The sequence below is a fragment of the Burkholderia sp. Leaf177 genome (assembly GCF_001424345.1).
Taxonomy (GTDB): domain Bacteria; phylum Pseudomonadota; class Gammaproteobacteria; order Burkholderiales; family Burkholderiaceae; genus Caballeronia.
In genome coordinates this window covers 894-58,564 of record NZ_LMPF01000009.1, presented here as the reverse complement: position 1 = coordinate 58,564, position 57,671 = coordinate 894, and the positions used below count along the sequence as shown (strand labels likewise).

Annotated in this window: 43 protein-coding genes and 1 pseudogene (1 of these 44 only partly in view); 28 read left to right on the top strand and 16 right to left on the bottom strand. The window is 59.8% G+C overall.

Features of this window, described 5'->3' with window-relative positions:
• The 3 genes from hrcA to ASG35_RS10205 all read left to right on the top strand — a co-directional run.
• Nucleotides 1-133, top strand: the 3' end of a protein-coding gene (gene hrcA, locus ASG35_RS10215; protein WP_056356176.1) for a heat-inducible transcriptional repressor HrcA. It extends 884 nt beyond the left edge of the window; 133 of the gene's 1,017 nt are visible here — the last part of the coding sequence; its start codon lies off the left edge, out of view; the stop codon is at nucleotides 131-133.
• A gap of 166 nt (nucleotides 134-299) precedes the next feature.
• On the top strand, nucleotides 300-1,367 hold the full coding sequence (hemH, locus tag ASG35_RS10210) for a ferrochelatase (RefSeq protein WP_056356174.1): 1,068 nt from the start codon (nucleotides 300-302) through the stop codon (nucleotides 1,365-1,367).
• Between the two features lie 9 nt (nucleotides 1,368-1,376).
• Entirely contained in the window at nucleotides 1,377-1,784 is a 408-nt protein-coding gene (locus tag ASG35_RS10205) for an RNA-binding S4 domain-containing protein (protein ID WP_056356172.1), read from the top strand.
• Here the strand turns inward: ASG35_RS10205 and ASG35_RS31905 are convergent.
• Nucleotides 1,756-1,917: a hypothetical protein gene (locus ASG35_RS31905; protein ID WP_200945706.1), complete on the bottom strand. Its 162-nt coding sequence runs from the start codon at nucleotides 1,915-1,917 to the stop codon at nucleotides 1,756-1,758. The two genes, ASG35_RS10205 and ASG35_RS31905, sit on opposite strands and share 29 nt — an antisense overlap.
• A 455-nt stretch (nucleotides 1,918-2,372) precedes the next feature.
• On the opposite strand from ASG35_RS31905, the gene grpE reads away from it, so the two are divergent.
• The 5 genes from grpE (at nucleotide 2,373) to pabB (ending at nucleotide 8,748) form a co-directional block, all read left to right on the top strand.
• Entirely contained in the window at nucleotides 2,373-2,948 is a 576-nt protein-coding gene (grpE, locus tag ASG35_RS10200) for a nucleotide exchange factor GrpE (RefSeq protein WP_056356170.1), read from the top strand.
• 23 nt (nucleotides 2,949-2,971) lie between these two features.
• Nucleotides 2,972-3,367 (top strand): thioredoxin family protein, encoded by a 396-nt coding sequence (locus ASG35_RS10195; protein WP_056356167.1) that lies wholly within the window; start codon nucleotides 2,972-2,974, stop codon nucleotides 3,365-3,367.
• 198 nt (nucleotides 3,368-3,565) lie between these two features.
• Nucleotides 3,566-5,521 carry a molecular chaperone DnaK gene (gene dnaK, locus ASG35_RS10190; RefSeq protein ID WP_056356165.1) on the top strand — a complete coding sequence of 652 codons (1,956 nt, stop codon included), beginning with the start codon at nucleotides 3,566-3,568 and terminating at the stop codon, nucleotides 5,519-5,521.
• Nucleotides 5,522-5,810: 289 nt separating this feature from the next.
• Nucleotides 5,811-6,950 (top strand): molecular chaperone DnaJ, encoded by a 1,140-nt coding sequence (gene dnaJ, locus ASG35_RS10185; RefSeq protein ID WP_056356163.1) that lies wholly within the window; start codon nucleotides 5,811-5,813, stop codon nucleotides 6,948-6,950.
• 4 nt (nucleotides 6,951-6,954) lie between these two features.
• Entirely contained in the window at nucleotides 6,955-8,748 is a 1,794-nt protein-coding gene (gene pabB / locus ASG35_RS10180) for an aminodeoxychorismate synthase component I (RefSeq protein WP_442854823.1), read from the top strand.
• Nucleotides 8,749-8,754: 6 nt separating this feature from the next.
• Here pabB and panB read toward each other — a convergent pair whose 3' ends face one another.
• The 6 genes from panB to hda all read right to left on the bottom strand — a co-directional run bounded on the left by panB (nucleotide 8,755) and on the right by hda (nucleotide 14,043).
• A complete protein-coding gene (gene panB / locus ASG35_RS10175) occupies nucleotides 8,755-9,570 on the bottom strand; it encodes a 3-methyl-2-oxobutanoate hydroxymethyltransferase (RefSeq protein ID WP_056356160.1) in 816 nt (271 codons plus the stop codon).
• A gap of 58 nt (nucleotides 9,571-9,628) precedes the next feature.
• The gene (locus tag ASG35_RS10170) at nucleotides 9,629-10,333 is read right to left on the bottom strand and encodes a deoxynucleoside kinase (RefSeq protein WP_056356158.1); all 705 of its coding nucleotides are present in this window, start codon (nucleotides 10,331-10,333) and stop codon (nucleotides 9,629-9,631) included.
• Nucleotides 10,334-10,372: 39 nt separating this feature from the next.
• Entirely contained in the window at nucleotides 10,373-10,900 is a 528-nt protein-coding gene (folK, locus tag ASG35_RS10165; RefSeq protein ID WP_056356156.1) for a 2-amino-4-hydroxy-6-hydroxymethyldihydropteridine diphosphokinase, read from the bottom strand.
• 71 nt (nucleotides 10,901-10,971) lie between these two features.
• Nucleotides 10,972-12,564 carry a polynucleotide adenylyltransferase PcnB gene (gene pcnB / locus ASG35_RS10160; protein WP_056356154.1) on the bottom strand — a complete coding sequence of 531 codons (1,593 nt, stop codon included), beginning with the start codon at nucleotides 12,562-12,564 and terminating at the stop codon, nucleotides 10,972-10,974.
• Nucleotides 12,557-13,243, bottom strand: coding sequence for an HAD family hydrolase (locus tag ASG35_RS10155; RefSeq protein WP_056356152.1), 687 nt, complete (start codon nucleotides 13,241-13,243; stop codon nucleotides 12,557-12,559). The genes pcnB and ASG35_RS10155 overlap by 8 nt, the downstream gene beginning before the upstream one ends.
• Nucleotides 13,244-13,317: 74 nt before the next feature.
• Nucleotides 13,318-14,043, bottom strand: coding sequence for a DnaA regulatory inactivator Hda (gene hda / locus ASG35_RS10150; protein WP_200945705.1), 726 nt, complete (start codon nucleotides 14,041-14,043; stop codon nucleotides 13,318-13,320).
• Between the two features lie 231 nt (nucleotides 14,044-14,274).
• Between hda and purM the strand changes: the two genes are divergently transcribed.
• On the top strand, nucleotides 14,275-15,330 hold the full coding sequence (gene purM / locus ASG35_RS10145; RefSeq protein WP_056356149.1) for a phosphoribosylformylglycinamidine cyclo-ligase: 1,056 nt from the start codon (nucleotides 14,275-14,277) through the stop codon (nucleotides 15,328-15,330).
• Nucleotides 15,331-16,354: 1,024 nt separating this feature from the next.
• On the opposite strand, the gene ASG35_RS10140 is transcribed toward purM, so the two are convergent.
• From ASG35_RS10140 to thiL, 4 genes are all read right to left on the bottom strand, one after another.
• Nucleotides 16,355-19,660: a DEAD/DEAH box helicase gene (locus ASG35_RS10140; RefSeq protein WP_056356147.1), complete on the bottom strand. Its 3,306-nt coding sequence runs from the start codon at nucleotides 19,658-19,660 to the stop codon at nucleotides 16,355-16,357.
• 61 nt (nucleotides 19,661-19,721) lie between these two features.
• On the bottom strand, nucleotides 19,722-20,222 hold the full coding sequence (locus tag ASG35_RS10135; RefSeq protein WP_056356145.1) for a CinA family protein: 501 nt from the start codon (nucleotides 20,220-20,222) through the stop codon (nucleotides 19,722-19,724).
• A gap of 57 nt (nucleotides 20,223-20,279) precedes the next feature.
• The gene (locus ASG35_RS10130) at nucleotides 20,280-20,816 is read right to left on the bottom strand and encodes a phosphatidylglycerophosphatase A family protein (protein WP_235527505.1); all 537 of its coding nucleotides are present in this window, start codon (nucleotides 20,814-20,816) and stop codon (nucleotides 20,280-20,282) included.
• Nucleotides 20,806-21,828, bottom strand: coding sequence for a thiamine-phosphate kinase (gene thiL, locus ASG35_RS10125; protein ID WP_056356143.1), 1,023 nt, complete (start codon nucleotides 21,826-21,828; stop codon nucleotides 20,806-20,808). The genes ASG35_RS10130 and thiL overlap by 11 nt, the downstream gene beginning before the upstream one ends.
• Nucleotides 21,829-22,074: 246 nt before the next feature.
• Between thiL and ASG35_RS10120 the strand changes: the two genes are divergently transcribed.
• The 3 genes from ASG35_RS10120 (at nucleotide 22,075) to ASG35_RS10110 (ending at nucleotide 26,008) form a co-directional block, all read left to right on the top strand.
• Entirely contained in the window at nucleotides 22,075-24,381 is a 2,307-nt protein-coding gene (locus ASG35_RS10120; protein WP_056356141.1) for an NADP-dependent malic enzyme, read from the top strand.
• A gap of 548 nt (nucleotides 24,382-24,929) precedes the next feature.
• A complete protein-coding gene (locus tag ASG35_RS10115) occupies nucleotides 24,930-25,445 on the top strand; it encodes a ribonuclease (RefSeq protein WP_056356247.1) in 516 nt (171 codons plus the stop codon).
• A 5-nt stretch (nucleotides 25,446-25,450) separates the two neighbouring features.
• Nucleotides 25,451-26,008, top strand: a complete 558-nt coding sequence (locus ASG35_RS10110) for a barstar family protein (RefSeq protein ID WP_056356245.1) — start codon at nucleotides 25,451-25,453, stop codon at nucleotides 26,006-26,008.
• Between the two features lie 90 nt (nucleotides 26,009-26,098).
• Here ASG35_RS10110 and ASG35_RS10105 read toward each other — a convergent pair whose 3' ends face one another.
• Nucleotides 26,099-26,836: a 16S rRNA (uracil(1498)-N(3))-methyltransferase gene (locus ASG35_RS10105; RefSeq protein WP_056356139.1), complete on the bottom strand. Its 738-nt coding sequence runs from the start codon at nucleotides 26,834-26,836 to the stop codon at nucleotides 26,099-26,101.
• 62 nt (nucleotides 26,837-26,898) lie between these two features.
• Nucleotides 26,899-27,312: a VOC family protein gene (locus ASG35_RS10100; RefSeq protein ID WP_056356138.1), complete on the bottom strand. Its 414-nt coding sequence runs from the start codon at nucleotides 27,310-27,312 to the stop codon at nucleotides 26,899-26,901.
• 311 nt (nucleotides 27,313-27,623) lie between these two features.
• Here ASG35_RS10100 and tkt point away from each other — a divergent pair, with 311 nt between their 5' ends.
• Together tkt and gap are read left to right on the top strand one after the other, a co-directional pair.
• Nucleotides 27,624-29,654, top strand: coding sequence for a transketolase (tkt, locus tag ASG35_RS10095; RefSeq protein WP_056356136.1), 2,031 nt, complete (start codon nucleotides 27,624-27,626; stop codon nucleotides 29,652-29,654).
• A 68-nt stretch (nucleotides 29,655-29,722) separates the two neighbouring features.
• Nucleotides 29,723-30,733, top strand: coding sequence for a type I glyceraldehyde-3-phosphate dehydrogenase (gene gap, locus ASG35_RS10090; RefSeq protein ID WP_056356134.1), 1,011 nt, complete (start codon nucleotides 29,723-29,725; stop codon nucleotides 30,731-30,733).
• Between the two features lie 76 nt (nucleotides 30,734-30,809).
• Here the strand turns inward: gap and fur are convergent, their stop codons facing one another.
• The gene (gene fur, locus ASG35_RS10085) at nucleotides 30,810-31,238 is read right to left on the bottom strand and encodes a ferric iron uptake transcriptional regulator (protein ID WP_056356132.1); all 429 of its coding nucleotides are present in this window, start codon (nucleotides 31,236-31,238) and stop codon (nucleotides 30,810-30,812) included.
• A gap of 201 nt (nucleotides 31,239-31,439) precedes the next feature.
• On the opposite strand from fur, the gene ASG35_RS10080 reads away from it, so the two are divergent.
• The 4 genes from ASG35_RS10080 (at nucleotide 31,440) to ASG35_RS10065 (ending at nucleotide 34,434) form a co-directional block, all read left to right on the top strand.
• Entirely contained in the window at nucleotides 31,440-32,267 is an 828-nt protein-coding gene (locus tag ASG35_RS10080) for an outer membrane protein assembly factor BamE (RefSeq protein WP_056356243.1), read from the top strand.
• 170 nt (nucleotides 32,268-32,437) lie between these two features.
• Nucleotides 32,438-33,235 carry a 4-hydroxy-tetrahydrodipicolinate reductase gene (gene dapB / locus ASG35_RS10075; RefSeq protein ID WP_056356131.1) on the top strand — a complete coding sequence of 266 codons (798 nt, stop codon included), beginning with the start codon at nucleotides 32,438-32,440 and terminating at the stop codon, nucleotides 33,233-33,235.
• A 34-nt stretch (nucleotides 33,236-33,269) separates the two neighbouring features.
• Nucleotides 33,270-33,974 carry a MotA/TolQ/ExbB proton channel family protein gene (locus tag ASG35_RS10070; RefSeq protein ID WP_056356128.1) on the top strand — a complete coding sequence of 235 codons (705 nt, stop codon included), beginning with the start codon at nucleotides 33,270-33,272 and terminating at the stop codon, nucleotides 33,972-33,974.
• Between the two features lie 34 nt (nucleotides 33,975-34,008).
• Nucleotides 34,009-34,434, top strand: a complete 426-nt coding sequence (locus tag ASG35_RS10065) for an ExbD/TolR family protein (RefSeq protein WP_056356126.1) — start codon at nucleotides 34,009-34,011, stop codon at nucleotides 34,432-34,434.
• A 42-nt stretch (nucleotides 34,435-34,476) separates the two neighbouring features.
• On the opposite strand, the gene ASG35_RS10060 is transcribed toward ASG35_RS10065, so the two are convergent.
• Nucleotides 34,477-35,577, bottom strand: coding sequence for a fimbrial protein (locus ASG35_RS10060; RefSeq protein WP_156393081.1), 1,101 nt, complete (start codon nucleotides 35,575-35,577; stop codon nucleotides 34,477-34,479).
• A gap of 563 nt (nucleotides 35,578-36,140) precedes the next feature.
• Between ASG35_RS10060 and leuS the strand changes: the two genes are divergently transcribed.
• The 5 genes from leuS (at nucleotide 36,141) to ASG35_RS10030 (ending at nucleotide 42,312) form a co-directional block, all read left to right on the top strand.
• Nucleotides 36,141-38,735: a leucine--tRNA ligase gene (gene leuS / locus ASG35_RS10050; protein WP_056356121.1), complete on the top strand. Its 2,595-nt coding sequence runs from the start codon at nucleotides 36,141-36,143 to the stop codon at nucleotides 38,733-38,735.
• Between the two features lie 80 nt (nucleotides 38,736-38,815).
• On the top strand, nucleotides 38,816-39,367 hold the full coding sequence (locus ASG35_RS10045) for an LPS-assembly lipoprotein LptE (protein WP_056356241.1): 552 nt from the start codon (nucleotides 38,816-38,818) through the stop codon (nucleotides 39,365-39,367).
• Nucleotides 39,368-39,385: 18 nt separating this feature from the next.
• Nucleotides 39,386-40,501, top strand: a complete 1,116-nt coding sequence (gene holA / locus ASG35_RS10040; RefSeq protein ID WP_056356120.1) for a DNA polymerase III subunit delta — start codon at nucleotides 39,386-39,388, stop codon at nucleotides 40,499-40,501.
• A gap of 64 nt (nucleotides 40,502-40,565) precedes the next feature.
• Nucleotides 40,566-41,843 carry a glutamate-5-semialdehyde dehydrogenase gene (locus ASG35_RS10035; RefSeq protein ID WP_056356239.1) on the top strand — a complete coding sequence of 426 codons (1,278 nt, stop codon included), beginning with the start codon at nucleotides 40,566-40,568 and terminating at the stop codon, nucleotides 41,841-41,843.
• Between the two features lie 52 nt (nucleotides 41,844-41,895).
• Complete coding sequence (locus ASG35_RS10030; RefSeq protein WP_056356119.1) at nucleotides 41,896-42,312, top strand: CopD family protein; 417 nt, start codon at nucleotides 41,896-41,898, stop codon at nucleotides 42,310-42,312.
• A 66-nt stretch (nucleotides 42,313-42,378) separates the two neighbouring features.
• Here ASG35_RS10030 and ASG35_RS10025 read toward each other — a convergent pair whose 3' ends face one another.
• Nucleotides 42,379-43,152: a copper homeostasis protein CutC gene (locus ASG35_RS10025; protein WP_056356118.1), complete on the bottom strand. Its 774-nt coding sequence runs from the start codon at nucleotides 43,150-43,152 to the stop codon at nucleotides 42,379-42,381.
• Nucleotides 43,153-43,746: 594 nt separating this feature from the next.
• Here ASG35_RS10025 and ASG35_RS10020 point away from each other — a divergent pair.
• From ASG35_RS10020 to ASG35_RS32605, 5 genes and pseudogenes are all read left to right on the top strand, one after another.
• The gene (locus tag ASG35_RS10020) at nucleotides 43,747-46,050 is read left to right on the top strand and encodes a type I secretion system permease/ATPase (RefSeq protein WP_056356116.1); all 2,304 of its coding nucleotides are present in this window, start codon (nucleotides 43,747-43,749) and stop codon (nucleotides 46,048-46,050) included.
• Entirely contained in the window at nucleotides 46,047-47,324 is a 1,278-nt protein-coding gene (locus ASG35_RS10015) for an HlyD family type I secretion periplasmic adaptor subunit (RefSeq protein ID WP_082508311.1), read from the top strand. The genes ASG35_RS10020 and ASG35_RS10015 overlap by 4 nt, the downstream gene beginning before the upstream one ends.
• Nucleotides 47,325-47,327: 3 nt before the next feature.
• Nucleotides 47,328-49,490: a TolC family protein gene (locus ASG35_RS10010; RefSeq protein WP_056356114.1), complete on the top strand. Its 2,163-nt coding sequence runs from the start codon at nucleotides 47,328-47,330 to the stop codon at nucleotides 49,488-49,490.
• A 504-nt stretch (nucleotides 49,491-49,994) separates the two neighbouring features.
• Nucleotides 49,995-57,278 (top strand): annotated as a pseudogene (locus ASG35_RS32610) (ESPR-type extended signal peptide-containing protein); the annotation flags it as partial.
• A 165-nt stretch (nucleotides 57,279-57,443) separates the two neighbouring features.
• A partial coding sequence (locus tag ASG35_RS32605; RefSeq protein ID WP_442854824.1) for a hypothetical protein occupies nucleotides 57,444-57,671 on the top strand: 228 nt, incomplete at its 3' end.

Here is a 57,671-nt window from a genome sequence, read left to right as displayed (position 1 = left end):
GCCCTACGAGGTAAACGGGAAGATTGTTGGCACACTCGGTGTGATCGGGCCCACGCGGATGGCGTACAACCGCGTAATTCCAATAGTCGATATCACCGCGCGGCTTTTGTCCCTCTCGCTCAGCCAGCAATAAGCCGGTCCGGAGATTGCGGTGAATCCCGCGTTTCTCCCGTCCGACAACCCATCTTGCCCCGCCGCGGGCCGCCGCGCCACTAGGCCGATTGGCCGATGTTGCGTTCCGGAACGCGCCGCTATAATGGGTTTTACTCAATCACGCTGGCTTGCCGAGCTTCTCTTATATGCGCTACGACCTCGAGTTGCCTTCGCAGCCTTCCGCTTCGCATCGCGTTGCCGTGCTGCTGATCAATCTCGGCACGCCGGACGCGCCCACGCCCAAAGCGGTGCGCAAGTACCTCGCCCAGTTCCTTTCGGATCCCCGCGTGGTGGAGATCCCCGCAATTGCGTGGCAAGTGATCCTGCGGCTCGCCATTCTGCCGTTTCGCGGCCGTGCGTCAGCCAGGAAATACGCGCAGGTCTGGTTGCCGGAAGGCTCGCCATTGCGTGTCCATACAGAAAAGCAGGTTGAGGGTTTGCGGCGCCTTTTTGCGGTCAACGACTATCACGTCATAGTCGATTACGCCATGCGTTACGGTTCGCCGGGCATTCCCGCCATGTTGAACCAGCTCAAACTGGAGGGCGCCGAGCGCGTGTTGCTCGTGCCCATGTACCCGCAATATTCGTCGTCAACCACGGCGACCGCTTTCGACGATGCGTTTAACGCGTTGCGCCGCGTACGAAACCAGCCTGAACTGCGCACGATCCGGCATTACGCCGACCATCCGGCGTATATCGGCGCGTTGATCGAGCAGGTTCGCGAATATTGGCGTCAGCACGGTCAGCCGGACTTTGCGTCGGGCGACCGGCTGGTGCTCAGTTTTCACGGCGTGCCAAAAAGGACCATGGATCTCGGCGATCCTTATCATGACCAATGTCAACAGACTGGATCCTTGCTGATGGCTGGACTCGGGCTGTCGCCGGTCGAATGCCGAGTGACGTTTCAGTCGCGTTTCGGTCCCGCCGAATGGCTGCAGCCGTACACGGCGCCTACACTTGCCGAACTTGGTGCCGCGGGTGCAAAACGGGTAGACGTGTTTTGCCCGGGATTTACGTCGGATTGCCTTGAAACCATTGAAGAAATCGGCATTGAAGTGCGGGATGAATTCTTGCACGCCGGCGGCAAGGAGTTTCACCGGATTCCCTGCCTGAATGCATCGCCGGCGTGGATCAAGGCGCTTGGAGAAATTGTCGCGCAGCATCTGCAGGGCTGGCCGGTTCAGGCGCCGCAGGCTTTGAGCGCGGCTGCATAAGGTCATGTCATGAATTACGCCATCTCAACGGATTCCGGCGCACGTCTTCGTATCGACAAATGGTTGTGGGCGGCGCGCTTTTTCAAAACGCGTTCACTGGCGAGCGACGCCGTGGAGAAAGGCCGCGTGCGGATTGGCGGCGCCAACGTGAAGCCATCGAAAGATGTGCGAGTCGGCGATCTGGTCGAGATCGAGATCGAGCAAGTGCTCTGGCAGGTGGACGTACTGGGCATTTGCGAGGTTCGCGGTCCGGCGACGGTAGCTCAGACGCTCTACAAGGAAACCGATGCCGGGCGCGAAAAACGCGTGGCGGAGAATGAGCGCAGAAAGACGTACCGTGAACCGGCGGCCGCTCTGCAAGGCAGGCCGACCAAGCGGGACCGGCGAATCATCGACAAACTTTCAGGTGCTGACTGAACAGGCTTTCCATGGTGGCGGAGACGCCGCCATACTCCACGTTGTGTTCGTTTACCGCGCCTGACATGCAAATGGTCGTTGTGCCGCCAACGAGTACCAATGCGACCACCGCTATAGCAAAGGTCAGTTTCATGGCACTCCCTCGTGACAACGCAACGGCTCGAAATTCGGGCGCTGACGTTGGCTCAACAGCTGACTTCAGCGATAAAAAAACTTGGAATCCGGCTTTCGTAAGATTAGGGTTAACTAGCGCTTCCGAAGACCTGTTCGAAGTTTAGGTGACGCAATCGTCTGGCTCAATCTGAATCTGATGACCGGCTGAAAATGGTTGTAACGGGCCGTTTCCGGGCTGTAGAAACAACGCCGAAAACCGCCTGCAACCCCTTGAAAATGCTCGTGCCAACCTCAAGTACGTTTGCAGGGCAGGCACCGGCGACCTTCGATTCAATAGCGTTACTTACGGTCCCGTCAGTTGTGTTTTAACAACGTTGGCGTGACGGGTATTATCGGCAGCTTTCTGATGGGTCGAATCCGCAACGGTGCTTGCGATTTCATCCGTTTTCATCTTTAGCAAAAATCTCAAGCGACATGGAAAACACGCAAGACAACTCCGCGAGCCAGAACCCTACGCCCGCCGACGAAACGGCGGCTCAGCACAACCAGCAACCGGACACGCTTGATGCAGCAGAAGCGGGTGCCGTCGACGTAAACGAAACCGAGGCGTTGCTCGCCGAAGCGCAGGCCAAGGTTGCAGCGTTGCAGGAAGAGTTTCTGCGCGCGAAGGCCGAGACGGAAAACGTCCGTCGCCGGGCGCAGGAAGATGTGCAGAAAACGCACAAATTCGCTATCGAAAACTTTGCGGAAAACCTGCTGCCCGTGCTCGACAGCCTAGAAGCGGCGCTGACGCACTCGTCGACTGATCTTGCGAAAGTTCGCGAAGGCGTTGAGCTGACGCTGCGCCAATTGACTGGCGCGCTGGAGAAAGGCCGCGTCATTGAAGTCAATCCGGTCGGCGAAAAATTCGATCCGCATCGTCACCAAGCGATTTCGATGGTCCCGGCAGACCAGGAAGCGAACACGGTCGTTACGGTGCTGCAAAAAGGCTACGTGATCGCCGACCGCGTTTTGCGACCAGCGCTCGTAACCGTCGCCGCTCCGAAATAACCGTTCAGGCTTAAGCCGTTCTCATGGCCAACATCCCGGTCGACGCCACCGCGTTCTCCGTGTTCGACATGCAGGAATTGAGCGCTGAGACGTTTGATTCGGGCCTGGAGTCGGCGGGCGACGAACTGACCGTCGTGTTTTTCTGGGGTTTCGAGTGTTTCAATTGCGAGATCGCGAAAAAAGCGATGCTCGCCAAGCCGGACGAAATCCGGGCGCTCGGCCTGAGATGGTTTCACAGCAATGTCTACGAGCATCGGGATCTTGGGCGGCGTTTCATGCTGCACGGCGTGCCAACTTGGTTCTTTTTCTACCGGGGAAAGCGGCTTGGGCGCGCGACCGGCTGGCATGGCCTCGGTCAGTTTGAAGCCGCCGTGGCGGCTGCCCGGGAAAAGATCCGGGTGCTCGACGCAAAGGCGTGAGCCAATCACGCAAGAAAAGTTGCAGGCAAAGTAGAAAAAAATCGAGGTTGCATCAGATTTTGGTCTTGAAAACGATGCGAACGCTCTTATTTGGCGTACAGGGTTAAATTTTGGGCATCCGAGTACGTTTTTGAACGATAAACACGTCGAAAACGCAAAACCGGATGTGCTGCGAACAAAGTCAGGAGAGTGATAAAAATGGGCAGAATCATTGGTATCGATCTGGGCACGACGAACTCGTGCGTGGCGATCATGGAAGGCAACACCGTCAAAGTGATCGAAAACGCGGAAGGCACGCGTACCACGCCGTCGATCATCGCTTATGTTGACGACAACGAAATCCTCGTCGGTGCGCCGGCGAAGCGCCAGTCGGTGACTAATCCAAGGAACACGCTGTACGCAGTCAAACGGCTGATCGGTCGCCGGTTCGACGAAAAAGAAGTGCAGAAGGACATCGCGTTGATGCCCTACAAGATCGTGCGCGCCGATAACGGCGACGCCTGGGTTGAAGCCCGCGATCAAAAACTGGCACCGCCGCAAATTTCGGCTGAAGTGCTGCGCAAGATGAAGAAAACCGCCGAAGACTATCTCGGCGAAGAAGTGACGGAAGCCGTCATCACGGTTCCGGCTTACTTCAACGACAGCCAGCGTCAGGCCACGAAAGATGCCGGCCGTATTGCGGGCCTGGAAGTGAAGCGGATCATCAACGAACCGACCGCAGCCGCACTGGCATTCGGCCTGGACAAGAACGAAAAGGGCGATCGCAAGATTGCCGTGTACGACTTGGGCGGCGGCACGTTCGACGTATCGATCATCGAAATCGCCGACGTCGACGGTGAAAAGCAATTCGAAGTGCTCTCCACGAACGGCGACACGTTCCTGGGCGGTGAAGACTTCGACCAGCGCATCATCGACTACATCATCGGCGAGTTCAAAAAGGAACAAGGCGTCGACCTGTCGAAAGACGTGCTCGCGCTGCAACGCCTGAAGGAAGCGGCGGAAAAGGCGAAGATCGAGTTGTCGTCGGCTGCGCAAACCGAAATCAACCTGCCGTACATCACGGCTGACGCGTCGGGTCCGAAACACTTGAACCTGAAAATTACGCGTGCGAAGCTGGAGTCGCTGGTCGAGGAACTGATCGAGCGCACCATGGAACCGTGCCGCGTCGCCATTAAGGACGCAGGCGTGAAGGTGGGCGATATCGACGACATCATCCTGGTCGGCGGCATGACGCGTATGCCGAAGGTGCAGGAAAAGGTGAAGGAATTCTTCGGCAAGGATCCGCGTCGTGACGTGAACCCGGACGAAGCCGTGGCCGTAGGCGCCGCGATTCAAGGACAGGTTCTGTCGGGCGATCGCAAGGACGTGTTGCTGCTGGACGTGACGCCGTTGTCGCTGGGTATTGAAACTCTCGGCGGCGTGATGACGAAGATGATCAACAAGAACACGACCATCCCGACCAAGCACGCGCAGGTTTATTCGACCGCTGACGACAACCAGAGCGCCGTGACCATCAAGGTGTTCCAGGGCGAACGCGAAATGGCGGCTGGCAACAAGCTGCTTGGCGAGTTCAACCTCGAAGGCATTCCGCCGGCAGCACGCGGTACGCCGCAAATCGAAGTGAGCTTCGACATCGATGCGAACGGCATTCTCCACGTCGGCGCGAAGGACAAGGCGACCGGCAAGGAAAACAAGATCGTTATCAAGGCGAACTCGGGCCTGTCGGATGCCGAGATCGACAAGATGGTGAAGGACGCTGAAGCGAACGCTGACGAAGATCATCGTCTGCGCGAACTTGCGGACTCGCGCAATCAGGGCGACGCGCTGGTGCACAGCACGAAGAAGGCCGTGGCTGAGTACGGCGACAAGATCGAAGCGGCTGAGAAGGAACAGATCGAAGCGGCGTTGAAGGATCTTGAAGAAGCGCTCAAGAGCACGGCGAGCGACAAGGCTGCTATTGACGCGAAGATTGAAACGCTGTCCACGGCGTCGCAGAAACTGGGCGAAAAGATGTACGCCGACATGGCGGCAGCGCAAGGTGCGGCGGGCGCGGCGGCAGGTGCAGCGGGCGCAGGCGGTCCGGGTGCGCAAGCAGCGCCGGAGCAGCACGACGACGTTGTCGATGCCGACTTCAAGGAAGTGAAGAAGGACTAAGTCGATTGAACCGCGCAAGCGTGTCATCGGCGAAAGTTGAACGGGTCCCGTGCGGCTTCGTACGGGACCGCGATGAAAGATGTCTTGCGAGAACTTGAGCGCAAGTACAAAGAACGCGCCTGGCGAGCCAAATGGCTCCCCGGGCACGTTGTTTTTTAGAGCGCCACGCTTTGTACGAGTAGTGCAAAGGCGGGGCGTCGACAAATCACATGAGTCGCAAGACTCCAGGCATCCAAGAGGGAGCTGTCGGCTTGATCGAAAAGATCGGGCGCGGTGGCGCTGAACCGATATGGCGAAACGGGATTACTACGAGGTTATGGGCGTCGCGAAGAACGCGAGCGACGACGAAATCAAGAAGGCGTATCGCAAGCTTGCGATGAAGCATCACCCCGACCGCAATCCGGATAGCAAGGATGCGGAAGAGCGTTTCAAGGAGGTCAAAGAGGCCTACGAAATGCTCTCGGATCCGCAAAAACGCGCGGCTTACGATCAGTACGGGCACGCAGGCGTCGATCCAAACATGGGCGCGGGGCAGCAAGGTTTTGGCGGATTCGCCGACGCCTTCGGCGATATTTTTGGCGACATCTTCGGTCAGGCGGCCGGCGGCGGCGCGGGTGCGCAGCGCGGGCGCGCGGGACCGCAGGTTTATCGCGGCGCGGATTTGCGTTACAGCATGGAAATCTCGCTGGAGCAGGCGGCGCACGGCTACGACACGCAAATTCGCGTGCCGAGCTGGGTCAACTGCGAGATCTGCAAAGGCTCGGGCGCAAAGGCCGGCACGAAACCGGAAACCTGTCCGACGTGCCATGGACAAGGCACCGTGCGGATGTCGCAGGGCTTTTTCAGCATTCAGCAGACGTGCCCGAAGTGTCACGGCACCGGCACCTTCATTCCTGAGCCGTGCGGTCATTGCCACGGCGCGGGCAAGGTGAAGGAAACGAAGACACTGGAAGTGAAGATTCCAGCGGGTATCGACGACGGCATGCGTATCCGTTCGTCGGGCAACGGCGAGCCGGGTATCAACGGCGGTCCGAGCGGCGATTTGTACGTCGAGATTCATATCAAGCAGCATTCGGTATTCGAGCGGGACGGCGACGACCTTCACTGCCAGATGCCAATTCCATTCACCACAGCGGCGATTGGCGGCGAAATCGAAGTGCCTACGCTGGCGGGCCGCGCGAGCTTTACCGTGCCGGAAGGAACGCAGTCCGGCAAGACGTTCCGGCTGCGCAGCAAGGGTATCAAGGGATTGCGTTCGAGCATCGCCGGGGACCTATATGTGCATGTGCAGGTCGAGACGCCGGTCAAGCTCACGGATCAGCAGCGCGACCTGCTCAAGCAGTTCGAACGTTCGTTGACCGAGGGCGGCTCGCGCCACAGTCCGCAAAGCAAGAGCTGGTTCGATCGGGTGAAGAGTTTCTTCGATTGAGGCATTGACCATGCAGCAACGCAGCGAGGTTTTCGCGCTGCTCGATGATTGCGACTCGACCGCCGAAAGGCGGTCGAGTCGCCTTTACGCCGGTTTTGTGCGCGAACGGTCGTGTCACGACGTTGCGCAGCTGGACCACACGTGTCAAAGCGTCCGGCAAGACTTGCGCGACGGCTTGCACGCGGTCGTGCTGGCGGATTATGAATTCGGCCGCAATCTTCAGTTGGCGCAGCCCGGCAATGCCGCGCTGCGCTTTTTGTTATTTCGCGAATGCACGATGTTGTCGAAGGAAGAAGCCGACCAGTGGCTCGCCGAAAACGATAACCGCTCGGCTGAGCAGCCTTCTGTGGCGGGAGTGGCGAACATCGAGTCGAGTGTCACGCCCGACGCGTTCGAGCAGGCCATAGCGGGCGTGCAGGAAGCGTTGCAAGCCGGCGACTCGTATCAGATCAATTACACGTTTCGCCTTATCTTCGATGTATTCGGTTCAGCGGTCGCGTTGTATCGAAGGCTGCGGGAGCGGCAACCGGTGCGATATGGCGCGCTGATCGCATTGCCCGATGGCCGTGACGTGTTGTCGTGCTCGCCGGAGCTGTTCATAGAACGAAACGGCGACGCACTTCGCGCACGGCCGATGAAAGGCACCGCGCCCCGCAACGCCGACCCCGCATGGCTTCACGACGATCCGAAAAATCGCGCGGAAAACGTGATGATCGTCGATTTGTTGCGCAACGACATGTCTCGCGTGGCGGTCACGGGAAGCGTCAAGGTGCCCCGTCTGTTTTCGGTCGAGGCGTACAAGTCGGTGTGGCAGATGACATCGACGGTCGAGGCGCGCTTGCGTCCCCACACCACTTTCGCCGATATCCTGCGCGCTTTGTTGCCCTGCGGATCGATTACGGGCGCGCCGAAACACAAGACCATGCAGCTGATCGACGCGCTCGAAAGCACGCCGCGCGGCATTTATACGGGCGCTATCGGATGGCTGGATGAGCGCGATGACTTTTGTTTATCGGTGCCGATTCGTACGCTCGAAATCGAACATGGCCGCGGGAAAATGGGCGTCGGCGCGGGGATTGTGCTGGACAGCATCGCCGCCGATGAATTCGAGGAGTGTCAATTGAAAGCGCGATTCCTGACGGGCGCCGATCCCGGTTTTCAGCTTTTCGAAACCACGTTCGCGACGCAAGAGAAAGGAATTCGGCATTGGGACCGGCATCTGGCGCGACTCGCATCGAGCGCGGAGTGGTGCGGTTTTCCGCTCGACCAGAAGTTGTTGCAATTGCGTATCGATGAAACTTGCGTCGCGTTCGAACCCAACGCTCCGTACCGGCTGAAAATCGCGCTCGCGAAAAGCGGCGAAATCAGCGTGACGAGCGCGCGGCTCGTTCCGTTGCCGGAGCCAGTGGTGAAGGTGTTGCTGGCATGGGAACATGGCTTCGCGCCGCGTTCTTCCAGCGATCCGCTGCTCATGCACAAGACCACGTCGCGTGAAGAATACGATCGCGCCTGGCACGAGGCGGAAGCGCAAGGCGCGTTCGATATGTTGTTCTCCAACGAGCGCGGGGAGCTTACGGAAGGCGGCCGGTCGAATGTGTTTTTGAAGCTCGACGGCCGATGGAAAACGCCGCCGCTCAGCGCGGGATTGTTGCCGGGCGTGATGCGCGGCGTGTTGATCGAAGAACTCGAAGCCGAAGAACGCACATTGACGCTCGACGATTTGAACCGTGCGCAAGCGCTGATGATCTGCAACGCGCTACGCGGCGCATTGACCGCGCGCCTCGAGCGTAAAGGCTGAAACGCCTTAAAACGTATGTTCCGGCCCAGGGAAACTCTTGTCCTTCACGGCCTGAATATACGCCTCGACAGCCGCGAAAATACTCGGCTGGCCCTGCATGAAATCCTTCACGAAACGCGGCCGTTTGCCGGGAAAAATCCCGAGCATGTCGTGCAGCACGAGCACTTGCCCCGAGCAATCGATACCCGCGCCAATGCCGATGGTCGGGATGACCAACTGTTCCGTCACCTCGCGCGCGAGCAGCGTAGGCACTGCTTCGATCACCAGCAATTGCGCGCCCGCTTCCTGAAACGCCAGGGCATCGCGGCGCATTTGCTCGGCGCCGGCATCGGTTTTCCCTTGCACCTTGAAGCCGCCGAACGCGTGCACGGATTGCGGCGTCAAGCCAACGTGCCCGCAAACCGGAATCGATCGGTCCACGAGATATCGCACGATCTCCGCCGACCATTCCCCGCCTTCGATCTTGACCATCTGCGCACCCGCGCGCATCAGCTTCACGGCGTTCGCGTAAGTCTCTTCGCGCGAACCGACCGTGCCGAATGGCATGTCCGCCACGACGAGCGCGTTCTTGTTCCCACGCGCGACGGCAGCCGTGTGATACGCGATGTCATCGAGCGTCACGGGCAATGTCGTGCCATGTCCCTGCAGCACGTTGCCGAGCGAATCGCCGATCAACATCACGTCCACGCCCGCGCGGTCCAGCAGCGCGGAAAAGCTCGCGTCGTAACACGTGAGCATCGTGATCTTTTCGCCCGCTTCGCGCATTGTGCGCAGCTTCGGAACGGTGATCGCGGTGCGGCTGGTTTCCTGCAAATACGCCATGGCAATTTCCACATCGACAAGATAAGAGACAGCACGCTGGCGCGCCGCCCGGACGGACTTAGAGTGACGTGCCCTTGACAAAGAATTCCTTGCGCCCACGCATGGTTTCGATACGTTCGACCAGCAGCGCCAGATCGGCGTCCGAATCCAGCGGGTTCAAATGCTCGGCGTTCACCGTCAATAACGGCGTGGCGTCGTAGTGATAGAAGAAATCATTGTAGGCGTCGCAGAGGGCGCGCAGATAGGCATCGGGAATCTGCAGTTCCATAGGCACCGCGCGTTTCTGGATGCGCGCGAACAGCACTTCGGGACTGGCCTGCAAATAGACCACGAGGTCGGGCGCGGGCGCCGGTGCGTTGAAACGTGTTGAGACTTCGCGAAACAGCTGGAATTCGTCGTCAGGCAGCGTGAGGCGAGCAAACAGCGCGGTTTTTTCGGTGATGAAATCCGTGATCAGCGGCGCGCCGGCCGTTTGCCCGATATGCCCCGGGCCGCCCACGAGCGCCGCGCCAATTTCCTGCGCCTGTTGCGCGCGCTGCAACGCAAACTGCAATTGCGTGGCGAGCGCGTATCGCGAGTTGTCGCGATAAAACCGCTCCAAAAACGGATTCTCGTGCTGGCGCTCGAACAAGGTACGCATGGACCAGCGCTCCGCGAGCAGGCGCGCGAGCGTGGTCTTGCCGACGCCTATTGGCCCTTCGATCGCTATGTATCGGTGCGGCGGACGCAGTTGCGGCGCGGTGACGGTAAGCGGCGTGCTCATGGAGTTTTCATGGATGTGAGGCGTCTGGCCGGAAAGCGTTCAGGCTTCGCGACGGGAAGTGCAGCGCGAGGCGAAAAGCGGGCACTGATGCGTCGCCACTTTTTCGATGCGTTGATCTTCGACCGATGCCAGGAACGCATCGGCGCGGCCGCGTTGGGCAATGACGATTTCGCCATCGAGTTCGACTAGCGGCACGAGCGCGAACGCGCGTTCCGTAAGACGTGGATGCGGAATCACGAGATCGGCTTCTTCTATGCACGAGTCGCCGAACAGCAAAATATCGAGGTCGAGCGTGCGTGGCGCGTTGCGGTATGGCCGCTCGCGCCCGAAGTGCTCTTCAATGGAATGACACAGCCGCAGCAAGTGTCGCGCGGGCAGGGTGGTATCGATCTTGACGACACAATTGAAGTAATCGTCGCCACCGGCGTCGATGGGCGCGGTGCGATAGAGGCTCGATTTCGCGAGCACGGTGATCGTGTGTTGCTGAGCAAGACACACGACTGTGTCTTTCAGGGTCTGGCGCGCGTCACCAAGGTTTGCGCCCAGGCCCAGATAAGCTACCGTCATGGCATGAATCCTACGACTGTCGTTCGGCGAAACACGACGCGAATGCGCTACAGGTACGCGCACGGGCCGCGTCAGTCGTCGCCGTGCCGCACGTCGCGCTCTTCGCGCGCATCGTGTTCTTCACGAGCCGGTGCGTCCCCGTTGCTCGCGCCGCCCTCCATTCCGTCACCCGGCCTGCGGCTTTTGGCGTTGCTGCTACGCCGCCGTCGTTTCTTGGGTGCCCGGTCCTTCCCGCCTTGCGAAAGCAGTGACTCTCGCGCGGCAGCGTCCCCTTCGATGAAATCCGTCCACCACTGGCCAACCGATGCATCCAGTTCGCCCGATTCACACCGGAGCAGGAGGAAATCATAACCCGCCCTAAACCTTTGGTGTTCCAGCAGCTTCATGGCGCTGCGGCCGGAGCGTTTTTCGAGCCGGTGTTGCAGGCCCCATATCTCCCGCATATCCGATGAAAACCGCTTGTGGATGGCGAGTTTTTCGGTCTGCATGTCGAGCACGTCGTCCATCGCGCGATGCAGCGCCGGCACCGGGAATTCACCGGCGAGCGTGTATTGCTGCCAGCGTGACTGCATGTCGTTCCAGAGCAGTGTGGCAAACAGAAATCCCGGCGATACACCCTTGCCCGCGCGCACGCGTTCGTCAGTATTGGTGAGCGCCAGCGTGATGAATTTCTCGCCGTGCGTCGACTCGAAAATGACGTCGAGCAAAGGCAATACGCCGTGATGCAAACCTTCAGCACGTAAGCGCGTCAGGCATGCGAGCGCGTGGCCTGAAAGCAGCAGCTTGAGCATTTCATCGAAGAGACGGGCAGCCGGGACATTGCTGATCAGGTCAGCCAGTTCCGCAATCGGCGCGCGCGTTGCGGGCTCGATTTCAAAGCCGAGCTTCGCGGCAAAGCGCACGACGCGCAGCATGCGCACCGGATCTTCCCGGTAACGCGTCGCCGGGTCGCCGATCATGCGCAGCAAGCGCGCGCGGACGTCGGCCATGCCGTCGTGATAATCCAGCACGGTTTGCGTGGCGGGATCGTAATACATGGCGTTGATGGTGAAGTCGCGGCGCGTGGCGTCTTCGTGCTGCTCGCCCCAGACGTTGTCGCGCAGCACGCGGCCGCTGGCATCGACCGCGTGCGTGCGCGTGTCCATTTCACCGCGCCGCAAACGTGGCGGCGGGGGAGACGGCGGCGCGTCGGCGGGGGTATCGACGAGCGCGCGGAACGTCGATGTCTCGATGATGTCCTGCCCGAACTGAACGTGCACGATCTGAAACCGCCGCCCGATAATGCGCGCCCGGCGAAACAGTTTTTGCACCTGGTCGGGCGTGGCGTCTGTTGCAACGTCGAAATCTTTTGGCGCCACGTTCAGCAGCAGGTCGCGCACCGCGCCGCCCACGATAAACGCCCGATGCCCGGCTTGCTGCAGCCCTTCGGTCACGCGAATGGCGTTCTTTGAAATCAGCGAAGGATCGATGCCATGCACGTCCGCCGAGAGGATCACCGGCACGTTGGGATCGCGCCTCGCCGCGACCGGCGCCGCCTTCTTGCGCGTGGTCTTGCGGGCGGGTTTTGCATCGTCGTCGGAAGCAGCACCGAGAGGGGCGGTCGCCGGAGCGTCCTCTTTGGCGCTTTCCTGGCCGAACAGCTTGCGAATGAGTTTTTTAATCACGTGGGGAGAAGATTTCCAGGATGCGCCAGCCGCGGGCTTGCGCATGGGCGCGCAGGGTGTCGTCGGGATTGGTCGCGATCGGGTCGGTGACTTTCTCTAGCAGAGGAATGTCGTTGTGCGAGTCGCTGTAGAAGTAGCTGTGTTCGAAGTCGCTCAGGCTTTTTCCCATGGAAGCAAGCCACATTTCGGTACGCACGATCTTGCCTTCGCGAAAGCTCGGCGTGCCTGTTGGACGGCCAGTCAGTTCGCCGTTCGGGATATTGTCGACCGTTTCGACCTCGCACGCGATCAGCGCGTCAATACCGAACGCCTGGCCGATCGGCGCCGTGATGAAAGCGTTCGTGGCGGTCACGAGGCAGCAAAGATCGCCCGCTTCCTGGTGTTTGCGCACCAGTTCCAGCGCGGCGGGCTGGATAGCCGGCGTGATGACCTCGCGCATGAATTGCGCGTGCCAGTCGTCCAGTTGCGCGCGCGGATGCAGCGCCAGCGGGGAAAGCTGGGCGTTCAGGTACGCGTGGATATCGAGCGTGCCGTCCTTGTACTGCGCGTAGAACGCGTCGTTTTGCCTGGCGAACTTTTCGGCATCGACAATGCCGAGCTTCGTCATGAAACGACCCCATTCGTGGTCGCTGTCCGTCGGGATGAGGGTGTGATCGAGATCAAATAGGGCTAGGTTCATGGGAGCGCATTTTACTTGAAGCGGATGGAAGCGTTCGGCGGCCGCTTATGGCAACGCCGCGTGGCGTTGCCGGGTCAGAAAAGCTCGGTTTGCGGGCGCGGCGCTTCGTCCTCTTTATTGGCGAGCATCGTGCGCAGCAACGGCAGAGTGACCGCGCGCTTTTGTTCGAGCGAAAATCGGTCCAGTTCGTCCAGCAATTTCATCAGGCTTGGCATATCGCGCCGGAAGTGCGTCAGCAAATACGCCGGAACATCATCCGCCAGATCGATACCGCGTTCGCGCGCCGCGTGTTTCAGCGCGGTGGCTTTGCTTTCATCGGAAAGGGGCGTGAGCTGGAAAACCAGTCCCCAGCCGAGGCGCGTACGCAAATCTTCTCTCACCGTTAACCCCAGCGGCGCCACGTTCCCCGTCGCCACGAGCGCGCTGGAGGGATGCGCGCGCACCTCGTTGAACAGGTTGAAGAGGGCGATTTGCTGTGCGCCCGAAAGGCGTTCGCAGTCATCGACGGCGTAGATGCTTGCGGTCGTGTCGAAGGTGAAAGCGGCGAGCGGTGCCTGCGGGCTCAGGAAACGCGCGCGGCCGTTGGCTTCGTGCATCAGCGCCTGGAGCAGGTGGCTGCGGCCGCTGCCCGCTTCGCCCCAGACGTAGAACGTGCGATCGGCTACGGGGCCGGCCACGAGCGCGCCTTCGAGCTCGCGCAGGCGCGTCACCAGTTCGTGATTGCCGGCGGCGAAAAAATTGTCGAAGGTGGCGAGCGGCGGCGTGCCGAGATCGAGCGTCAGTTGGCGTTGCACGGGCAATCGGTTCCGTCAGGGCGTGTCTTGAAAACGGCGCGCTCAGTTTGTCCGATGACCGGCGTGAACCGGTGCAAAAGGCGTTGAGCGCAAGGTCGAGAAACGCGCCGGAAGGGCACAAGTCTCAAAAAAGGGTGGAACGGTATTTTTAAGCCGGGGCCGCGCACTGCGAGAAATCCGGTTGGACGGCTGGCATCGGTTAAAATCTCATTTTACCGACCTTCTCGCCGATCCCCCATGAATCAACCGAAATCCGCCCCACACGCCCAAGGTTTGTCCTATCGCGACGCGGGCGTGGACATCGATGCCGGCGACGCACTCGTCGACCGGATCAAGCCCTTTGCCAAGAAAACCATGCGCGACGGCGTGCTGGGGGGAATCGGCGGATTCGGCGCGTTGTTTGAAGTACCCAAACGTTATAAGGAGCCGGTGCTCGTGTCCGGCACGGACGGCGTGGGCACCAAGCTGCGCCTCGCGTTTCAGCTGAACAAACACGACACCGTCGGCCAGGATCTGGTCGCCATGAGCGTCAACGACATTCTCGTGCAAGGCGCCGAGCCGTTGTTTTTCCTCGATTATTTCGCTTGCGGCAAGCTTGATGTAGATACGGCCGCGACCGTGGTCCAGGGCATTGCGCAGGGTTGCGAGCTGGCCGGTTGCGCGTTGATTGGTGGTGAAACGGCCGAAATGCCGGGCATGTATCCCGATGGCGAATACGATCTGGCCGGCTTTGCGGTTGGGGCGGTGGAAAAGAGCAAGATTATCGATGGCTCGACCATCAAGCCGGGCGATGTGGTTTTGGGGTTGGCATCGTCGGGGATTCATTCGAACGGGTATTCGCTGGTGCGCAAGATCATCGAGCGGGCGCAGCCGGATCTGAATGCCGATTTCGATGGCCGTTCGCTTGCCGACGCGCTGATGGCCCCGACGCATATTTATGTGAAGCCGTTGTTGTCGCTGATGTCGCAGATGGCCGTGAAGGGCATGGCGCATATCACCGGCGGTGGGCTGGTCGAGAATATTCCGCGGGTTCTGCGCGATGGGTTGACTGTTGAGCTGGATCATCGGGCGTGGCCGCTGCCGCCGTTGTTCTCGTGGCTGCAGAAGCACGGCGGTGTGGCGGATGCGGAGATGCATCGGGTGTTTAATTGCGGGATCGGGATGGTCGTTGTAGTCGATGCCGCTGATGCGGAAGCGGCTACGGGATTGTTGGCGGCGGCCGGGGAGCAGGTTTGGTCGATCGGGCGGGTGCGGGAGTCGAAGGTTGGTGAGGCGCAGACCGTAGTGGTCTGAGTTTTTTCGCTAGCGCCGGCGGAGGGTGGGGCGGTTGATTGGTCGGTTTTAGGGGTTGGGGTTGGGGTCGGTGTTGGGTTGCTGCTTTTTGGGTCTTCTCGGGTTCGGTTCTGGCTGTTCTCTTTAGCACTGTTAGCCACTGTCCGTGGCGGGACTTCATTTCTTTTTCCAACGGCGAAAAAGAAACGAAGCAAAGAAAACGCCTTCCAACCGCTAATTCTTAAGTGTCCACANGCCACTGTCCGTGGCGGGACTTCATTTCTTTTTCCAACGGCGAAAAAGAAACGAAGCAAAGAAAACGCCTTCCAACCGCTAATTCTTAAGTGTCCACAGCGTGCAGTGAAAACTGCGTGGCACGCAAGAAGCACCCTCAGCGCATAACTGCGCCCCGCTGAAACCCTCCCCCTCCGACAACAGATACCCACACGCTTCGCCACCAGCGTCGGAATCCGTTAATACGGAAACCCGTCCAACGCATAACGAAGGGTTGAGCCATAACAAGCCAAGCATCTTAAACCGCAGACGTCGCCGCCAGTACCGCGGCTTTTTCCATTTGGGCGCCAGCGCGCGCAGCGCGGAGGCCTGGTTAGTGGATTCCCACACTGGTGGCGAAGCGTGTGGGTATCCGCGGACGGAGGGGGAGGGTTTCAAGTGTTTGGGGTTATACGCTGAGGGTACTTCTTGCGTGCCAAACACTTAAGAACTGCACGCTGTGGACACTTAAGAATTAGCGGTGGAGAGGCGTTTTCTTTGCTTCGTTTCTTTGTCGCCGTTGGACAAAGAAATGAAGTCCCGCCACGGACACTTAAGAATTAGCGGTGGAGAGGCGTTTTCTTTGCTTCGTTTCTTTGTCGCCGTTGGACAAAGAAATGAAGTCCCGCCACGGACAGTGGCTAATAGTGCTAAAGAAATCAGCTAGAACCAAACCCGCGAAGGCTCAAGCAGCAGCAACCCAGCATCAACCCCCACCACCACACCCCCCGCACCCCACCCAAAGCGCTAAAAAGCGTCCAAAAAATACACATCACCCCTGCGGCATTGGCGCCAGCAACGCCTCAATATCCTCCGCCGAGAACTTTGCCCCGGCCGCCGCGTCCTCACGCAAAATACTATCGGCTAAAGCGGCTTTGCGATCCTGCATCGCCACGATGCGCTCCTCAATACTCCCCGCCACGATCAGCTTGTACACGAACACAGGCTTCAACTGACCCAGCCGATGCGCACGGTCCGTCGCCTGATTCTCCGCAGCCGGATTCCACCACGGATCGTAATGAATCACGGTATCCGCCGCCGTCAGGTTCAACCCAACGCCACCCGCCTTCAAACTGATCAGGAACAACGGCACTTCACCCGCCTGAAAACGCGTCACCGGCGTCACGCGATCACGCGTATCACCCGTCAGCGTCACATACGGCAAACCGGCTTTATCGAGCGCAGCGGCGATGATCGCGAGCATTCCCGTGAACTGCGAAAACAGCAGCACACGCCGTCCTTCTTCAAGCAATTCCGGCAGCATGTCGAGCAGCAAATCGAGCTTCGCCGATTCCTCCACGCGCTTCGCCCGAGTAAGTTTCACCAGCGACGGATCGCAGCACACCTGACGCAGTTTCAGCAACGCCTCGAGCACGACAATATGGCTGCGCGCCAAACCCTGATCGGCCACCGCCATGCGCACTTTTTCCTGCATCGCGATTCGCACGGTCTCATATAAATCACGCTGCGAACCTTCAAGCGATACGGTCCGCACAATCGTCGTCTTCTGCGGCAATTCCTTCGCCACTTCATCTTTCCGCCGACGCAACATGAACGGTCGAAGTCGCCGCACGAGCAGATCGCGGCGCACGGGGTCCTCGTATTTTTCGATCGGCGTGCGCCAGCGTTTCGTGAAATCTTTCTGCGTGCCGAGAAAACCTGGTAGCAGGAAATCGAACTGCGCCCACAACTCGCCCAGGTGATTTTCAAGCGGCGTCCCCGTCAGACACAGCCGATGCCGCGAGCTCAAATCACGAATCCCCTTCGCGGCTTTCGTCGCGACGTTCTTCACGGTTTGCGCTTCGTCGAGAATCAGCAAGTGATACTCGTGCATCGATAACATCGCCTGGTCGCGCCACAAAAGCGGATACGTGGTCAGCACGAGATCGTGTTCGCCGATCTGATCGAAGCGATCTTTTCGTTGCGGGCCATGCAGGTCGAGCACGCGAAGGCTAGGTGCAAATTTCTTCGCTTCCTCGCGCCAGTTGTGAACGAGCGTTGTCGGAAGCACGACGAGCGCCGGACGATCGAGCCGCCCCGATTCCTTTTCAACAAGAATATGCGCCAGCGTCTGCACGGTCTTGCCGAGGCCCATGTCATCGGCGAGAACGCCCGACAGATTGCGCTCGCGCAAAAACTGCATCCAGTTGAGGCCTTCGCGCTGATACACCCGAAGCTCCGCGTTCAGGCCGCGAGGGATCGGGACTTCACGCAACCCAGGACCTTCCTGCAAACGCTGCGCGAGTTCGCGAATGGACGTGTCGCCGTGAAATTGCCAGCGGCCGGTGTCGCTCAGCGCTTCAAGCCGACCGGCATCTTTTTCGGAGACACGCAGCGGTTGCATGCCGAGGGTATCGAAAAGATCGATCAGCACGCGCACAACCGGCTTGATCCGCGATGCCCGCAGCCGCAACCGCTCGCCTTTATCGGTATTGAGTTCGATGCCTTCGTCGTCCGGTATCGAATCGATAGCGCCCGCGAGCCATCGCCGGTCGCGCTGAAACAGTTCGGCGAGCAGCGGCTCCAGCCGCACGCTTCGCTCGCCAACGGCAATGCCGAGTTCGAGGTCGAACCAGCCATCGGTGCCGTGGCGTGCAGTGCCCTGGATATCGTCGATCTCGATGAAATCGAAGCGGAATTCCGGCGACATGGAAATGCGCCAACCATCTTCGCGGAGCGCGGGCACGGTATCACTTGCAAACAACGGCCATGCGGCCGATGCCGGCAAACCCAGCACGCCAGCCGGTATGGCCTTCGGCCCGAAGCGCTGATGCGCGGGAATCTTGCGAAAGCCGAGCTCGTACAACTGGTTCGAATAACGCGTTTCCACGTCGTGACGACGCTTCACCTGGACCATGTCGCCGGACTCCGAACGCATGATCGTGGTCGCGTGCGTGGGATCGATGCTGAAACCGTCGTAATCGAAACTTAGCAGCGCAAAATCCAGCACGCTCGCCCCCGTGCGTTCCTCGCGCGGCCGCCATGTGCCGCTGATGGGCTGCGTGTCGAGCACGAGCACGGGCACGGGGTCAGTATCGATGACCTGAACGTTCAGCGCTTCGTGTCCCGGTGGCGGCGGCAGATCCGACGCGACCTCGCGCAACATGGCACCGACAAGCGGCGCCTCGGCGAGCGTTATAGGCGGCATGGCGAGGTAATCGACGAGTTGCCGCGCGGGCTGCGGCATGTCGACAATACCGGCTTCGCGCGTTTCGGCATCGGCGAACCAGAGCGGTTCAGTTGCAATGACCAGGGTCGACGCGGGCTCGGTCCGCAGCAGGGGCCGCACGCGATCATCCGGGTCCGGCGTCCACTCTATGCGTCCCGGCCGCGCCTGGCCCTGGCTCAACGGCCGGCGCGGTTCGCCCACATCCTGCGACGAAGGCGTTGCCGTGAACAACCGCCCGGTTGCGAGCATTCGTTGCAGCAAATCCGAGCCTTCTTCGCCATGCAACACGAAGCCGCCGAAGTCGTTGCGCGTGCGTCCAATAGTCAACGCCCGCAAGATGGAGACGTCGTCGTCGCTGACGAACTTCGGCTGCTTGATGAGCGCTGAGTCGAGATTGGTCCACGGCCGGTCGAGCTTCTGGAGCGAACCGTCGGGACTCAGGCGCACCTTGTGCAGCGCGACTTCGGGCACGCGCATGATGCGTGACGCGTCGAGCACATAAGCGAGTGCAAGCGCGCCATTGGGCTCGCTGGGTTTTTTCGCGGCCGCGTTGCGTGTCGATGCAAACCGCGAGCGGAACCCTTCTAGCCAGCCGGCGACTTCGGCGCGTACGGCATCGGGGTCTTGGGGTTTATCGCTGGCGCTCGCAAGCAACGCAGCCGCGGCATGCTTGCAACGGGATCCGACTGGGCACGAGCACTGGCCGTACGCGCGGACCACGCCCTCATCCTCGTCGAATATGACCTCGACACGGTACGGCTGGCGCTGAGTTCCCTGGACCTGGGCACGCAGCACATTGCTGTCCCAATGCAGATGCCGGACTTTGTCGACGTACGCTCGCGCCTTGGCGACGGTCGTGGCGCCGAGCCATTTGATGATCTGAGCCGTGTCATAGGTATATTTCGGCATCAGCGCGTCCGCCCGTTCATGGCTGTGCCGCTCGCAATCTGTCTTGCAGCCATCCGCTTGCTCACCGTTCCCTTCGTTCTAATAGTTCGAGCAGACCACGCAACGCGTGCGCGGCCGCCTGGGTGCGAATCTGTTCGCGATCGCCCTTGAACATCTGTGTTTCCACCGATGTATGCAGCCGGTTGCTCCACGCAAACGAGACCATGCCCACCGGCTTGGTTTCCGTTCCGCCGCCCGGGCCGGCCACGCCGGTAATGGACAACGAAACCTGCGCGCGGCTGTTCCTCAGCGCGCCTTCGGCCATGGCTTTGGCGACCGGTTCGCTCACCGCGCCGTGACGCTCGATCAGGTCGGCCGGCACACCGATCATCTCTGTTTTCGCTGCATTCGAATACGTGACGAAACCGCGTTCGAACCACGCGCTGCTGCCCGAGATATCGGTCATCGCGGCGGCGACCAGACCGCCCGTACACGATTCCGCCGTCGCGAGCATCAGCCGCTCGTCACGCAGTTTGTTGCCGGCACGAATGGCGAGCTGGTGGACGACTTTATCGGTGGCCATGACGGGACTCGCTAAGGGCTGATCGTGTGGAGAAGGAAGAGTCGGTAATGCACGGGATCAAATGGTCATGCGCCACAGCGCGATCACGAGCAGCGTGAAGAACGCAGCCGCGATGTCGTCGAACATGATGCCGAAGCCGCCCTTCAAATGACGGTCGAAATAGCGGATGGGCGGCGGTTTCACCATATCGAAGAAACGGAACACGATGAACGCCCACAACTGTCCGGTGAACGTGGCCGGCGTGACCAAGAGCAGCACGAGCCAGAACGCGACGATCTCGTCCCACACCACCGGCGACGGATCTTCAATGCCCATTTTCTTCGCCGTGAAGCCGCAGAACCAGCAGCCTGCAACGAACCCCACGGCAATCAGCACGGCCCATTCGGCGACCGTCAGATACGGGTTGAACGCAACGAACGACGCCCACGCGAACAAGGTGCCAACGGTGCCGGGCGCGACCGGCGACAAGCCGCTGCCAAAACCCAGCGAAAGGATATGCAGCGGATGCGACAGCATGAAACGCGCGCTGGTCCGGCGCTTCGGCTTGGGACGCGGTGTGTCGTCGATAGTCTCGGTGATCGGGTCAGTCTGCATGAAAGTGGTCGTAGCCCGAGGCCGTGAAGGAAACGGGACCGGCGTGATTGCACCAGTCGATGGCGGGCGTGTCAGTGGGAAGAGCAAGACCCTCGATTGTACCGATGCGCGTCACGAGGACGCCCAGACGCGCGCCCATGCGTTCGATTTTCGTGCGGGCCTCGACGGGCGCCGTGAAGCAGAGTTCGTAGTCGTCGCCGCCGGCGAGGACGCAGGGTAACTGCGCATCGACGGGCAACATATCGATCACGTTCGAGCGCGGCACGAGATCCACGTTCACGGTCGCGCGCATGCCGGAGCGCTTCAAGATATGCAGCAGATCGCCGGCAAGGCCGTCGGACAGATCGAGCGCCGCGTGCGCCACGCCGCGCAATGCAATGCCGAGTGCCACGCGCGGTTCGGGCTGTTCCAGCGCCTTGATCGCGATGGCTTCGCTGGCGGCGTCTTGTATGGACCATTCTTGCCGCCTCACGCCGAGCCCAACGCGCGCGTTGCCGAGCTGGCCGGAAACCCAGATATCGTCGCCGGGCCGCGCTGCATCGCGGCGCAAGGCGCGCGCCGCGGGCACGTCGCCGAAAACCGTGATGCTGATGGTCACGTGCGGACCGCCGGTTGTATCGCCGCCAATCAACTCGCAGCCATGCGCGTTTGCCATGTGGAACAGGCCGTCGCTGAACGCCTGGAGCCAGCTTTCCTCCGCTTTCGGCATGGACAGCGCGAGCGTGAACGCGCGCGGCGCGGCGCCCATTGCGGCGAGGTCGGAGAGGTTCACGGCGAGCGCCTTGTGGCCGAGCGCGAACGGAGAAACATCGGGGAAAAAATGGCGTCCGGATACGAGCATGTCGGTGGAAATCGCCAGTTGCTGACCGCGCTTGGGCGCGAGCAGCGCGCAATCATCGCCGATACCGAGCGTCGCGCTCGCTTCCCTACCCGAGTTTTGGGCTGCCGGTGCGCGGCGCGTAGTAGCCGGCTGGGAGAAATATCGTTCGATCAGGGAAAACTCTGAGAGCATCGTCGGTCCGGCATTGTCGAAAAAAGAGTGAGGGACGATGCGCTCGCATTGGCGCGCGTTTCATCTCGATAAAAGGATTTAGCGGCGTAAACCGCTGAGAGGCATGTGCTTTCTGCCGCCTTTCGAAGCCTTGTCCGAATGGGCCATGCGCTGTGAATTGCGGGTATCACCTTCTGGGACGGGCCTTGATTGGCGCTACAATGCGTTCGAACTTCTATTCTAATCTTGCCTAAAGCCCGCCGCCTCATGACCACGCCAGCAGATAACGCCAAAGCCAAACTTCGCGAAGCCGCGCTCGATTACCACGAGTTCCCGACCCCCGGCAAAATCGCGATCGCCCCGACCAAGCAGATGATCAACCAGCGCGATCTCGCGCTGGCGTATTCGCCGGGCGTTGCGTTCGCGTGCGAAGAGATCGTTGCAAACCCGCTGAACGCCGCGCGTTTCACCGCGCGCAGCAACCTGGTCGGCGTGGTGACGAATGGCACGGCGGTGCTCGGGCTCGGCAACATTGGTCCGCTCGCGTCGAAGCCGGTCATGGAAGGCAAGGCTGTACTGTTCAAGAAGTTCGCGGGCATCGACGTGTTCGACATCGAGTTGAACGAGATGGACCCCATGAAGCTCGTCGATGTGATCTGCGCGCTCGAACCCACGTTCGGCGGCATCAACCTCGAAGACATCAAGGCGCCGGATTGTTTTATCGTCGAGCGCGAAGCACGGAAGCGCATGAAGATTCCGGTGTTCCACGACGACCAGCACGGCACGGCCATCGTGGTCGCGGCGGCGATTACCAACGGTCTGGTCGTGGTTGGCAAGAAGATCGATGAAGTGAAGCTCGTGGCTTCGGGCGCGGGCGCGGCGTCGCTCGCGTGTCTCGACTTGCTGGTCGAACTCGGCATGAAGCTCGAGAACATTTTCGTGACGGATCTGGCCGGTGTGGTCTACAAGGGCCGCGTTGAACTGATGGATCCGGACAAGGACCGTTTTGCGCGCGAAACGTCGGCACGTACGCTCGCCGATGTGATCGAAGGCGCCGACGTGTTCCTCGGTCTTTCGGCCGGCGGCGTGCTCAAGCAGGAAATGGTCAAGAACATGGCGCCGAAGCCGCTGATTCTGGCGCTCGCTAATCCGACGCCGGAAATCCTGCCGGAACTCGCGCTGGAAGTTCGACCGGACGCCGTTCTGGCAACGGGCCGCACGGACTATCCGAATCAGGTGAACAACGTGCTGTGTTTCCCGTTCATCTTCCGCGGCGCGCTGGATGCGGGCGCGAGCACCATCACGCGCGAGATGGAAATTGCCGCCGTGAACGCCATTGCGGAACTGGCGCGCCAGGAACAAAGCGATATCGTGGCAACCGCTTATGGCATTCAGGATTTGTCGTTCGGTCCCGAGTACCTGATTCCGAAGCCTTTCGACCCGCGCCTGATCGTCAAGATCGCGCCGGCGGTTGCGAAGGCGGCCATGGATTCGGGCGTGGCGACGCGTCCTATCGAAGACATGGATGCTTACGAGCAGCATCTGCAGCAGTTCGTGTATCACAGCGGCACGACCATGAAGCCCGTGTTCCAGCTCGCGCGCAGCGTGGAGCCGGACAAGAAGCGCATTGTGTTTGCCGAGGGCGAGGAAGAGCGCGTGTTGCGCGCGGTGCAGATCGCGGTGGACGAGAAGATCGCCAAGCCGATCCTGATCGGTCGTCCGGCGGTGATCACGCAGCGCATCGCAAAGTACGGTTTGCGTCTGACGCCGGGCGTGGATTTCACCGTCGTCGATACCGACCACGACTCGCGGTATCGCGATTTCTGGCAGACCTATCACACCATGATGGCGAGAAAGGGCATCAGCGCGCAAATGGCCAAGCTGGAAATGCGCCGCCGCACTACGCTGATCGGCTCGATGCTGGTGAAGAAGGGCGAGGCCGACGGCATGATTTGCGGCACGATCAGCACGACGCATCGTCATCTGCATTTTGTCGATCAGGTGATCGGCAAGAAGGCGGGCTGCAGCGTTTATGCCGCCATGAATGCACTTGTGTTGCCGGGCCGGCAGATTTTCATCGTCGATACCCATGTGAACGTCGACCCGACGCCCGAGCAGCTCTGCGAAATCACGATCATGGCGGCGGAAGAAGTGCGCCGCTTCGGGATCGTGCCGAAGATTGCGCTGCTTTCGCATTCCAATTTCGGTACGAGCAACGCACCGTCCGCCATCAAGATGCGCGAAACGCTGGCGTTGCTGAAAGAACGCGCGCCAGAACTGGATGTGGACGGTGAAATGCACGGCGACGTGGCGCTGGATTCACGCCTGCGCGCCGAAGTGCTGCCGGAATCAACTTTGGAAGGCGATGCGAACCTGCTTGTGTTGCCGAATATCGATGCAGCCAACATCTCGTACAACTTGCTGAAGACGGCGGCTGGCAACAACATTGCCATCGGTCCGATCCTGCTGGGCGCGGCGCAGCCAGTTCACGTGCTGACGGCATCCGCAACGGTGCGACGCATTGTCAATATGACGGCGTTGCTGGTGGCGGATACGACGGCGGTTGCGCGGTAAAGGAAAGTTCGAGCCCGCGGAGGGTCGCGGGTTTTGCTGGCGAAAGGGATTGAGAACCAAGGGATTGAGAACCAAGGGATTGCGAACAAAGGGATTGTGCAATTGCGCGATTCCTTTTTTATTGTTCTTCCGCAAACCAAAAAGGATCTCGGCCAAGAGACAAAAAAAGCGTGCCGGACGTTCCGGCACGCTTGAGGCATGCAAGGGGATTTGCTTTCTCCTCCAAACAGCAATGGTTCCGATCATTGGACCGTGAGAGTTTCCACTAGAGAGGCGACACTAGCTCCACCCTCCAAACCAAGCATGAGCTAATTATTATCCCATGCAAGATAAATGTATCTCAGTCGAATCCGATTTTTGATCGTTCCCTAAATTTTGGTTTAGCGCTGTGCGTGGCTGTACTAACGGACGAGCGCCGTTTTGCCGGCCGCGAAAATCGCTTAAAAGTCGGGCTTTGCCTGAACCAACGTTGATTCCGGCTGTCATTAGCGATACCCTTACGTCTTTCAGGGTCGTCAATTTTTGGGGTTTCGAGCGGGATGGGTTTGGTGAAGCGCGCATGGGTTGGTGGTTTCCTGACGGCGCTTTTGGTGGTGCTGAGCGGCTGCGGCAAGAGCGCGCCGGACTCGCAGAGCCCGGGCGGCAACACTACCGCAGCAGCGTCGCAGGCCCAGTCGCCGCTCGCGTTGCAAGACAAGAACACGCCGCAAAGCGATCCGCGAGAAATCAAGCGCGATGCCGCACCAGCGGGTTCGGAACCGTCTCAGACGACCGTCGACGCGTCGCAATTGCCGAAACAGGCCGTTGTGACGTTACGGCGGATCGAAGCGGGCGGACCGTTCCCGTTTGAGAAGGACGGCATTGTGTTTGGCAATCGCGAGCGTTTGCTGCCGCCGCATCCGCGCGGCTATTACCATGAATACACCGTTCCTACGCCGCGCGCCCGCGATCGCGGCGCACGCCGGATCGTATGTGGCGGGCCCCGTCGGCAGATCGACAACTGCTTCTACACCGACGACCATTACGTGAGTTTTAAACGCATTGCGGGATTAACTTCGGGATGAACGGCATGAGCGACAACATCTACGCGCACGACAACGGTGTCGCGGGTGATCTTTTCGCCGGCGATGGCAACATGTTCCAGCGCGTTTTGCGACTCCGCACAACAGACGAAACCAGACCCGACGACGAACCGAGCACGGCGCTGTCATCATTGAACGAGGGGTCTATGAGTCTTTTCAAGACGGTACGATCGAATATCGTGCAGTCGATCCGCGCTTTTCGCGTTCAGGATCTCGCGGACGAAGCGAGCAAACTTGGCCAGCATTTCCTGTACGCGTACTGCGGTCAGGCGCAGAGCAAACAGGAAGTACTTGAAACCATCGCGACATCGTTTTTGTTTCCCAAACACTTTGGCAAGAATTACGACGCGCTGTACGACAGCCTGACCGATCTGGTTCACAAGGCGGGTTCGCAGCCAGGATTCGTGATCGTCCTGGAAGCGCTGCCGGTGGCGCAGAAATTCGATAAGGAAGGGCGCGAAACCCTTCTGGACGTGTTCCGCGAAGCCGCGGAATTCTGGGCGGAACGGCGCGTGGCGTTCAGAGTGTTTTACTCGTTCGCCTGAAAAACGCGGGGTTTATCGTTTCAGTAAAAGCCGGGCGGCGTCTGTTGAATACAGGCGCTGCCCGGCTTTTTGCATGCTGAGCATTCCGGATCACCATCCGCCCCAGCGCGCCGCAAGTGCCGCGAGGACAGCGATGCCAGCTGTTTCCGTGCGCAATACGCGTGGTCCGAGGCCGAGCGTGACAAATCCGGCATCGGAAATCGCTGCTTCTTCTGCCGGCGAGAAACCCGCTTCCGGGCCGATAGCAAACGTCACAGGCGCAGCCGGCGGCGTTGCCGGAAGCGACGCGAAACCCAGCTCTGCCCTTGGCGACAACAACAAGCGCAACTCGCCGTCCTGAGCGGGCGGCAGATTATCCAGCCATTTATCGATATCCAGCACGGGCGCAATTTCAGGTACGCGATTGCGCCCGCATTGCTCGCACGCCGCGCGCGCCAGCGCTTGCCAATGGGTTTGCCGGCGAATCGCGCGTTCGCCCGAAAGCCGCACCACGCCACGTTCAGCGGTCAAAGGAATCACCGACGCAACGCCCAGCTCGACCGCCTTTTCGATCAGCCAGTCCATCTTGTCGCCGCCCGCGACGCCCTGCGCCAATGTGACGCGATAAGGCGGTTCGGCGTCGCGTTCGGAGAACGCATCGATGTGCGCGGTCGCCGCCCGTTTGCCGATCTCGAGCAGCCGGGCGCTGTACTCGCCGCCGTTGCCATCGAAGAGCGTGATGGCGTCGTTGGTTTGCAGGCGCAGGACGTGGACGTGCCGGACGATATCGTCGGGAAGCGGCGTGATTTCGCCCGCGACGAGCGGGCCGGAGACGAAGAAACGTGGCATCGAATGGTGCGCCCGGACGCGCGTGAGGCGCCCGAGCTAAAGAGGAGGACGAAGGGCCGCGATCAGTTCAAATGCCGGGCGATAGCCCATCGATACCCATCCGGGTCTTCGAATTGCGCAAACCGGTCGCCCCAATACTGGTCTTGCGGCTCGATCAATCCCTTGGCGCCGACGGCCATGGCGCGCGCATAGACGGCATCGACGTCATCGACGTACAAATAGAACGATTGCGGCGCCATCAGGCCCGTGCTTTTCGGGGTTTTTGCGTGCGACCCGTAAGCGCCTTCCGGTGCGAACATCAGGATCAACTGCCCGCGATACGTCATCTCGACGTGGATCACGGCGCCGTCGTCGTTGACGCTGTCGCGCAGTGCAAATCCTAGCGCCTGCTCATAGAACCCCGTGCTCACGCGGGCGTCGCGAACCGTCAGATACGGCGTGAGCCAAGGGACATCGGCGGGGCGGGGGTCGGTCATTTCAAAATCTCCTCGGAGCGCGCTGGTTCGTGCATTGTGCCATGGCGGTTCCGGGAGAAGCCCGGCCCGGTTGCGTCGCGCCCGGTTGCCAGATGCAGGTAGCGTGCCCGAACGCGCGGCCGCAGCCGGTTTTCTTGCGGCCGCCGAACGGGCGCTGGTCGCGCCTGAGTTCGGAAGGCGTCTGTTAGAATGGCGGGCTCCCGATCCTCTTCGTTTCTCGTCGCTCCGGTTGCTGAAAACGTGGTTTCGTCGTTCGCCCGGTGCGTCTCCAGAATCATCCCAGGATCTTTTCAGGACCTACCGGACTCGACATGACATCCCCGACTTCCAGCCAGACCACCCTGATGGCCAACGCAATCCGCGCGCTGGCAATGGACGCCGTGCAGCAAGCCAATTCCGGCCATCCGGGCATGCCAATGGGCATGGCGGAAATCGGCGTTGCGCTCTGGTCGCGTCATCTGAAGCACAACCCGAGCAACCCGCACTGGGCCGACCGCGACCGTTTCGTTTTGTCGAATGGTCATGGGTCCATGTTGCTGTACTCGTTGCTGCACCTGACCGGCTACGACCTGCCGATCAGCGAACTCAAGAATTTCCGCCAGCTGCATTCGAAGACGCCGGGTCATCCGGAATACGGCATCACGCCGGGCGTGGAAACGACCACGGGTCCGCTCGGACAAGGTCTGGCGAACGCGGTTGGCATGGCGCTGGCCGAAGCGCTTCTTGCCGCCGAGTTCAACAAGGACGGCGCGAAGATCGTCGATCACCACACTTACGTGTTCCTCGGCGACGGCTGCATGATGGAAGGCATCTCGCACGAAGCCTCTTCGTTTGCCGGCACGCTGAAGCTGAACAAGCTGATCGCGCTGTACGACGACAACGGCATTTCCATCGACGGTCATGTTGAACACTGGTTCCACGACGACACCCCGAAGCGCTTCGAAGCGTACGGCTGGAACGTGATCCGCGCGGTCGACGGCCATAACGTCGACGCCGTCGATGCCGCCATCGCGCAAGCCAAGAATTCGGACAAGCCAACGCTGATCTGCTGCCGCACGACCATCGGCAAGGGCGCGCCGACCAAGCAGGGCAGCCACGACTCGCACGGCGCGCCGCTCGGCCCGAAGGAAATTGCCGATGCACGCGCAGGACTGGGCTGGACGTGGGAACCGTTCGTGATTCCGCAGGAAGTCTACGCAGCGTGGGACGCGAAGGAAGCGGGCGCGCGTGCCGAGGCCGAGTGGAACAAGCAATTCGATGCCTACAGCGCGAAGCATTCGGCCGAAGCTGCCGAGTTCGTGCGTCGCATGAACGGCGAGTTGCCGGCAACGTGGACGCAGGACGCGAAGAACATCATTGAAGCGGCGAATCAGAAGGGCGAGACCATTGCCACGCGCAAGGCTTCGCAGCAAACGCTGGACGGACTTGCTGCCGCGTTGCCCGAATTGCTCGGCGGCTCGGCCGACCTGACGGGTTCGAACCTGACGAACTGGAAGGCATCGAAGGCGGTGCGTGCCGGCGAGACCTCGAACCAGATCCAGTGGGGCAACCACATCAATTACGGCGTGCGCGAATTTGGCATGAGCGCGGCTATCAACGGCCTCGTGCTGCACGGCGGGTATCGTCCGTTTGGCGGCACGTTCCTGACGTTCTCGGACTACAGCCGCAATGCGCTGCGCGTGGCCGCGCTGATGAAAGCGCCGTCTATCTTCGTGTTTACGCACGATTCCATCGGTTTGGGTGAAGACGGTCCGACGCACCAGTCGGTCGAACAAACGTCGAGCTTGCGGCTGATTCCGCACTTACACGTGTGGCGTCCGGCGGATACCGTTGAGACCGCTGTGGCGTGGACGTCGGCGATTGATTACAAGGGACCGTCGGCGCTGATCTTCACGCGACAAAACCTGCTGTTCTCGGCACGCAACGACGTCCAGATCGCGAATGTCGCGAAGGGCGGCTATGTGCTGCGCGACTGGAACGACGATATTCCCGCGCGCAAGATCATCCTGATCGCCACGGGCTCGGAAGTCGAACTGGCGCTCAAGGCGGCCGAAAAGCTGGCGCAGGAAGGCATTGGCGCGCGGATCGTGTCCATGCCGTGTACGAACGTGTTCGATAAGCAAGACGCCGAGTATCGCGAGCGTGTGCTGCCGAAGGGCGTGGTGCGCGTGGCGGTCGAAGCCGGTGTGACCGATTTCTGGCGCAAGTATGTAGGTCTCGAAGGCGGCGTGGTGGGCATCGATTCGTTCGGCGAATCCGCGCCCGCCGGCGAGCTTTTCAAGTATTTCGGCTTTACCGTCGAGCATGTCGTGGAGACGGCGAAAGCCGCGCTCGCGGGCTGAACGGACGCTTTGACAAGCGTACCGGCAGCGGCGAACTGAACTTTTTTTCAGCCATCAGGAGATAGACCATGACGATTCGCGTTGCAATCAACGGCTACGGCCGGATCGGCCGCAATACGCTGCGCGCCTTGTACGAAAACGGCAAGAAGCATGACATCGAGATCGTTGCCATCAACGACCTTGGTGACGCGAAAACGAACGCGCATCTGACGCAATACGACACGGCGCACGGCAAATTTCCGGGCGAAGTATCGGTGGATGGCGACTACCTCGTGGTCAATGGCGACCGCATCCGCGTGCTGGCGAACCGCAACCCGGCCGAATTGCCGTGGGGCGAGTTGAACGTGGACGTCGTGCTGGAATGCACGGGCTTTTTCACGACGAAAGAAAAGGCCAGCGCGCACATCAAGGGCGGCGCGAAGAAGGTGATCATCTCGGCGCCGGGCGGCAAGGACGTTGACGCGACCATCGTTTATGGCGTGAATCATCACGTGCTGAAGGCGTCGGACACGGTGATTTCGAACGCATCGTGCACGACGAACTGCCTCGCGCCGCTCGTCAAGCCGCTGAACGACAAGATCGGCCTGGTGAACGGTTTGATGACGACCATTCACGCCTACACGAACGACCAGGTTCTGACGGACGTGTATCACGAGGACCTGCGCCGCGCGCGCTCGGCCACGCATAGCCAAATTCCGACGAAGACGGGCGCGGCTTCTGCGGTGGGTCTGGTGTTGCCGGAACTGAACGGCAAGCTGGACGGTTACGCAATCCGGGTTCCGACCATCAATGTGTCGATCGTCGATTTGTCGTTCATCGCTGCACGCGACACGACCGTGGACGAAGTGAACTCGATCATGAAGGAAGCATCGGAGGGCACGCTGAAGGGCATTCTGGGCTACAACACGGCGCCGCTGGTTTCGATCGACTTCAACCATAACCCGGCATCGTCGACGTTCGACGCAACGCTCACGAAGGTTTCGGGTCGTCTGGTGAAGGTGTCGAGCTGGTACGACAACGAGTGGGGTTTCTCGAACCGCATGCTGGACACGGCGGTAGCGTTGGCAAACGCCAAGTAAGCCACGTCGTGGATTGAAAAAAGCCGCCGGTTTGCAAAAACCGGCGGCTTTTTATTTTTCCGAAGTTACAACCGGATTAATTCTTCCGATGCGGACATTGTTCTTTCGTGCACGTGCCGTATAAGGCGAGCGCGTGTTCGTGCAGCTTGAAACCGCGCTCTTTCGCGATATCTTGCTGGCGGCTTTCGATCTCGGCGTCGAAGAACTCTTCGACCAGACCGCAGTCAAGACACACCAGGTGGTCATGATGTGAGCCTTCGTTCAGCTCGAACACGGCCTTACCGGATTCGAAATTACTGCGCGACAGCAAACCTGCTTGTTCGAACTGCGTGAGCACGCGGTACACGGTTGCAAGACCGATATCGAGTTCTTCGTGCAGCAGGTTGCGATACACGTCTTCAGCGGTCAGGTGACGCACCGGACTATGCTGGAAAATCTCGAGGATCTTGAGCCGGGGCAAGGTTGCCTTCAGCCCGATATTTTTGAGATCGGCGGGATTGGTCATGGCTAGGCATCCCTAGAGTACAATTCAAGGTTCTCATAGTAATGCGTTTTTACCGTTCTGGTCACCATCCGAACGAAATGGCGCGATCTCCGAAAGACTTCGAAACTTCCTGCGCCCGTTCGGGCAATGGGCCAGGCGAAGGGTGAAATGAAGGATGAAATGTTTCCAAAATCTTTGTTGAATTGCCGGGAGAGCCGTCGTATGCGCGGACCTTTGATCGCTGCCGCCACCATGACCGTCCTGGCCGGGTTGTCCGCTTGTTCCACTTACGACAGCGTTACGCAAAGCATCGCGCAACACATCACGCCGTATCGGATAACGGTCGTGCAGGGGAATTTCGTTTCGGCGGAAGCCGCGGCGCAAATGCAGGTCGGCATGTCACGCGATCAGGTGAAAACGCTGCTCGGCACGCCGCTGCTCGCGGACATGTTCCACGCGGATCGCTGGGACTACATTTTCTACTTCAAGCGCGGTTCGACCTCGGTTGTGCAACAGCGTGACTTCGTGGTGAATTTTGCCGGCGATCGCGTGCAGAACTGGACGGGCGGGGAAAACCTGCCATCGAATCTCGAGTTGCTGGCCGAAATAGATGGCGACAAGGGCCGCAAGCTTCCCGTTGCGCCGTTGCCCACCGCGGCGAGCGTTGCCGGTGCGAGCGGCGTTCCTGCCACGCCCGCAACGGCGTCTGTTTCGGTGCCGGGCGGCGAGCCGAGCACGCAACCGGATGCATCGAATGCATTCGCCGGCGACGCCAATCAGCAAGCTGCTCAGGCCGCCAACCGCGCAACCGCTGCCGTGGAAGCGCCGACCGGACGCACTCGCTCTTCGGCCATGCCGAACGTGCCGGGGAATCCGAGCCTGCCGCCGAACGTGAGCGCTGGCGGTAACTCGCAGATCCAGTTGCAGCGTCGTCCGCAGACGGTGACCATTCCGAATAGTGCGGCGGTCGGACCGGCTGGCACGTCGCCTACGCCGGCGAACACCGACGGTCAGGCGACGTTCTACGTGCCATCGACCAAAACGAACTAAGCCAGCTAACAAGCACGGCGGGCGGTTTTTGATTTTCTGACCGTCCCGCCGTACGAGTCCAGCTTGTGCTGTTACGCAAGCGGCCAGCCGCGCCGCTTCGACCTTTGCTTGATCGTTTATCGCCGCACTGTCTTCATAACGCCAATCCGCTTCAACACGCGAGACACGCCATGAAAATCGCCATCGCCGGTGCATCGGGCCGCATGGGCCGCATGCTGATCGAAACCGTTCTCAACGACCCCGATGCCACCTTGTCCGGCGCGCTCGACCGCGCGGGTTCGCCTCAGCTTGGCGAGGACGCGGGCGCGCTTCTCGGCAAAAGCACCGGCGTGATCCTTACGGACGATATCGAGCGTGTGTTTGCCGACAGCGACGTGCTGATCGACTTCACGCGTCCCGAAGGCACGCTCGCGCATCTGGAAGCGGCGTTGCGGCATAACGTGAAAATGGTGATCGGCACGACCGGTTTCAGCGACGATCAAAAAGCCCAACTGCGTGCCGCTGGAGAAAAGATCGGCATCGTGTTCGCGGCGAACATGAGCGTGGGCGTGAACGTGACACTCAAACTGCTCGAATTCGCGGCAAAGCACTTCGATAAAGGTTACGACATCGAGATCATCGAAGCGCATCACCGGCACAAGGTCGATGCGCCGTCAGGCACCGCGCTCGCCATGGGCGAGACGATCGCCAATGCGCTTGGCCGTGATCTCAAGGAATGCGCCGTTTATGGCCGCGAAGGCGTGACGGGCGAACGGGATCCATCGACTATCGGCTTTGCTGCGATTCGCGGTGGCGATATTGTCGGCGACCATACGGTATTGTTTGCGGGAATCGGCGAGCGGGTCGAAATCACGCACAAGTCGTCCAGTCGTTTGTCCTATGCCCAGGGTTCGTTGCGCGCCGCGCGGTTTTTGGCGAGCAGGGATCGCGGCATGTTCGACATGCAGGACGTGCTCGGCTTGCGTTGATTCCAGCCGCTGATTCCTTTGAGGTCATCGCTTAATGGCAACAACCGGCATCATCCATTACTTGCAAAGCAGCGACGGCATTACGCATGGCGTGGCCGGCGTGCTGCTGGCCATGTCGGTGGCGAGCTGGTGTTTCCTGATCGTGAAGGCGTGGATACTCGTGCGTGCAAAGCGCCAGGGGCCGCGCGCCGTGCAGCGGTTCTGGCAGGCGGCGACGCTTGCCGATGGCATCGCGGAGTTGAAGAAAGTCGATCGCGAACGGGTGTATTTGCCGCTGGCGGTGGCGGCGTGGCGCGCATCGGAAGCGGAAATGCCGGGCGCTCTGATCGCGCATGTGGAGTCGGGTGAGCGTGTGTTGCGCGCGTTGCGGCACGCGCTGCTGGCTTCGCAGCGACGGCTTGAGTTCGGGCAGGTTTTGCTGGCGTCGGTGGGAAGTACGGCGCCGTTTGTGGGTTTGCTCGGCACCGTGTGGGGTATTTATCATGCGCTCGGCAGCATTGCTGCAAGCGGGCAGGCCATGATCGAAAACGTGGCGGGGCCGGTTGGCGAGGCGTTGATCATGACGGCGTTCGGGCTGGTTGTCGCCATTCCGGCCGTGCTCGCGTACAACGTGCTCGGCCGATTGGTGCGGCAGATTTCCGAAGAACTCGATGGTTTCGCCCACGACCTGCACGCGTACACGAACGGCACGGCGCCGCGCAGAGTGAATAGCGCGGCGGTCGAGGATCACGCGGTTTAGCGATCAGACGCTCAACGCACCGGACAAGCACATCATGGCATTCGGCGGACTCGACAAGAAATCGAACGGCGCTCCCATGGCGGAGATCAACATGACGCCGTTGATCGACGTGATGCTGGTTTTGCTCGTGATTTTCATCATCACCGCGCCGTTGTTCACGCACGCGATTCGGCTGGACTTGCCAAAAGTTGCTTCGCAAGTGGCGCGCGAGACGCCTGAGACCATTACGCTTTCCATCGATGACACCGGCAAGTTCTATTGGAACGACAAGCCCATTACGCTCGATCAGATGCAGGCGCAATTCGCGGCTGAGAGCAAAAAGGCCTCGCAGCCGGAGCTTCATCTGCGGGCATCGGCGGCGACGCATTACGACGTGATCGCCCGCGTGATGGGCGCGGCGCAGAGCGCGGGATTGAGCAAGATTGGGTTTGTAACCGCTCCCGTGAAGTCCGCCCAATAAATTCCACAGAATACGGCGAAGCTCGAGCGCAACATTGGCTGGCTACTGATAGGACATTGTGAACGTCGCCAGCGCTTTGATCGATCCTGCCTGCACGTCCCCGGTACGGATGTATTGCGCTATCAAGGGCAACTGAAGCAACCCGCTCGGCGACGCTCCGATCAACCATTGATTTACCACGCCCGGTCCTGCCGCGTCCGGGCCAAACGAAACGAGCGTAGTCGGATCTCTCAGGATCTGGACGCCGATTCCTTTCGCGGTCGAATCGGGCGCAAGCGTGAGCACGTTGGATCGATTTGATGGATCGACCGCGTCGGTAATGACAATCGATACCTGGGCGCCCGACGCACAGGAGAAACCAAGGTTAAAGGTCTGTCGGCCTGAAAAAGTGCCCACGCCGCCCGAAAACGAACGTGTGGAGACGGTAGGCAGTGTTACCGCGTTGGCAGCGGTTTGTACCGAACATGTCGCGGTGCTGAGCGTGCCCGTTGCTACGCCTGTGTACAGCGGCGATTTTGGCCAGGAACCTGAAACGTCCTTAATGCGGTAAGTAAATTTAATCGTGGGGACGGTGGCGAGGCTGGAGGCGCCGGGTCGCACCGTGCCGGTTACGACGAAGCTGGGTTGGACGCTTAGGGTCAGGTAAGTGTTGCCGCCGCCCGCCTCCACATTGACCAAGCATGAAATGCTTATGCGCGAGTTGCTTAATGTCGCGTTGTTACTGTCGCATCCCGATGGCGTGATCATGGTATAGCGGATCCCCAGGCCTGAAATGCTGGTGGGATAGACGTCGGTGAAACCCGGTACGACGGCGGTATCGGTGAATAGATCATGAATAATCGTTCCTGACACCACGCCGCCAGTAAAAATGCATCCAGTCCTAAAAGCGTCTGGCGCTAACGTAGCGACGGTCTGACCGGACGTTGCACCCATGGGAATCGATATGACGCCTGCGGTCAACACCTTGCTGATCTCATAGGGGTTGCATCCCATTTCGGCTTGGGCGGGTGTAGCACATAAGAATGCAAAAACTAACAGCAAGGCGCGGATCGCTTTTGCGGGAAAGTGAAAACGGCTTTTCCGGCGTCGGGATACGCCGCGAGAGCGATCACAAGTGCCTGCATTTGTCGTCAAAGAAATCATGTCGTCCTGTCGATCGGCAATTTGAATCAATATCGAAAGTGTTTCGGCTACGATTTGCGGCCGCGTGCAAATGCTTCGATAAACGAGCCGATCACATCGAGCCGAATATCGTGCGCGCCTGAAGACGGTCGTTGGAGGTTTCCCGTTTGTCCGAGCAAACGATCCAGCTTGCCAGCGTTCGGAGTCAATCTCGGCGTTGATCACAGTGCGTTTCAGTTTGTGCAGGCGCCGGGTATGCGTAACGCCGGCAACCCATAAGACATCAACTGGCCAAGCCAATACGCAACGTACTTGTCGCGCGTAGCGGCTGCTGACTGAAAGCCGGCCCAGGCTCCGCCCTCGGTTAATTCGAACGCGCCGCGCTGGGAAACCCGCGGTCCTTCCCGCAACCGTCCCGCGCCGCCCGTGCGTTCGCAGCCGGTATAATCGTGCTCTTCCTGTCCGGCGCGTTCACAGGGGTCAAATTTCCATCGTCGCGCTGAGGCATTGACCGGTCAGGCCAGCGCCCGCGCTTGTTGTCCGACACCGTTAGCCCGCATTTGCCGAAAAGCCAAAACCACACCATGCAAGATAAATACGTACCCGCCGACGTCGAATCCGCAGCGCAAAGCGACTGGCGCGCGAAAGATGTCTACCGGTCGACCGAAACCAGCGACAAGCCGAAGTTCTACTGCGTGTCCATGCTGCCGTATCCGTCGGGCAAGCTGCACATGGGGCACGTGCGCAACTACACCATCAACGACGTGATGTACCGGTTCCTGCGCATGAACGGCCACAACGTGCTGATGCCCATGGGCTGGGACGCGTTCGGCATGCCCGCGGAAAATGCGGCAATGGCGAACAACGTGCCGCCGGCGAAGTGGACGTACGACAACATCGACTACATGAAGAAGCAAATGCAGTCGATGGGGCTGGCTATCGACTGGTCGCGAGAAATCGCGTCTTGCAAACCCGAGTACTACAAATGGAACCAGTGGTTGTTCCTGAAGATGCTGGAAAAGGGCATCGCGTATAAAAAGACCGGGAAGGTGAACTGGGATCCGGTCGACCAGACCGTGCTCGCGAACGAACAAGTAATCGACGGGCGCGGCTGGCGCTCCGGCGCGCTCGTGGAAAAGCGCGAAATCCCGATGTACTACATGCGCATCACGGATTACGCGGATCAGTTGCTCGGCGACCTCGACGGCCTCGGCTGGCCCGAGCGCGTGAAAGTGATGCAGCAGAACTGGATTGGCAAGAGCTTCGGCGTGAATTTCGGTTTCCCGTACGAGATCGACGGCGAAAGCAAGTTGCTGCGCGTCTTCACCACGCGCGCCGACACCATCATGGGCGTGACTTTCGCAGCCGTCGCCGCTGAACATCCGCTCGCCACGCGCCTCGCTCGCGATAACCCCGCGTTGCAGACGTTCATTGAAGAATGCAAGCGCGGCGGCGTGGCCGAAGCCGATGTCGCGACCATGGAAAAGAAGGGCGCGCCGACCGGCTTTTTCGTCACGCATCCGCTGACGCAAGAAAAGGTCGAAGTGTGGATTGGCAACTACGTGTTGATGAGCTACGGCGAAGGCGCGGTGATGGGCGTGCCGTCGCACGATGAACGCGACTTCGCGTTCGCCAAGAAATACAACTTGCCGATCAAGCAGGTGGTCGCGGTCGAAGGCAAGACCTACACCACGGACGCATGGGAAGAGTGGTACGGCGAGAAAGGCACGGGCACGCTGATCAACAGCGGCAAATACGACGGCCTTGGCTTCGAGGACGCCGTCAACGCAATCGCTTCGGACCTGAAAGCGAAAAATTTCGGCGATAAACAAATCACCTGGCGCCTGCGCGACTGGGGCATTTCCCGTCAGCGTTACTGGGGCACGCCGATCCCGATCATCCACTGCGCGACATGCGGCGACGTGCCGGTGCCGGAAGTGGATTTGCCCGTCGTGTTGCCGGAAGATCTTGTGCCGGATGGCACGGGCAATCCGCTGGCGAAGTCGGAAGCGTTCGTGAATTGCACGTGCCCGAAGTGCGGCGCGCCGGCAAAACGCGAAACCGACACCATGGACACATTCGTGGATTCATCGTGGTATTTCTCGCGCTACGCAGCGCCCGATGCCAAGTCGATGGTCGACGAACGCACCGATTACTGGATGCCGATGGACCAGTACATCGGCGGAATCGAGCATGCCATTCTGCACCTTTTGTATTCGCGTTTCTGGACGAAGGTGATGCGCGACCTCGGTCTCGTGAGCTTCGACGAACCCGCGAAAAACCTGCTCACGCAGGGCATGGTGCTGAACGAAACCTACTATCGCGAGGACGCGGCGGGCAAGAAGACGTGGATCAACCCCGCTGACGTGACCGTTTCCCACGACGACAAGGGCCGCCCGGTTGGCGCGGTGCTGAACGCGGACGGTGAGCCGGTCGTGATCGGCGGCGTGGAGAAGATGTCGAAGTCGAAGAACAACGGCGTTGATCCGCAATCGCTGATCGATGCCTACGGCGCGGACACGGCGCGCCTTTTCGTGATGTTCGCTGCTCCGCCGGAACAATCGCTCGAATGGTCGGGTACGGGCGTGGAAGGCGCGAGCCGATTCCTGCGTCGCGTATGGCAACTGGCGCACGGCCGCGCGGACGCGCTCAAGGCGCACGGCAAGCTCAACACGTCGAAGCTCAACGATTCCGACCGCACGTTGCGCCGCGAGATCTACACCATCCTGAAACAAGCCGATTTCGACTATGGCCGTTTGCAGTACAACACGGTTGTATCGGCGGCCATGAAAATGTTGAACGCCGTCGATAGCGCGAAGGACGCCACGCCGGCCGTGGTCAACGAGACCTTCGGCGTGTTGCTGCGCGTGCTGTATCCGGTCGTGCCGCACATCACGTTCCAGTTGTGGCAGGAACTTGGTTATGCCAGCGTGTACGGCAGTTTGCTCGACGCACCCTGGCCGAAAGTCGATGAAGCCGCGCTCGAGCAATCCGAAATCGAGCTCGTGCTGCAGGTGAACGGCAAGGTTCGCGGTTCCATGACCATGGCGAAGGACGCGTCGCGCGAGGACATCGAAAAGGCGGCGGTGGCGCACGAGATGTTCGAGAAATTCTCGGAAGGGCGGACGCCGAAGAAGGTTATCGTCGTGCCGGGACGACTGGTGAACGTAGTCGTATGAGCCTGAAATCGAGCGCGCGTGCCGCGACAATTCTGGAGGACGTTGTGAGCAGCAAAGGCTTCAGTTCGACCAAAAAAGTGATCAGCCGAAGGTCGATCCTCTCGCTGGCATGCGGCGCAATGCTGCTGTCCGCGTGCGGCTTCCAATTGCGCGGCCAGCAAGACTACGCGTTCAAGCGGCTTGCAATCAGCGGCGGTACGCCGGAGATGCTCGGACGCCTGCAGCGCGTGGTGGAAGGCGGCAGCGACACCGTGATCGTCAAGGCGTCCGAAAAGCCCGACGCCGTTCTTTCGCTGAGCAGCGGCACCGGCATGAAGACCTTGAGCCTGAATGCACAAGGCGTCGTGCAGGAATACGAGCTCGACTACAACCTGGGTTACACGCTTGTCGGCGCCGACGGCACGCTGTTGATTCCGCCGAGCACGATCGCACTGAACCGCGCGCTCACGTATAGCGACCAGTTCACGCTCGCGAAGGGTACGGAAGCGCAGACGCTATTCCGCGACATGCAATTCGATGCCGTCGATCAGCTGACTCGCCGCCTTGCCGTCGTGCGTTCGCTGCATCCGGCGCCGAGCGAAGCGCTGCCGGGCATCGCGCCGCGTGCGCCGCTGCCTGTGCCGCCGCTGTAAGCGGGCATCGTAGAAAACATGCAACTTCGACTCGACGCGCTCGATGCGCACCTCGCGAAAGGGCTGAAAGGCTTGTACGTCGTTTATGGCGACGAGCATCTGCTCGTGCAGGAAGCGTCGGACAAGATTCGCGCGTCGGCGCGGGCGCAGGGTTTTACGGACCGCTCGGTGTTCGTGGTGGATCGCTATTTCGACTGGAGTTCGCTGCTCGGCGCGAGCCAGTCGATGTCGCTTTTCGGCGATCGCCAACTGGTCGAGTTGCGCATTCCGACCGGCAAGCCCGGCAAGGAAGGCGGCGAGGCGCTGAGAACCCTGGCCGCCGCCGATAACCCCGACGTCCTCACGCTCATCACCTTGCCGCGTCTCGACGCCGCCACGCAAAAGTCCGCGTGGTTCACGGCGTTGAGCGGTCCGGGCGTGGCGCTGAAGATCGATCCGGTCGAGCGCGCGCAATTGCCCATGTGGATTGGCCAGCGGTTGAGCGCGCAGAACCAGCGCGTGGCGCCGGGAGAAGACGGACGGCGGGCGCTGGTGTTTATCGCCGAGCGGGTGGAGGGCAACTTGCTCGCGGCGCATCAGGAAATTCTGAAGCTCGGGCTTCTTTATCCCACGGGCGTGCTCACGTTCGAACAGATTCACGACGCCGTGCTGAACGTCGCGCGCTACGACGTGTTCAAGCTGAACGAAGCCATGCTCACGGGCGATGTGGGACGTTTGACGCGCATGCTCGACGGGCTGAAGGGCGAGGGCGAAGCCGGCACGCTCGTGATCTGGGCGCTGGTTGAAGAAGTGCGCACGCTGCTGCGCATGAAACGCGGCGTTGCAGCGGGCAAACCGCTCGCCACGTTGTTGCGCGAAAACCGCGTCTGGGGACCGCGCGAGCGGCTGATCGGGCCGGCGCTTTCACGCGTGAGCGAAGCGGCGCTTGAAAAAGCGTTGTCGCTGGCGGCGAAGCTGGATCGGCAGGTCAAAGGCTTGTCCGGCGGCAGCGGACCGCGAGGCAGCGCCGGTCCCGGCGATCCGCCGCCCGATGTCTGGGACGGCATGTTCGAACTTGCGATGACCGTGGCGTCCTCGGGCAGTCCGTTGCAAGGCAACACGGCCAAAGCGCCTCCAGTAAAGCGCCCGAGCTGACATCGGCTTAGAATCGGGTCTATCTTTGCGCTTTTTAGCGCGCCAGCGTTCCAAGAGAATGACGATGACCAACATCGACGAATACATGATCGACCTCGGCCACCGCGCGCGCCGGGCTTCGCGCGCCATGGCGCGAGCATCCACGGCCGCGAAGAATGCCGCGCTTTACGCTATTGCGGATGCCATCGAACGCGAACGCGCAGCGCTGAAAGATGCAAATGCGCGCGATCTCGCCAATGCCCGCGACAACGGCCATGACGCGGCGTTCATCGACCGGTTGACGCTGTCCGACAAAGCGCTGAACACCATGGTCGAAGGTTTGCGGCAGGTTGCCGCGCTGGCTGATCCTATTGGAGAAATCAGCGGCTTGAAATTCCGCCCGACCGGTATTCAGGTCGGGCAAATGCGCGTGCCGCTCGGTGTTATCGGGATCATTTATGAGTCGCGGCCGAATGTGACTATCGATGCAGCCGCGCTTTGCCTCAAATCCGGCAACGCGGCCATTTTGCGCGGCGGCTCCGAGGCGCTCGAATGCAATGCCGCGCTGGCGAAGCTGATTAGCGAAGGGCTGGAAGCGGCCGGATTGCCGCAAGAAGCCGTGCAGGTTGTCGCGACTGCGGATCGCGCGGCGGTCGGCAAGCTGATCACCATGACCGAATATGTGGACGTGATCGTCCCGCGTGGCGGCAAAAGCCTGATCGCGCGATTGATGGAAGAAGCGCGCGTGCCGATGATCAAGCATCTCGACGGCATCTGCCACGTCTACGTGGATGACCGCGCGGACCTGAGCAAGGCGCTCGACATTTGCGACAACGCGAAGACGCATCGATACGGAACCTGCAACACCATGGAAACGCTGCTGATTGCACGCGGGATTGCGGCGGAAGCGTTGCCGCCGCTCGCGAACGCGTTCAGGGCGAAGGACGTGGAATTGCGCGTGGACGTGGCGAGCCGCGCCGTCCTCGATAACGCGCGATACGAAGGCCCGCTCGTCACCGCGACCGAAGCCGACTGGAACACCGAATACCTCGCGCCCATTTTGTCCATCAAGCTGGTGGACGGCCTGGACGAAGCCGTCGATCACATCAACACCCATAGCTCGCATCACACCGACGCCATCGTCACCGAAGACCACGACCGCGCCATGCGCTTTCTTCGCGAAGTGGATTCGGCGAGCGTGATGGTCAACGCATCGACGCGTTTTGCCGATGGCTTCGAGTTCGGCCTCGGCGCCGAGATCGGCATTTCGAACGACAAGCTGCACGCGCGCGGACCGGTCGGGCTGGACGGTTTGACATCGATGAAATATGTAGTCCTGGGTCATGGCGAAGTCCGTCAATAACCTCCGCTGACCTTCACCAGCATTTACCCATAACAACGAGAAAATGTCCCAGATGCTCTGGATCAAAGCGCTGCATATAGTATTAGTGGCCTCGTGGTTTGCGGGCCTGTTTTACTTGCCGCGAATTTTCGTGAATCTCGCGATGGAAACGGAGCCGGCCGCAATCGCCCGTTTGTTGACGATGGCGCGCAAGCTGTTTCGCTTCATGACGTTCATCGCGGTGCCGGCGCTGGCTTGCGGCTTGTGGCTGCTGCTCGTGGTCGGGATTGGACAAGGACAGGGATGGATGCACGCCAAGCTGACCATCGTCGTACTGATCATTATTTATCACGCGTATTGCGGGGTCTTGCTGCGCACGTTCGCGCGAGGTGAAAACAAACGTTCCGACAAGTGGTACAGAATGTTCAACGAGCTGCCGGTTCTCGGTTTGCTCGGCGCAACGTTGCTAGTGGTTCTCAAACCGTTCTGATTGCGAAGTAACCAAAGAAAACGCCGGCCTCGAATGAAGCCGGCGTTTTGCATTTGAACGCGCCGGTCAACCCGACGGCAGTCGTTCAAACGCCGCGTTTGCCTCGGCAATGATCTGTTGCACCAGATCCGCCGATGTCTCCACCAGCGCATATTCGTCCTGCCCCGGACCGCCCATCTTCACGCGTTCATTGCGATACCGCATGCCGCTCGGGAACGGCGCACGGCCAGACGTGTGATATTCAACACAACCGGTTTCCGCCACGAGTTGCGCAATATTGTTCAGCCGCACGCCCGCGCCGGGCATGATCACCAGCCTTTCTCCCGCCACTTCGCGAAGCTTCCTGATCAACGCGCGGCCTTCCAGTGCGCTTGCTTCCTGACCGGAGGTGAGCAGCCGATTACAGCCGGCGCGGATAACGTCTTCAAGCGCCGTGAATGGATCGCGCGCGGCATCGAATGCACGATGGAAGGTGACCGGCAACGGCGCGGCCAGTTCGACCAGACGCTTTGTACGAGCGATATCCACGTTGCCGTCGGCGGTAAGCAATCCGATCACGACGGCATCCACGCCAAGCTTTTTGCACGCGATGACATCGCGTTCCATGACGTCGAACTCGATGTCGGAATAGAGGAAATCGCCACCGCGCGGGCGGATAATGACGTTGAGCAGGATGTGCAGCTTGTCACGAGCACTTGCGATCGCGCCATAAGAAGGCGTGGTGCCGCCTTCCAGAAGGTTGTCGCAAAACTCGACGCGCCCGGCACCGCCGGTCTGAGCCGCGAGGCATGACGTCACCGAACCTGCGCAGATTTCAAGCAATAGAGTTGGTGCTGGCATGAAGGAGTGTCTCGTGAAGGGTTTAATCGCAGAAGATTAAAGCATCGACGCATCGAATGGCCTTTCTTTTAATCGAGCGTATCGATACGAATAAGCTTCCACTAAAAACTATATTTTCCAAAAGCCGTTAATAGTGTCCGCTGCGGTTTTTTCAACGTTTCAATTTATTTATATCCAGGCCAGTCCTATACAACCATACAACGCCGCTGTGGTTGATCAGCGTCCGCGTTCTGTCCTTCGTCCTTCAATTCCCGCGTTGGAACACGTGTCCCCGCTCGCCAGTGCCACTTGCACCAACCTTCGTCCACCGTCTCAAAGTCAGCTCAATTAGGACGGTTCTCATGGTTGTTGAGGATGCCGGCGTCGAGAATCAAGCCATCGCATCAGATTCGTTTGCAAGATGTAATTACGGATTCCTTTCTCGGTTTGTATTTAAGACGTTTCCGATTTTCCACGTCATAGCCCGTGCAGATAATGCACCCGCTGAATAAATGCATCCCGCGACGAATCCAATCGCATCGTCCAGAGCGACGTACCCAATCCGTCCGGTCCTGAGGACATTCCTCCCCACCGGACGCTCAACAGTCAAATGCCATGAAAAACGAAGTACCGGGCGCGATAACGCCTGTTCAACCGGACGACGGCGACGCATTGACGCTATCAACAAAGGTTGACGATACCTTGCTGAAAAGCCTGGTCTGGATGGCCGCCTATCACGGCAAGCCGACCAGCGAGGCGGCGATGCTTTCCGGCTTGCCAGCGGGGCGATTCATTTCGCCAAAGCAGGCTCAGCTTGCGATGGAGCAATCGGGCTTTTCCGTGGGAGTTATCGAGCGCCAGCCGCACGAAGTCTCTCCCATGCTGCTGCCCGTCGTGCTGTTCCGCAAGGACCACGGCGGATGCGTGCTGATTGGCCGTTCGCCGAATGACGTGAAGCTGATCAAACCGCCCTCGGAAATCAAGGAAGGCGCGCAGCCTATAGACGAGATGGAAGCCGCGTACCTCGTGGTACTGCCGGAAGCCGGATCGAAAGTCGTCGCTATCGGCGTGAGTCAGTTGAAGGCGAACTACACGGGTTTCGCCATGTTGGTGAAGCCGGTCGGTCGCGTCGATATCCGTGCAGGCAAGCCCGAAGCCAAGGAAAGCGGCCACTGGCTGCTCAGCACGTTGTGGCGTTACAGGCGTTATTACTGGAGCGCGGCACTCGGTGCGCTGCTGATCAATGTGCTTGCGCTTGCGGGGACGTTCTTCACCATGAACGTGTATGACCGCGTGGTGCCGAATCAGGCGTTCACGACTTTGTGGTCGCTCGCCATCGGCGTGGCGATTGCCATGTTGTTCGAGTTCATATCGCGGAACGTCCGCGCGCATGTGCTCGACGTGGCCGGGAAGAAAGCCGACCTGATCATGGGCGCGATGCTCTTCAAGCAAGCGTTATCGATTCGAATGGAGCACAAGCCGGCGTCGTCGGGATCGTTCGCAAACCAGTTACGTGAATTCGAGTCCGTGCGCGATTTCGTGGCGTCCGCCACGCTCGCGACCATCTCCGATCTGCCGTTTACGTTCCTGTATATCGCGGTGATCTTCATGATCGCGGGACCGCTGGGGTTTATTCCTCTTGGCCTGATTCCTGTGATTGTGGGCGTTAGTTTGTTTATCCAGTGGCCACTCAAGAAAACCATGAAGGAAAACCTGCGGGAGTCATCGCTCAAGCAAGGTGTCCTGATTGAAACTGTCGAAGGTATTGAAACGCTGAAGGCAACGGGCGGCGAACGCTACATGCAGGAACGCTGGGAACTGTTCTCGGCAAAAGCCTCCGATACATCGATGAAATCCAAACGTCTTTCGGCGCTGGCTACGAACTTTGTATCGTGGATCACGCAGTTCGAAACGGTGATGATCGTGGTGGCCGGCGTGTATCTCATTGCCGACGGCAAGCTTACTCAAGGTGCGCTGATTGGTTCCGTGATCCTGGCTAGCCGTGCGCTCGCGCCGCTGGCACAAGTGACGGGGTTGGCCGTGCGTTTCCAGCAATCGAAGGCTGCACTCGATTCACTCAGCGGCTTGATGAAAAAGCCGGTCGAACGCGATCCGGAAGTGGACTATCTCGACGGTCCAATTGTGACGGGCGCAATCGAACTGAAGGGTGTCGGGTTTCACTATCCGTCGCCGAACGGCATGAAGCCGCCAGAATTCCTCAAGAACATCAACATCAAGGTCGACGCGGGTGAGCGCATCGCCATCCTGGGACGTGTGGGCAGCGGCAAGTCTTCGTTGCTGCGCGTGATGTCGAATCTTTATCGTCCAACGAGCGGCCAGATTTTCAGCGATGGCATTGATCTCTCGCAAATCGATCCGTCCGACTGGCGCGCCTCGGTGGGATATGTCGCGCAGGACAGCCGCTTGTTTTACGGATCGCTGCGCCAGAACGTAATGATCGGCCGTCCGGATGCATCCATTCACGAATTGCTGCGCGTGGCGAAAGTCACGGGTATTGATGCGATCGCGCAGAGCAGTCCGCATGGCTGGAACATGCAGATTGGCGAGAACGGCGACGGTTTGTCCGGTGGCCAGCGTCAGCTCGTGGCGCTCGCGCGCTCGCTGATCGCCCGCCCGAAGTTGTTGCTGATGGACGAACCCACCAGCGCAATGGATACGCAGACCGAAGCCGCGTTTATCCGCGACCTGGCAATAGCAACTGTTGGGACCACGCTCGTGGTCGTTACTCACCGGCCTTCGCTATTGGCATTGGTGGATCGAATCATCGTGATGGATGGCGGCAAAGTTGTCACCGATGGTCCCAAGGAAGCCGTATTGGCCGCGTTACGTGCACCGCAAGGCACCCAACCTACGCCTTCGGGCACTGAACCCGCGCGCGTCACACAGGATCAACAATGAACTCACTGACCAAACTAGGCCGATGGATCCGCGGCTTAACGCCGGCCGGCCGTCGCAAGAATGCCGAGCCGCGTATGCATCCGGCTCACGCGGTGTATATGAACGACCTGCGCGAATCGTCGCTGGCGCAATCCATTCCCGGCACGCTGATTGTCCTGTATCTAGTCGCGGCAATCCTGGTGTCTGGACTCGTCTGGGCGAAGTTTGCGAAGGTCGAGGAAATCACGCAAGGGCAGGGGAAGGTGATTCCTGTCAGCCGTGAGCAGATCATCCAGTCGCTCGAAGGTGGCATTCTCGCGGACATGCATGTTCGGGAAGGTGATGTGGTCGAGAAAGGTCAGCTATTGCTGAACATCGATCCGAAGCGTGCCGATTCCAACTATGCAGAAGGCCGTTCGAAGTGGATCGGACTCGAAGCGAAAGTTGCGCGCCTTCGTGCCGAATCGAATAACACGCCGCTCGTTTTTCCCGCTGACATTCAGAAAGAAAAGGATGTCATGGCTGGAGAAACGAAGGCCTATGAAGCCCGCCGCCGCGCGCTGCAGGATACGGTTGCTTCGTTGCAGCGCAGCTATACGCTTGCCATGAACGAAATCAACATGACCGAGCCGCTAGCTGCACGCGGATTGATTTCGGAAACCGAAGTATTGCGGATGAAGCGCAGTGCCAACGACCTGCAATCGCAAATTGTGGATCGTCGCAACAAATACGCTTCAGACGCGAACGACGAACTCTCGCGCCTCGAACTCGAACTTTCGCAAACCAAAGAGAATCTGGCGGGTCGTGCCGATGTGCTCGAGCGCACCACGCTGGTCGCGCCGGTAAAGGGAACGATCAAGGATATTCGCATCACGACCATTGGCGGTGTCATCCAGCCAGGGGCGCAGATCATGAGCATCGTCCCCTATGCCGACCAGCTGATCGTGGAGGCGCATGTAAAACCACAGGACGTGGCGTTTCTTCATCCGGGCTTGCCTGCCATGGTCAAGATATCCGCCTATGACTTCGGTATTTACGGCGGCCTCAAAGGGCGCGTGATCAGCATCAGCGCGGACACGCTGGTCGATGAAAAAGCCGCGCCCGGCAAGCCCGATGCCATCTATTACCGCGTGCAGGTTCTCACCGACAAAAGCGAACTCGTCGCAGCTGGAAAACACTTGCCGATTATTCCGGGCATGACCGGGAACGTCGAGATTCGTACCGGTGAAAAAACCGTTCTGTCCTATTTGCTGAAGCCGATTTTCAAATCGCGTGAAGCGTTCCGCGAGAGATAAGCCATGTCTAACCGAACACTCCGCGCACGGCACCGCCGTACGCAAACAGGTCACGGACTGACTGCCGCGGATCAGGCAGCCCTCGCCGCCGCGCCGCGTCGTGCGGTTGTCAGTGCGTTGGGCGTACTGATGGGAACAGGCGTGATAACGCTCGCTTTCGGTTCGCCTGAGGCGAACGCGAAGTCGGCTATCGATGAACTCGCCTGGTTGCCGCAACACCTGCAGACTTCTCAAACGTCGCAAGTCGTTCCCGTTTCTGTGTTGACCCAGGCGCCGTCGTTGGTCCGTGAAACCAATCAGGTGACAACGGCGGGCATGGATACGTCCGTTGCGACCGCGGCACCGGTTGCGGTAGAGCAGCCGGTTCCTCTACCTCGCCGCGCGACGCTGCAAACAGTGACGCCCGATATTGCCATTGCACCCGTGTCGCCTGCACGCGCAATGCCTGAAGTCGCGAATGTGCCGGCGGCTCGTGGCGCGGTGATGCAATCGACGCCTGTCATTGTCGTCCCGCCGGAAGTTCCGCGTCGAGCACTTGCTCCAACGCAAGCCGCGCAACAGTATTCAAAGTACAGCAGCGACCTGCAGCACGTTGACGCTTCAGTGCGTATGCCGCCAGCCGCCTCCAGACCATCGGTACGCGACATGCAGTCCGATCTGCAATCCTTGCGGGCTTCCGTTGCCAGCGGAGCCGCCAATGGAGCCGCCGCAACGGAATCAGGCGATGCGATGGCCGCCATGCCATTGCCACGCAGCTCCGAACAGCTTGGCCGAGGGTTCGCCAGTGACCTGCGCGAGGATCTCCAGAGCCGGAAAGGCCGGCCTTACGTACTGGCCGGAACTGCAACTGGCCTGACTCGTCAGGCTCAGGCCGGCGCGCGGTCGAAGGAGGCAAGCTTTTCAGACTGGCTGGACGATGGGTCCGGGCCGCGCACGCGCGTTGACACCACGCTCGTTCCTGAGCAGGCCGTTCGCGCCGCCCTACGGACAGCGGCCGATGCCGCCGCCGCGCGCAGTGCGGCCGTCCGGCAGGCGAAGAACGACTGGGACGCCGCGCTGGCGGACGTGGATCAGGTAAAAGGGCAACGCTGGCCGCAGGTGCAACTCGGCGGCAACACGCCGAGCATTACCGGCGACAGCGCCAGCTTCAACCAGTACAACCGGCCCACTGCAAACGTCGCGGTGACCACTTTGATCTATGATTGGGGCAAGACCAGCAAAAGCATTGATAGCCGCACGAAGACCGCACAAGCCGCAGAACTTTATTACCGGGCGATGGCGCAGCAAAACGCGTACGACATAGCATCCAGTCTGGTCGATCTTTCCAAAAACCGCGCCACCTACGTGATTGGTGAAAGCTACGTCAAGCGCATGGAGCAACTGGTGAACATGCTGGTGGAGATCGTCAAGGCCGACCCGGGTCGCTTGAGTGAACTCACTCAGGCCAAGTCGCGGCTGCTCCAGGCGCAGACCTCGCAGGATACGGTCGCGGCGCAGGTGCGATCGCTTCAGCTTAGCGTACGCAAACTGGTCGGCGATGAACCCATTGCCATGCCACAGGGCACGCACTGGCAAATGCAGCTGGACGGGCTGGACGACGCCGTGGCGAGCGTGAGCCAAAACCCTGCCATTGCACAGGCAGCGGCGGAAGCGGAAGCTGCGAAGCTGAGTGCGCAGTCGGTACGGGCGGAAGGTTTGCCGAAGTTGAACTGGGTCATCAACAAGAACACTGCGTCCGATGTCTTCGGCAATCGCCAGCCGTGGTCAACCATGCTGCAACTTTCCTGGACACCCTTTCAGGGCGGCAGCCAGCGCGCGGCGGAGCGTGCGGCGTTGTCGCGGGCTTCTTCGAGCAGCGACAAACACGACCAGCTCGAACTCGATTCCGAATACAAGGTTCGCGATGCGCACCGGGACGCCGTAGCACAGGCCACGCGTGCGAAGTTGTATGCCGAGCTCGCAACTGAAACGGATCTTGTCCGCAAACAGTTTTTTGAGCAGTGGTATCACCTGAACCGCCGGACCTTGCTCGATGTGCTGTCCGCCGAAAGTGACTTTTATAACAATCAGGTCAGCGAAGTCACCACTGAATTCGATTCCTATCAGGCGATTCTGAAGCTGCATCTGAATAATGGGACATTGTCGAGTTGGCTGGAAAATACCTGATCGCTTTTAGGATTAATCGAGATCGATAACGCGTATTTCTATTTTATCTGGCAGTTTTAAAGAACCACTTGGCGCTTGTCTCCAGGTGGTTTTTTGTTTTCTGGATTCACGTGGATGCCGAAATATGATTCCAGATTTATCGTGATGAAATTTTGCAATTCACTCTCGATTGCTTTTATCGATTATCTGTAGGGTTGTTCTTCTGCAACAAAATTCATGTTTAGGACGATTCCTAAATAAAAATTTCTTTCCGATAGATTGTAAAAAATATGGGCGAGAGCCAAGGCTAGCAAGGTTCCATCCCAAACCTGTGTGCTTGCGTTCAGACGATTAACGCTAGTTCACTGCACTGGAATCCGCCTATCCAGTTTGCGAAATTCAATTTAGGAGTTTTCGCATTAAGCCCCGCCCCTTCAATACCTATAGTTCGTTTGCGGTCACCTACAACCGGGCTTTTCGAGATAACCCGGTCTCAGTGCTTCGGTATTAAAACCGGAAGAGGCAATGAACGCCGCGCGTTATACGGAAGCTTCACAAAAGATTAACCATCCACAAGATGACCAACGATCTCTGTTCCGCACCGCAAGGCGATTTCTCTATTTTTGCAAAGGTATTCACAGCATGAACAAGTCATACAAATCAGTTTGGAATGAATCGACAGGAACATGGGTCGCCGTTTCCGAACTCGCCACGGGTCGCAGCAAGAGCAAGCGGGCGAAGAAAGCCCTCTCGACTGCCATCCTGACGCAAATCGCGGTGGGTGGGATCAGCTTGGCAGGCGCCGGCGCCGCCATGGCTGACGAAGCCAGCGCGCAGGACAATGCCAGCACGGTCGTTATTGCGGATAACGTTGCTGGTGCCGTTTCCGGTGATGCGGATGTCATCAACGCACCGTCGCAGCCGAAGATGTTGGGTTCGAGCCAGATGCTTGGAGCCACTCTGAATGACACGTATATCGCCATTGGAAAGCCTTCTTCCATTGGTATTGGGTCCAACCCAGCTGTTGCCGGGACCGAAGCTATCGCAATTGGCGGTGGTTCGAACGCAGCTACGTCCGCAATCGCAATCGGTGGGTCCACGCAGGCGACCGGCAGAAACAGTACTGCGGTAGGTGTGAACGCCGCCGCAGCCGGTGACGGCTCTTTAGCGCTTGGCTATCTCGCTACCTCTACCGCATTGCAGTCACTAGCCATGGGAACTGCCGCCGAGGTCACAGGGGCCAATTCTATAGCCATAGGAACGACTGCTTCGGTAACTGGAGCGAATTCTATCGCGATAGGTAACGCGTCAACTGCCACCGTTGACAACACGGTTTCCGTGGGTTCATCGACTGTCAAACGCAAGATTGTGAACGTTGCCGCGGGCGACGTGAATGCATCGAGCACGGACGCAGTGATCGGTTCGCAATTGTCAAGCCTCGCGACTTCTGCCGCAGCGGCACTGGGCGGCGGTTCAACCGTTGACGCCACCGGCAAGATCAGCAAGCCGACCTACAGCATTGGCGGCAAAAACTACACCAGCCTTGACAGCGCCTTGACGGCCGCAGCGTCGACGGGTTCGACCGGCGGCAATGACCCGCTGGCCGTTCACTACGCAGCAGACGGCTCGGTTACGGCAGGCACGACCGGTCCGGTCAAGATCACGGGCGTGGCTTCGGGCACGACAACCACTGACGCAGTCAACGTTGGTCAGTTGTCGAAGGTTGCAACCAGCACGGCAGCAGCATTGGGCGGCGGTTCAACGGTGGCGGCAGACGGCACTATCAGCGCACCTACGTACACCGTTGCTGGCAAGACGTATAACAGCCTTGATACCGCATTGACGGGCGTGGCGGCAACAGCCGGCGCGGGCAATCCGTACGTTGCTGTCGGCAGGCCGGGCGCAACTATTCCAGCACCTTTAGCCGCAGTTGCAGGTACTGATGCAATCGCCGTAGGTGCCGACAGTATTGGGTCTAATTATTCAGTTGCGATGGGTTCCCATGCGGACACCGGCAGCACCGCCACTAGCATGCGTAATGTAGCGGTAGGTATGCAATCGGTCGCAAATGGCGGTGGTAGCTCGGCGCTGGGTTACTACGCGCAAGCAACAGCAGACGGTGCCACAGCTCTTGGTTACTATGCGGATGCTTCGGCGCAGAACGCAACCGCTTTAGGCGCTAATTCTGTCGCCGACGTTGCCAACACGGTTTCCGTGGGTTCATCGACTATCAAACGCAAGATCGTGAACGTTGCCGCAGGCGACGTGAATGCATCGAGCTCGGACGCAGTAATCGGTTCGCAATTGTCGAAGGTTGCAACCAGCGCAGCGGCGGCATTGGGCGGCGGTTCTACGGTCGCGACAGACGGCACAATTAGCGCACCCAAGTACACCGTTGGCGGCACAACGTATAACAGCCTGGATACCGCATTGACGGGCGTGGCGGCAACAGCCGGCGCGGGCAATCCGTACGTTGCCGTTGGTTACGTTACAAGGCTTCCTGCCACACCTGCAGCCGCAGGTATGGACGGTGTGTCTTTTGGTAGCGCTGCTCAGAGCGCAACGAGTTCAGTTGCAATCGGGGGCAACGCCGACGGCGGAAGCCCTACTGCTCTTGAAGGTGACAGCCGTAATGTAGCGGTAGGCTCGCAAACACAAGCAACCGGCGGCGGCGCCACAGCCCTGGGCTTTGGTGCGAGTGCAAATACAACTTCCACCGCTCTCGGCTATGCAGCAAAAGCTACGGGTCTTAATTCGACTGCGTTAGGCCCCAACTCTGTCGCCGACGTTGCCAACACGGTTTCTGTGGGTTCATCGACTATCAAACGCAAGATCGTGAACGTTGCCGCAGGCGACGTGAATGCATCGAGCTCGGACGCAGTGAACGGCGGGCAGTTGTCAGGCGTCGCCACAACAGCGGCGGCAGCAACCTCGGCACTCGCAACCAGCGCAGCAGCAGCACTGGGCGGCGGTTCTAAGGTTGCGGCAGACGGCACCATCAGTGCGCCTACGTACACTGTTGCCGGCAAGACGTATAACAGCCTGGATACCGCATTGACGGGCGTGGCGGCAACGGCCGGCGCGGGCAATCCGTACATTGTTACAGGTACTGGTACACCTACCGCAAAAACAGCTACATTTGGTGCCGATACAATCGCCATCGGTGCGGCTGCGAATGCAACGACTGGCTCGGTTGCAATCGGGTCATCGTCAAATGCCGGTGCAAACGACGGTACGGTCGTGCTTGGTAGTTACGCGACGGCGGTCGGTCACCAAAGCACTGCAAACGCAACCGGTTCGGTCGCGCTCGGAGCGGGTGCTCGGGCGACTGCGACAGGCGCAATCGCGTTGGGCCAAGAGTCGAAAGCTGACGTCTCCAATACGGTTTCCGTTGGTTCATCGAGTGTCAAGCGCAAGATCGTGAACCTTGCTGCGGGTGACCTGAGTGCATCTAGCACGGACGCAGTAAACGGCGGGCAGTTGTCAGGCGTCGCTACTACAGCGGCAGCGGCAACCTCGGCACTGGCAACCAGCACTGCAGCAGCAACCTCAGCACTCGCAACCAGCGCAGCAGCAGCACTGGGCGGCGGTTCGACGGTCGACGCCAACGGCAAGATCACCAAGCCCACTTACAGCATTGCCGGCACGAACTACACCAGCATTGACAGCGCACTGAAGGCCGCAGCATCGACCGGCGGTGCTGACCCGCTGGCTGTGCATTACGCAGCAGACGGCTCGGTTACGGCAGGCACGGTAGCCGCTCCGGTCAAGATCACGGGCGTGGCTTCGGGCAGCGCAGCAACCGATGCAGTCAACGTTGGTCAGTTGGCGGCAGCAGGCGTGACCTTTGGTTCGGGCGGCGTGGTCAACAACACGTTCGTGGCTTACGACAACGCAACGTCGAAGGACCTCATTACGTTGAAGGGTGCGTCGGGCACGGGTACGAGAATCTCGAACCTGGCCAATGGCGCAGTCAATTCTGGCAGCAAGGATGCAGTCAACGGTTCGCAACTGTTCGCTACGGCATCGAGCGCAGCAGCAGCATTGGGCGGCGGTTCGACTATCGACGCAAATGGCAAGATCACCGCGCCTACGTACACCATTGGCAATACGTCTTACACCAGCCTGGACGGTGCGCTAACTGCTGCGGCAAGTGGATCGGGCGGTGATAACCCGTATGTCGCCATTCAACCTGGGGTCGGTGGGGGGATAGCTACCGCTGGAGTGGCCGGCGTTGCAGTAGGCGGTTCCGCTGAAGCCGGCGTTGCCTCGGTCGCGATTGGTGCTCAAGCGCAAGCCACACATGGCGTTGCTTTTGGCCGCAGTGCCTTGGCGACTGGGGACCTATCGTCCGCCTTGGGGTATTACTCCTCGGCAGCGGGTAGTAATGCGACTGCTGTCGGAAGCCGGGCAAATGCAGCCGGAACGGATTCAGTTGCCTTGGGTGGCTATGCAGCCGCAACAGGAAACTCGTCTGTAGCACTGGGCAATAGCTCAGTCGCCGACGTTGACAACACGGTCTCCGTGGGTTCATCGACCAACAAGCGCAAGATCGTGAACGTTGCCGCAGGTGACGTGAGTGCATCGAGCTCGGACGCAGTGACGGGCGCGCAGTTGTCAGGCGTCGCGACTACAGCGGCAGCAGCAACCTCAGCACTCGCAACCAGCGCAGCAGCAGCACTGGGCGGCGGTTCGACGGTTGATGCCAACGGCAAGATCACCAAGCCGACTTACAGCATTGCCGGCACGAACTACACCAGCATTGACAGCGCGCTGGTGGCTGCAGCATCGACTGGCGGTGCTGACCCGCTGGCCGTGCATTACGCAGCAGACGGCTCGGTTACGGCAGGCACGGTAGCCGCTCCGGTCAAGATCACGGGCGTGGCTTCGGGTAGCGCAGCAACGGACGCGGTCAACGTTGGTCAGTTGGCAGCAGCAGGCGTGACCTTTGGTTCGGGCGGCGTGGTCAACAACGCGTTCGTGGCTTACGACAGCACGGCGAAAAATCTGATCTCGCTGGGTGGCGCGTCGGGCAATGCCAAGATCACGCATCTTCTGGCAGGCGCAGTCAATTCAACCAGCACGGACGCAGTGAACGGCGCGCAGCTGGCCACGGTCGCATCGAGCGCAGCAGCAGCATTGGGCGGCGGTTCGACTATCGACGCAAATGGCAAGATCAGCGCACCGACGTACAAGATCAACGACCAAAACTACAGCAGCCTCGACAGCGCATTGAGCGCGGCCGCGGCTTCGGGTACTGGCGGTGGTGTGGATCCGCAGGCTGTGCGTTACGACACCACGGGCAAGACGTCGATCACGCTGGGCGGCACGGACGCAGTCAAAATCTCGAACGTCGCAACGGGTACATCGGCAACCGACGCAGTGAACGTTGCCCAGTTGAACAACGCAACGAACGGTTTGAACGGCGCAGTTGCTTCGCTCAAATACATTGGCGTGAGCCCGACTTCGACCGGTGCGCAAGCAATGGCAAGTGGCAAGGACGCATTGGCAGTGGGCGGAAGCGCCTTTGCCAACGCGGACAACTCACTGGCCTTTGGTACGAATGCCCGCGCAACAGGCGTCAACTCCGTTGCTCTTGGCACGGGTTCCACGGCCACGAAGGACAACACTGTCTCTATTGGTTCGCTTGGTTCGGAACGCCGTCTGGTCAACGTGGCAATCGGCACGGGTAAAACCGATGCGGTCAACCTGGGTCAGGTGCAAAGCTTGATTGCAGCATCTTCAAGCGGTGTTCAGAACGTTCAGATGGTCAAGAGCGTGCTGAAAGCTGGTGTGGCCGACGCACCGGCGTCTTCGCTGGCACCTGAATTCCTGATCGCGTCTGGCCCGACCGACAAGGTCCAGTCCATTCAGGCATCGGGAACGGACTCAATCGCAATTGGTTTGAACACGCATGCAACTGGCGATTCTTCTGTCGCTATTGGTTCGAACGTGAACGCAGTGGGTCCGCAAACGGTTGCTGTTGGTTACCAGACCATCGCCAATGGCTCGGGTTCGCAAGCATTCGGTGTGGGCGCGAACTCTGTTTCGGCTGGCGGTTTGGCAATGGGTTATTTCGCAACGGTCAACACCGATTCGGAAAACGCAATCGCTATTGGTACGAACAGCACGTCGGTTGGCATGAACGCGGTAACGATGGGTACGGAAGCAACGTCCATCGGCTCTGGCGCAATGGTGATGGGTAACAACTCCAGCGCGGTTGGCCAGAACACGATCGTGATCGGTAACGCATCGGACGTGGAAAACTCGACGGGTAACAACGTTGTGGTCGGTAACTCGAACGCGGTGACGGGCGCAAACACGGTTGTCCTGGGCAGCGGTATTGTCAAGGCAACGGGCTCGAACAGCGTTGTGCTGGGTAACGGCAGCGACGGCTCGCAGAACAACGTGGTTTCGGTTGGCGCGAAGGGTACGGAACGCAAGATCGTGAACGTCGCGGCTGGTTCAACGACCACCGACGCAGTGAACTTTGGTCAGTTGACGACGGCTATTGCAAACATTCCCACGGGCACTTCCTCGCCGGAAACAGTGTTGTACGACACGTCGGCACATGACAAGGTGACATTCGGCAAGGCAGGCACGCCGACCACGTTGTCTAACGTTGCAGCAGGCGTGACGACAACCGACGCAGTGAACGTGGGTCAGCTGACAGCAGCGGGCCTGATCGTGAATTCGAGCGGCGTGGCACAAAACGCGTTCGTGGCTTACGACAACAAGAAAGCGACCACCGCAGGCACGGACGCGGCGGCAGCACTGGCAGCATCGGTTGATGCAGTCAAGTACGACAGCGCAGCGCACAACAAGGTGACGTTGGGTACGGTAGGCACGCCAGTGACGTTGACCAACGTTGCAGCGGGCACGACCACCAATGACGCAGTGAACGTGGGTCAGCTGACAGCAGCGGGCCTGATCGTGAATTCAAGCGGCGTGGCACAGAACGCGTTCGTGGCTTACGACAATGCAACGTCGAAGGACACGATCACGCTGAAGGGCACGGCCGGCACGACGAAGATCACGGCACTGACCAACGGCACGTTGAGCGCAGCCAGCAAGGACGCAGTCAACGGTTCGCAGTTGTTCAATGCAGTGTCGACTACGGCAGCCGCATTGGGTGCTGGTGCAACGATCGACCCGACAACGGGTAAGGTCACTGTTCCGAAGTTTACGGTTGGTACATCGACCTACGACACGGTTCAGGGCGCACTGACGGCAGCAGCTGGATCGGGCGGCACGGTTTCCCCAGAAACAGTGTTGTACGACACGACTGCGCACGACAAGGTGACGTTCAATAAGGGTTCGGCAGCAACAACCCTGTCAAACGTTGCAGCAGGCGTGACGACCACCGACGCAGTGAACGTGGGTCAGCTGACAGCAGCGGGCCTGATCGTGAATTCGAGCGGCGTGGCACAAAACGCGTTCGTGGCTTACGACAACAAYACGTCGAAGGACACGATCACGCTGAAGGGCACGGCCGGCACGACGAAGATCACGGCACTGACCAACGGYACGTTGAGCGCAGCCAGCAAGGACGCAGTCAACGGTTCGCAGTTGTTCAACACGGCATCGAGCGCAGCAGCGGCAATCGGCGGCGGTTCGACGCTTGATCYGTCAACGGGCACGATCAGCAAGCCGACGATCGCAGTTGGCGGCGTCACGTACACGGACGTAGCTGCAGCGGTTACGGCAGCGGGTACGAAAGCAACCACCGCAAGCACGGACGCGGCGGCAGCACTGGCGGCATCGGTTGAGGCAGTCAAGTACGACAGCGCAGCGCACAACAAGGTGACGNAAGGTCCGAACATTGGCCTGATCAACTCGCTCGCACTGTACGCGCACTTGAACGAATACGTTACGGCAGCGGGTACGAAAGCAACCACCGCAAGCACGGACGCGGCGGCAGCACTGGCGGCATCGGTTGAGGCAGTCAAGTACGACAGCGCAGCGCACAACAAGGTGACGTTGGGTACGGCAGGCACGCCAGTGACGTTGACCAACGTTGCAGCGGGTGTTGCTGATGCAGATGCAGTCAACATGAAGCAGCTGACAGCAGCGGGCCTGATCGTGAATTCGAGCGGCGTGGCACAAAACGCGTTCGTGGCTTACGACAACAACACGTCGAAGGACACGATCACGCTGAAGGGCACGGCCGGCACGACGAAGATCACGGCACTGACCAACGGC

Excerpts from the sequence above, each read along its gene's own strand:
- hemH (WP_056356174.1), top strand. The coding sequence starts at position 300 with ATGCGCTACGACCTCGAGTTGCCTTCGCAGCCTTCCGCTTCGCATCGC.
- ASG35_RS10205 (WP_056356172.1), top strand. The coding sequence starts at position 1,377 with ATGAATTACGCCATCTCAACGGATTCCGGCGCACGTCTTCGTATCGAC.
- ASG35_RS31905 (WP_200945706.1), bottom strand. The coding sequence starts at position 1,917 with ATGAAACTGACCTTTGCTATAGCGGTGGTCGCATTGGTACTCGTTGGC.
- grpE (WP_056356170.1), top strand. The coding sequence starts at position 2,373 with ATGGAAAACACGCAAGACAACTCCGCGAGCCAGAACCCTACGCCCGCC.
- ASG35_RS10195 (WP_056356167.1), top strand. The coding sequence starts at position 2,972 with ATGGCCAACATCCCGGTCGACGCCACCGCGTTCTCCGTGTTCGACATG.
- dnaK (WP_056356165.1), top strand. The coding sequence starts at position 3,566 with ATGGGCAGAATCATTGGTATCGATCTGGGCACGACGAACTCGTGCGTG.
- dnaJ (WP_056356163.1), top strand. The coding sequence starts at position 5,811 with ATGGCGAAACGGGATTACTACGAGGTTATGGGCGTCGCGAAGAACGCG.
- panB (WP_056356160.1), bottom strand. The coding sequence starts at position 9,570 with ATGGCGTATTTGCAGGAAACCAGCCGCACCGCGATCACCGTTCCGAAG.
- ASG35_RS10170 (WP_056356158.1), bottom strand. The coding sequence starts at position 10,333 with ATGAGCACGCCGCTTACCGTCACCGCGCCGCAACTGCGTCCGCCGCAC.
- folK (WP_056356156.1), bottom strand. The coding sequence starts at position 10,900 with ATGACGGTAGCTTATCTGGGCCTGGGCGCAAACCTTGGTGACGCGCGC.
- ASG35_RS10155 (WP_056356152.1), bottom strand. The coding sequence starts at position 13,243 with ATGAACCTAGCCCTATTTGATCTCGATCACACCCTCATCCCGACGGAC.
- purM (WP_056356149.1), top strand. The coding sequence starts at position 14,275 with ATGAATCAACCGAAATCCGCCCCACACGCCCAAGGTTTGTCCTATCGC.
- ASG35_RS10140 (WP_056356147.1), bottom strand. The coding sequence starts at position 19,660 with ATGCCGAAATATACCTATGACACGGCTCAGATCATCAAATGGCTCGGC.
- ASG35_RS10135 (WP_056356145.1), bottom strand. The coding sequence starts at position 20,222 with ATGGCCACCGATAAAGTCGTCCACCAGCTCGCCATTCGTGCCGGCAAC.
- ASG35_RS10130 (WP_235527505.1), bottom strand. The coding sequence starts at position 20,816 with ATGCAGACTGACCCGATCACCGAGACTATCGACGACACACCGCGTCCC.
- thiL (WP_056356143.1), bottom strand. The coding sequence starts at position 21,828 with ATGCTCTCAGAGTTTTCCCTGATCGAACGATATTTCTCCCAGCCGGCT.
- ASG35_RS10120 (WP_056356141.1), top strand. The coding sequence starts at position 22,075 with ATGACCACGCCAGCAGATAACGCCAAAGCCAAACTTCGCGAAGCCGCG.
- ASG35_RS10110 (WP_056356245.1), top strand. The coding sequence starts at position 25,451 with ATGAGCGACAACATCTACGCGCACGACAACGGTGTCGCGGGTGATCTT.
- ASG35_RS10105 (WP_056356139.1), bottom strand. The coding sequence starts at position 26,836 with ATGCCACGTTTCTTCGTCTCCGGCCCGCTCGTCGCGGGCGAAATCACG.
- ASG35_RS10100 (WP_056356138.1), bottom strand. The coding sequence starts at position 27,312 with ATGACCGACCCCCGCCCCGCCGATGTCCCTTGGCTCACGCCGTATCTG.
- tkt (WP_056356136.1), top strand. The coding sequence starts at position 27,624 with ATGACATCCCCGACTTCCAGCCAGACCACCCTGATGGCCAACGCAATC.
- gap (WP_056356134.1), top strand. The coding sequence starts at position 29,723 with ATGACGATTCGCGTTGCAATCAACGGCTACGGCCGGATCGGCCGCAAT.
- fur (WP_056356132.1), bottom strand. The coding sequence starts at position 31,238 with ATGACCAATCCCGCCGATCTCAAAAATATCGGGCTGAAGGCAACCTTG.
- ASG35_RS10080 (WP_056356243.1), top strand. The coding sequence starts at position 31,440 with ATGCGCGGACCTTTGATCGCTGCCGCCACCATGACCGTCCTGGCCGGG.
- dapB (WP_056356131.1), top strand. The coding sequence starts at position 32,438 with ATGAAAATCGCCATCGCCGGTGCATCGGGCCGCATGGGCCGCATGCTG.
- ASG35_RS10070 (WP_056356128.1), top strand. The coding sequence starts at position 33,270 with ATGGCAACAACCGGCATCATCCATTACTTGCAAAGCAGCGACGGCATT.
- ASG35_RS10065 (WP_056356126.1), top strand. The coding sequence starts at position 34,009 with ATGGCATTCGGCGGACTCGACAAGAAATCGAACGGCGCTCCCATGGCG.
- ASG35_RS10060 (WP_156393081.1), bottom strand. The coding sequence starts at position 35,577 with ATGATTTCTTTGACGACAAATGCAGGCACTTGTGATCGCTCTCGCGGC.
- leuS (WP_056356121.1), top strand. The coding sequence starts at position 36,141 with ATGCAAGATAAATACGTACCCGCCGACGTCGAATCCGCAGCGCAAAGC.
- holA (WP_056356120.1), top strand. The coding sequence starts at position 39,386 with ATGCAACTTCGACTCGACGCGCTCGATGCGCACCTCGCGAAAGGGCTG.
- ASG35_RS10035 (WP_056356239.1), top strand. The coding sequence starts at position 40,566 with ATGACCAACATCGACGAATACATGATCGACCTCGGCCACCGCGCGCGC.
- ASG35_RS10030 (WP_056356119.1), top strand. The coding sequence starts at position 41,896 with ATGCTCTGGATCAAAGCGCTGCATATAGTATTAGTGGCCTCGTGGTTT.
- ASG35_RS10025 (WP_056356118.1), bottom strand. The coding sequence starts at position 43,152 with ATGCCAGCACCAACTCTATTGCTTGAAATCTGCGCAGGTTCGGTGACG.
- ASG35_RS10020 (WP_056356116.1), top strand. The coding sequence starts at position 43,747 with ATGAAAAACGAAGTACCGGGCGCGATAACGCCTGTTCAACCGGACGAC.
- ASG35_RS10015 (WP_082508311.1), top strand. The coding sequence starts at position 46,047 with ATGAACTCACTGACCAAACTAGGCCGATGGATCCGCGGCTTAACGCCG.
- ASG35_RS10010 (WP_056356114.1), top strand. The coding sequence starts at position 47,328 with ATGTCTAACCGAACACTCCGCGCACGGCACCGCCGTACGCAAACAGGT.